At 59.4% G+C, this 56,377-nt stretch carries 56 protein-coding genes (2 of these 56 running past the window's edge); 46 read left to right on the top strand and 10 right to left on the bottom strand.

Annotation, left to right across the window (positions count from 1 at the left end; genetic code table 11):
- Positions 1-21 carry the 5' portion of a DMT family transporter gene (locus QMZ29_RS19135; protein WP_049207333.1) on the bottom strand. It extends 900 nt beyond the left edge of the window, so only the first 21 of its 921 coding nucleotides appear in the window; it begins with the start codon at positions 19-21; its stop codon lies beyond the left edge, outside the window.
- 117 nt (positions 22-138) lie between these two features.
- On the opposite strand from QMZ29_RS19135, the gene QMZ29_RS19130 reads away from it, so the two are divergent.
- The 15 genes from QMZ29_RS19130 to hisP all read left to right on the top strand — a co-directional run bounded on the left by QMZ29_RS19130 (position 139) and on the right by hisP (position 14,435).
- Positions 139-912, top strand: a complete 774-nt coding sequence (locus tag QMZ29_RS19130) for an AraC family transcriptional regulator (protein WP_025303695.1) — start codon at positions 139-141, stop codon at positions 910-912.
- A 53-nt stretch (positions 913-965) separates the two neighbouring features.
- On the top strand, positions 966-2,087 hold the full coding sequence (gene pdxB, locus QMZ29_RS19125) for a 4-phosphoerythronate dehydrogenase PdxB (RefSeq protein ID WP_261426185.1): 1,122 nt from the start codon (positions 966-968) through the stop codon (positions 2,085-2,087).
- 110 nt (positions 2,088-2,197) lie between these two features.
- Complete coding sequence (locus tag QMZ29_RS19120) at positions 2,198-3,208, top strand: aspartate-semialdehyde dehydrogenase (protein WP_261426186.1); 1,011 nt, start codon at positions 2,198-2,200, stop codon at positions 3,206-3,208.
- Positions 3,208-4,029 (top strand): tRNA pseudouridine(38-40) synthase TruA, encoded by an 822-nt coding sequence (gene truA / locus QMZ29_RS19115; RefSeq protein WP_025303692.1) that lies wholly within the window; start codon positions 3,208-3,210, stop codon positions 4,027-4,029. The genes QMZ29_RS19120 and truA overlap by 1 nt, the downstream gene beginning before the upstream one ends.
- Positions 4,030-4,107: 78 nt before the next feature.
- On the top strand, positions 4,108-4,770 hold the full coding sequence (locus QMZ29_RS19110; RefSeq protein WP_004936130.1) for a DedA family protein: 663 nt from the start codon (positions 4,108-4,110) through the stop codon (positions 4,768-4,770).
- 232 nt (positions 4,771-5,002) lie between these two features.
- Positions 5,003-5,911, top strand: coding sequence for an acetyl-CoA carboxylase, carboxyltransferase subunit beta (gene accD / locus QMZ29_RS19105; protein WP_025303691.1), 909 nt, complete (start codon positions 5,003-5,005; stop codon positions 5,909-5,911).
- Between the two features lie 191 nt (positions 5,912-6,102).
- Positions 6,103-7,368: a bifunctional tetrahydrofolate synthase/dihydrofolate synthase gene (gene folC / locus QMZ29_RS19100; protein ID WP_043140120.1), complete on the top strand. Its 1,266-nt coding sequence runs from the start codon at positions 6,103-6,105 to the stop codon at positions 7,366-7,368.
- Positions 7,369-8,106 (top strand): cell division protein DedD, encoded by a 738-nt coding sequence (gene dedD, locus QMZ29_RS19095; RefSeq protein WP_049203693.1) that lies wholly within the window; start codon positions 7,369-7,371, stop codon positions 8,104-8,106.
- Positions 8,107-8,340: 234 nt separating this feature from the next.
- Positions 8,341-8,841, top strand: a complete 501-nt coding sequence (gene cvpA, locus QMZ29_RS19090; protein WP_004936119.1) for a colicin V production protein — start codon at positions 8,341-8,343, stop codon at positions 8,839-8,841.
- Positions 8,842-8,862: 21 nt separating this feature from the next.
- A complete protein-coding gene (gene purF, locus QMZ29_RS19085) occupies positions 8,863-10,380 on the top strand; it encodes an amidophosphoribosyltransferase (RefSeq protein WP_025303688.1) in 1,518 nt (505 codons plus the stop codon).
- 131 nt (positions 10,381-10,511) lie between these two features.
- Positions 10,512-11,084, top strand: a complete 573-nt coding sequence (locus QMZ29_RS19080; protein WP_197770127.1) for a UbiX family flavin prenyltransferase — start codon at positions 10,512-10,514, stop codon at positions 11,082-11,084.
- Positions 11,085-11,387: 303 nt separating this feature from the next.
- On the top strand, positions 11,388-12,170 hold the full coding sequence (hisJ, locus tag QMZ29_RS19075) for a histidine ABC transporter substrate-binding protein HisJ (protein ID WP_004936109.1): 783 nt from the start codon (positions 11,388-11,390) through the stop codon (positions 12,168-12,170).
- A gap of 82 nt (positions 12,171-12,252) precedes the next feature.
- Complete coding sequence (locus QMZ29_RS19070; RefSeq protein WP_025303686.1) at positions 12,253-12,939, top strand: histidine ABC transporter permease HisQ; 687 nt, start codon at positions 12,253-12,255, stop codon at positions 12,937-12,939.
- A complete protein-coding gene (locus tag QMZ29_RS19065; RefSeq protein WP_025303685.1) occupies positions 12,936-13,640 on the top strand; it encodes an ABC transporter permease in 705 nt (234 codons plus the stop codon). The genes QMZ29_RS19070 and QMZ29_RS19065 overlap by 4 nt, the downstream gene beginning before the upstream one ends.
- A gap of 21 nt (positions 13,641-13,661) precedes the next feature.
- On the top strand, positions 13,662-14,435 hold the full coding sequence (gene hisP / locus QMZ29_RS19060; protein WP_004936098.1) for a histidine ABC transporter ATP-binding protein HisP: 774 nt from the start codon (positions 13,662-13,664) through the stop codon (positions 14,433-14,435).
- Positions 14,436-14,442: 7 nt separating this feature from the next.
- Here the strand turns inward: hisP and QMZ29_RS19055 are convergent, their stop codons facing one another.
- The 3 genes from QMZ29_RS19055 to yfcG form a co-directional block, all read right to left on the bottom strand.
- The gene (locus QMZ29_RS19055; protein ID WP_060433722.1) at positions 14,443-15,357 is read right to left on the bottom strand and encodes a TIGR01777 family oxidoreductase; all 915 of its coding nucleotides are present in this window, start codon (positions 15,355-15,357) and stop codon (positions 14,443-14,445) included.
- 16 nt (positions 15,358-15,373) lie between these two features.
- Positions 15,374-15,745 carry a dihydroneopterin triphosphate 2'-epimerase gene (folX, locus tag QMZ29_RS19050; protein ID WP_025303682.1) on the bottom strand — a complete coding sequence of 124 codons (372 nt, stop codon included), beginning with the start codon at positions 15,743-15,745 and terminating at the stop codon, positions 15,374-15,376.
- A gap of 111 nt (positions 15,746-15,856) precedes the next feature.
- Positions 15,857-16,486 (bottom strand): GSH-dependent disulfide bond oxidoreductase, encoded by a 630-nt coding sequence (yfcG, locus tag QMZ29_RS19045; protein ID WP_043140104.1) that lies wholly within the window; start codon positions 16,484-16,486, stop codon positions 15,857-15,859.
- Between the two features lie 233 nt (positions 16,487-16,719).
- On the opposite strand from yfcG, the gene yfcE reads away from it, so the two are divergent.
- Together yfcE and yfcD are read left to right on the top strand one after the other, a co-directional pair.
- Positions 16,720-17,271: a phosphodiesterase gene (gene yfcE, locus QMZ29_RS19040; protein WP_025303680.1), complete on the top strand. Its 552-nt coding sequence runs from the start codon at positions 16,720-16,722 to the stop codon at positions 17,269-17,271.
- A 99-nt stretch (positions 17,272-17,370) separates the two neighbouring features.
- Positions 17,371-17,916 (top strand): NUDIX hydrolase YfcD, encoded by a 546-nt coding sequence (gene yfcD / locus QMZ29_RS19035; RefSeq protein WP_025303679.1) that lies wholly within the window; start codon positions 17,371-17,373, stop codon positions 17,914-17,916.
- Positions 17,917-17,969: 53 nt separating this feature from the next.
- On the opposite strand, the gene QMZ29_RS19030 is transcribed toward yfcD, so the two are convergent.
- The gene (locus QMZ29_RS19030; protein WP_261426187.1) at positions 17,970-18,989 is read right to left on the bottom strand and encodes a LacI family DNA-binding transcriptional regulator; all 1,020 of its coding nucleotides are present in this window, start codon (positions 18,987-18,989) and stop codon (positions 17,970-17,972) included.
- Between the two features lie 310 nt (positions 18,990-19,299).
- On the opposite strand from QMZ29_RS19030, the gene QMZ29_RS19025 reads away from it, so the two are divergent.
- The 5 genes from QMZ29_RS19025 to QMZ29_RS19005 all read left to right on the top strand — a co-directional run bounded on the left by QMZ29_RS19025 (position 19,300) and on the right by QMZ29_RS19005 (position 23,337).
- The gene (locus tag QMZ29_RS19025; RefSeq protein WP_049207320.1) at positions 19,300-19,743 is read left to right on the top strand and encodes a PTS sugar transporter subunit IIA; all 444 of its coding nucleotides are present in this window, start codon (positions 19,300-19,302) and stop codon (positions 19,741-19,743) included.
- 92 nt (positions 19,744-19,835) lie between these two features.
- On the top strand, positions 19,836-20,117 hold the full coding sequence (locus tag QMZ29_RS19020; RefSeq protein ID WP_025303676.1) for a PTS sugar transporter subunit IIB: 282 nt from the start codon (positions 19,836-19,838) through the stop codon (positions 20,115-20,117).
- A 23-nt stretch (positions 20,118-20,140) separates the two neighbouring features.
- The gene (locus QMZ29_RS19015) at positions 20,141-21,520 is read left to right on the top strand and encodes a PTS ascorbate transporter subunit IIC (RefSeq protein WP_043140091.1); all 1,380 of its coding nucleotides are present in this window, start codon (positions 20,141-20,143) and stop codon (positions 21,518-21,520) included.
- A 13-nt stretch (positions 21,521-21,533) separates the two neighbouring features.
- The gene (locus QMZ29_RS19010; protein ID WP_261426188.1) at positions 21,534-22,385 is read left to right on the top strand and encodes a transketolase; all 852 of its coding nucleotides are present in this window, start codon (positions 21,534-21,536) and stop codon (positions 22,383-22,385) included.
- Positions 22,378-23,337: a transketolase family protein gene (locus tag QMZ29_RS19005; protein ID WP_043140084.1), complete on the top strand. Its 960-nt coding sequence runs from the start codon at positions 22,378-22,380 to the stop codon at positions 23,335-23,337. The genes QMZ29_RS19010 and QMZ29_RS19005 overlap by 8 nt, the downstream gene beginning before the upstream one ends.
- A 63-nt stretch (positions 23,338-23,400) precedes the next feature.
- Here QMZ29_RS19005 and pta read toward each other — a convergent pair whose 3' ends face one another.
- Both pta and ackA read right to left on the bottom strand, forming a co-directional pair.
- A complete protein-coding gene (gene pta, locus QMZ29_RS19000) occupies positions 23,401-25,563 on the bottom strand; it encodes a phosphate acetyltransferase (RefSeq protein ID WP_261426189.1) in 2,163 nt (720 codons plus the stop codon).
- Between the two features lie 74 nt (positions 25,564-25,637).
- The gene (gene ackA, locus QMZ29_RS18995) at positions 25,638-26,840 is read right to left on the bottom strand and encodes an acetate kinase (RefSeq protein WP_025303669.1); all 1,203 of its coding nucleotides are present in this window, start codon (positions 26,838-26,840) and stop codon (positions 25,638-25,640) included.
- 358 nt (positions 26,841-27,198) lie between these two features.
- Between ackA and yfbV the strand changes: the two genes are divergently transcribed.
- The 4 genes from yfbV to QMZ29_RS18975 all read left to right on the top strand — a co-directional run bounded on the left by yfbV (position 27,199) and on the right by QMZ29_RS18975 (position 30,896).
- The gene (yfbV, locus tag QMZ29_RS18990) at positions 27,199-27,654 is read left to right on the top strand and encodes a terminus macrodomain insulation protein YfbV (protein ID WP_004936061.1); all 456 of its coding nucleotides are present in this window, start codon (positions 27,199-27,201) and stop codon (positions 27,652-27,654) included.
- Positions 27,655-27,797: 143 nt separating this feature from the next.
- Complete coding sequence (locus tag QMZ29_RS18985) at positions 27,798-28,292, top strand: YfbU family protein (RefSeq protein ID WP_033643864.1); 495 nt, start codon at positions 27,798-27,800, stop codon at positions 28,290-28,292.
- A 17-nt stretch (positions 28,293-28,309) separates the two neighbouring features.
- Positions 28,310-28,966 carry a sugar phosphatase gene (locus QMZ29_RS18980; protein WP_004936056.1) on the top strand — a complete coding sequence of 219 codons (657 nt, stop codon included), beginning with the start codon at positions 28,310-28,312 and terminating at the stop codon, positions 28,964-28,966.
- Positions 28,967-29,045: 79 nt separating this feature from the next.
- Entirely contained in the window at positions 29,046-30,896 is a 1,851-nt protein-coding gene (locus QMZ29_RS18975; protein ID WP_261426190.1) for an SLC13 family permease, read from the top strand.
- A gap of 27 nt (positions 30,897-30,923) precedes the next feature.
- Here QMZ29_RS18975 and yfbR read toward each other — a convergent pair whose 3' ends face one another.
- Together yfbR and QMZ29_RS18965 are read right to left on the bottom strand one after the other, a co-directional pair.
- The gene (yfbR, locus tag QMZ29_RS18970; protein WP_025303666.1) at positions 30,924-31,523 is read right to left on the bottom strand and encodes a 5'-deoxynucleotidase; all 600 of its coding nucleotides are present in this window, start codon (positions 31,521-31,523) and stop codon (positions 30,924-30,926) included.
- 107 nt (positions 31,524-31,630) lie between these two features.
- On the bottom strand, positions 31,631-32,845 hold the full coding sequence (locus tag QMZ29_RS18965) for a pyridoxal phosphate-dependent aminotransferase (RefSeq protein WP_025303665.1): 1,215 nt from the start codon (positions 32,843-32,845) through the stop codon (positions 31,631-31,633).
- Between the two features lie 856 nt (positions 32,846-33,701).
- Between QMZ29_RS18965 and lrhA the strand changes: the two genes are divergently transcribed.
- The 14 genes from lrhA (at position 33,702) to nuoN (ending at position 50,422) form a co-directional block, all read left to right on the top strand.
- The gene (lrhA, locus tag QMZ29_RS18960) at positions 33,702-34,646 is read left to right on the top strand and encodes a transcriptional regulator LrhA (RefSeq protein WP_025303664.1); all 945 of its coding nucleotides are present in this window, start codon (positions 33,702-33,704) and stop codon (positions 34,644-34,646) included.
- A gap of 708 nt (positions 34,647-35,354) precedes the next feature.
- Positions 35,355-35,792: an NADH-quinone oxidoreductase subunit NuoA gene (gene nuoA, locus QMZ29_RS18955; protein ID WP_025303663.1), complete on the top strand. Its 438-nt coding sequence runs from the start codon at positions 35,355-35,357 to the stop codon at positions 35,790-35,792.
- 15 nt (positions 35,793-35,807) lie between these two features.
- A complete protein-coding gene (locus QMZ29_RS18950; protein WP_004936039.1) occupies positions 35,808-36,482 on the top strand; it encodes a NuoB/complex I 20 kDa subunit family protein in 675 nt (224 codons plus the stop codon).
- Between the two features lie 96 nt (positions 36,483-36,578).
- The gene (gene nuoC / locus QMZ29_RS18945; RefSeq protein ID WP_025303662.1) at positions 36,579-38,375 is read left to right on the top strand and encodes an NADH-quinone oxidoreductase subunit C/D; all 1,797 of its coding nucleotides are present in this window, start codon (positions 36,579-36,581) and stop codon (positions 38,373-38,375) included.
- Between the two features lie 2 nt (positions 38,376-38,377).
- Complete coding sequence (gene nuoE / locus QMZ29_RS18940; protein ID WP_004936034.1) at positions 38,378-38,929, top strand: NADH-quinone oxidoreductase subunit NuoE; 552 nt, start codon at positions 38,378-38,380, stop codon at positions 38,927-38,929.
- Positions 38,926-40,272, top strand: coding sequence for an NADH-quinone oxidoreductase subunit NuoF (gene nuoF / locus QMZ29_RS18935; protein WP_261126413.1), 1,347 nt, complete (start codon positions 38,926-38,928; stop codon positions 40,270-40,272). Before nuoE ends, nuoF begins: the two co-directional genes overlap by 4 nt.
- 77 nt (positions 40,273-40,349) lie before the next feature.
- The gene (nuoG, locus tag QMZ29_RS18930) at positions 40,350-43,088 is read left to right on the top strand and encodes an NADH-quinone oxidoreductase subunit NuoG (RefSeq protein ID WP_261426191.1); all 2,739 of its coding nucleotides are present in this window, start codon (positions 40,350-40,352) and stop codon (positions 43,086-43,088) included.
- On the top strand, positions 43,085-44,062 hold the full coding sequence (gene nuoH, locus QMZ29_RS18925; protein ID WP_004936022.1) for an NADH-quinone oxidoreductase subunit NuoH: 978 nt from the start codon (positions 43,085-43,087) through the stop codon (positions 44,060-44,062). The genes nuoG and nuoH overlap by 4 nt, the downstream gene beginning before the upstream one ends.
- Positions 44,063-44,076: 14 nt before the next feature.
- On the top strand, positions 44,077-44,619 hold the full coding sequence (nuoI, locus tag QMZ29_RS18920; protein WP_025160170.1) for an NADH-quinone oxidoreductase subunit NuoI: 543 nt from the start codon (positions 44,077-44,079) through the stop codon (positions 44,617-44,619).
- A gap of 13 nt (positions 44,620-44,632) precedes the next feature.
- A complete protein-coding gene (gene nuoJ, locus QMZ29_RS18915) occupies positions 44,633-45,190 on the top strand; it encodes an NADH-quinone oxidoreductase subunit J (RefSeq protein ID WP_019453717.1) in 558 nt (185 codons plus the stop codon).
- On the top strand, positions 45,187-45,489 hold the full coding sequence (gene nuoK, locus QMZ29_RS18910) for an NADH-quinone oxidoreductase subunit NuoK (protein ID WP_004936014.1): 303 nt from the start codon (positions 45,187-45,189) through the stop codon (positions 45,487-45,489). Before nuoJ ends, nuoK begins: the two co-directional genes overlap by 4 nt.
- A complete protein-coding gene (nuoL, locus tag QMZ29_RS18905) occupies positions 45,486-47,333 on the top strand; it encodes an NADH-quinone oxidoreductase subunit L (RefSeq protein ID WP_019453716.1) in 1,848 nt (615 codons plus the stop codon). The genes nuoK and nuoL overlap by 4 nt, the downstream gene beginning before the upstream one ends.
- A 95-nt stretch (positions 47,334-47,428) precedes the next feature.
- Positions 47,429-48,958, top strand: coding sequence for an NADH-quinone oxidoreductase subunit M (nuoM, locus tag QMZ29_RS18900; RefSeq protein ID WP_025303660.1), 1,530 nt, complete (start codon positions 47,429-47,431; stop codon positions 48,956-48,958).
- A 6-nt stretch (positions 48,959-48,964) separates the two neighbouring features.
- Positions 48,965-50,422: an NADH-quinone oxidoreductase subunit NuoN gene (gene nuoN, locus QMZ29_RS18895; RefSeq protein WP_025303659.1), complete on the top strand. Its 1,458-nt coding sequence runs from the start codon at positions 48,965-48,967 to the stop codon at positions 50,420-50,422.
- 59 nt (positions 50,423-50,481) lie between these two features.
- Here the strand turns inward: nuoN and QMZ29_RS18890 are convergent, their stop codons facing one another.
- On the bottom strand, positions 50,482-51,357 hold the full coding sequence (locus tag QMZ29_RS18890; protein ID WP_025303658.1) for a LysR family transcriptional regulator: 876 nt from the start codon (positions 51,355-51,357) through the stop codon (positions 50,482-50,484).
- Between the two features lie 288 nt (positions 51,358-51,645).
- On the opposite strand from QMZ29_RS18890, the gene QMZ29_RS18885 reads away from it, so the two are divergent.
- The 6 genes from QMZ29_RS18885 to menD form a co-directional block, all read left to right on the top strand.
- Positions 51,646-52,881 carry an MFS transporter gene (locus QMZ29_RS18885; protein ID WP_089181149.1) on the top strand — a complete coding sequence of 412 codons (1,236 nt, stop codon included), beginning with the start codon at positions 51,646-51,648 and terminating at the stop codon, positions 52,879-52,881.
- 130 nt (positions 52,882-53,011) lie between these two features.
- Positions 53,012-53,521, top strand: a complete 510-nt coding sequence (locus tag QMZ29_RS18880; RefSeq protein ID WP_025303656.1) for a DUF1097 domain-containing protein — start codon at positions 53,012-53,014, stop codon at positions 53,519-53,521.
- 239 nt (positions 53,522-53,760) lie between these two features.
- The gene (idnO, locus tag QMZ29_RS18875; RefSeq protein ID WP_025303655.1) at positions 53,761-54,525 is read left to right on the top strand and encodes a gluconate 5-dehydrogenase; all 765 of its coding nucleotides are present in this window, start codon (positions 53,761-53,763) and stop codon (positions 54,523-54,525) included.
- Positions 54,526-54,547: 22 nt separating this feature from the next.
- Positions 54,548-55,579 carry an L-idonate 5-dehydrogenase gene (idnD, locus tag QMZ29_RS18870; RefSeq protein WP_197835116.1) on the top strand — a complete coding sequence of 344 codons (1,032 nt, stop codon included), beginning with the start codon at positions 54,548-54,550 and terminating at the stop codon, positions 55,577-55,579.
- A gap of 81 nt (positions 55,580-55,660) precedes the next feature.
- Complete coding sequence (elaB, locus tag QMZ29_RS18865) at positions 55,661-55,972, top strand: stress response protein ElaB (RefSeq protein ID WP_025303653.1); 312 nt, start codon at positions 55,661-55,663, stop codon at positions 55,970-55,972.
- A 380-nt stretch (positions 55,973-56,352) separates the two neighbouring features.
- A protein-coding gene (gene menD / locus QMZ29_RS18860) for a 2-succinyl-5-enolpyruvyl-6-hydroxy-3-cyclohexene-1-carboxylic-acid synthase (protein WP_025303652.1) crosses the window boundary here: on the top strand, positions 56,353-56,377 show its 5' portion. It continues 1,652 nt past the right edge of the window; the window shows 25 of its 1,677 coding nt (coding positions 1-25); the start codon lies at positions 56,353-56,355; its stop codon lies off the right edge, out of view.

Here is a 56,377-nt window from a genome sequence, read left to right as displayed (position 1 = left end):
CAGCGGGAAGAGCATATTCATGATAATTATTCTCAATAACGTCCAACATGCTGGCTAGTCTACGCGTGTCCGGTTTATCATATATAGCGATATCCAGACAAAAATCGGCGTAAACAAGACAAATCACGGGACGAAACCATGCCAGAAATCCGCCATTTCCCCGAGTCGTTGATCCCGGCGCCCAACCCGGTGCAGTTCCGCTGCGAGGAGTTCAACGCGCGCACCGAATTCCAGCCGCACAGCCACACCTGGGGTCAGTTGATGTGGGTTAAAGCCGGGGTGATGGTGCTGCGCATCGGCGGGCAGCGCTTTCTGGCGCCGCCGGAGTTCGTGCTGTGGGCGCCGGCTGGCATCGAACACTCCTGCTATAACCAGCGGCTGGCGCAGTGCCGCATGGTGGACATCACGCCGGCGCTGTGCACCGGCATGCCGGCCGACCCCTGTCTGGTGAGCGTAACGCCGATATTCCGCGCCATCGCCGAGGATTTCTATGCGCGCAAGCAGTACATTCCGCAGGCGGAGGCGGATTTGCGTCTCTGCCAGGTGCTGATCGATCAGCTGCGCCTGTCGCCGCGCCAGCAAACCTATCTGCCGTCGTCGGACGACAAGTTCTTGGCGCCGGTGCTGGAAGCGTTGGAGCATTGTCCGGCGGACAACACCTCGCTGGCGGCGTGGGCGGCTCGGGTCTACACCACCGAGCGCACGCTGTCGCGACGCTGCCAACAGGATCTGGGCATGTCGTTCAGCGAATGGCGCCAGCGCCTGCGGTTCCTGCATGCCGTCTCCCTGCTCGAGCAGGGCAAGACCGTGCAGGACGTGGCGTTAGACGTCGGCTACAGCTCCGCGTCGGCCTTTATCGTCATGTTCCAGCAGATCGCCGGCACTACCCCTGAGCGCTTTCGCCGTGCCTGATTCAGTGGCACACTATTTCGCAGACAAATAGCCGTAAACCGTCGGAGAACGCAGTGAAAATTCTGGTTGATGAAAATATGCCGTACGCGGCCCAGCTGTTCAGCCGCCTGGGCGAGGTGCAGGCGGTACCGGGCCGCCCGATCCCGCTCGAGGCGCTGGCGGATGCCGATGCGCTGATGGTGCGTTCGGTCACCAAGGTCAATGAAGCCTTGTTGGCCGGCAGTCATATCGACTTTGTCGGCACCGCCACCGCCGGCACCGATCACGTCGATGAAGCCTGGCTGCAACGTCAGGGCATCGGCTTTTCCGCCGCGCCGGGCTGCAACGCTATCGCGGTGGTCGAGTATGTGTTCTCTGCCTTGATGCTGCTGGCCGAACGCGACGGCTTCCACCTGCGGGATAAAACCGTCGGCATCGTCGGCGTGGGCAACGTTGGTTCCCGTCTGGATGCTCGCCTCAAAGCGCTGGGCGTGCGCACGCTGCTGTGCGATCCGCCGCGTGCCGATCGCGGCGACGCCGGGGAATTCTGGCCGTTGGAGAAGCTGGTGGCCGAGGCCGACGTGCTGACCTTCCATACGCCGCTGAATAAATCCGGCCCATACCATTCGCTGCATCTGGCGGACGCCGAGCTGTTGGCGGCCCTGCCGGACAACCGCATTCTGATCAACGCCTGCCGCGGGCCGGTGGTGGATAACGCCGCCTTGCTGCAGGCGCTAGAAAAGGGCAAAAAGCTGAGTACGGTGCTGGACGTGTGGGAACCGGAGCCGGATCTCGCCTTACCGCTGCTGGCGCGGGTGGATATTGGCACCGCGCACATCGCTGGGTATACGCTGGAAGGCAAGGCGCGCGGCACCACTCAGGTGTTCGAGGCGTTCAGCCGCCATCTGGGGCAGCCGCAACAGGTGGCGCTGGCCTCGCTGTTGCCGGTGCCGGAGTTCAGCCAGATCCGCCTCAATGGGCCGCTGGATGAAGCGCGGTTAAAACGATTGATGCACTTGGTGTATGATGTGCGCCGCGATGATGCGCCGCTGCGCAAAGTCGCTGGGCAACCGGGCGAATTCGATCGCCTGCGCAAGCACTACCAGGAGCGCCGCGAGTGGTCTTCGCTGGCCGTGCAATGCGATGACAGCGCCAGCGCCGAGCTGCTCGGCAAGCTGGGCTTTAGCCTGGCGTAGCGCGTAAGGTTGTCTTAAGCCAACGCCGCTACAGTGAGCGGTAAAGATTATCGGGCGGTGATTGCACTGCCCGTCTGCTTTTATGAATGAAATACTCTGGAGAAAACCCGATGTCTGACGGCTGGAATATCGCGCTGCTCGGCGCCACTGGCGCGGTAGGTGAAGCGTTGCTGGAATTGTTGCAGGAACGCCAGTTCCCGGTGGGTGAGCTCTATCCTCTGGCAAGCGAACGCAGCGCGGGCGCCAATGTGCGCTTCAACGGCAAGTCTCTTCTGGTGCAGAACGCCGAAGAGTTCGACTGGTCGCAGGCCCAACTGGCCTTCTTCGTCGCCGGCAGCGACGCTTCCGCTCGCTATGCCGAAGAGGCCGGCAACATGGGCTGCCTGGTGATCGACACCAGCGGCCTGTTCGCCATGGAGCCGGATGTGCCGCTGGTGGTACCGGGTGTTAACCCGCAGGTGCTGGCGGATTACCGCAACCGCAATATCGTCGCGGTGGCCGACAGCATGGTCAGCCAGCTGCTGACGGCGATCAAACCGCTGACCGAACAGGCGGGGCTCTCGCGTCTGCACGTTACCACGCTGATGTCGGTATCCTCGCGCGGCAAGGCCGCGGTGGACGATCTGGCCGGCCAGAGCGCGCGCCTGCTGAACGGCATTCCTGCCGAGGAAGGCGTCTTCGCTAAACAGCTGGCGTTTAACCTGCTGCCGCTCGTTGCCGACGAGCAGGCCAGCGTGCGCGAAGAGCGTCTGATCGTCGATCAGGTGCGCAAGGTGCTGCAGGACGAAGGGTTGCCGATTTCGGTGAGCTGCGTTCAGTCGCCGGTGTTTTACGGCCATGCGCAGGTGGTGCACCTGGAAGCGCTGCGCCCGCTGTCCGCCGAAGAGGCGCGCAGCGAGCTCGAAGAAGTCGAGGACATTCAGCTGAGCGAAGAGGACGATTACCCGACTCAGGTGACCGAAGCCTCCGGCAGCGATGCGCTCAGCATCGGTTGCCTGCGTAACGATTACGGCATTCCCGAGCTGCTGCAGTTCTGGACGGTGGCGGACAACGTGCGCTTCGGCGGCGCGTTAATGGCGATCGAAACCGCCGAGCGTCTGGTGCAGGAGCAGATGTACTGATGTCAGAGGTGGTCTCGCCCGCTCAGCCGACGCTGAAGGTAGCGCTGGGCATCGAATATGACGGCAGCCGGTACTACGGCTGGCAGCGGCAGCAAGAAGTGGCCAGCGTGCAGGAGCGCCTTGAGCAGGCGTTGAGCAAGGTGGCGGATGCGCCGATCAACGTGCTGTGCGCCGGGCGCACCGACGCCGGGGTGCACGCCACCGGGCAGGTGGTGCATTTCGAAACCACCGCGCGTCGCAAGGACGCCGCCTGGACGATGGGCGTGAACACCCATTTGCCGCCGGACATCGCGGTGCGCTGGGTGAGCCCCGTCGCCGACGATTTTCACGCGCGTTTCAGCGCTACCGCGCGCCGTTACCGCTATATTATTTTCAACCATCGCTACCGGCCGGCGGTGTTGCAACAGGGGGTGACGCACTTTTATCACCCGCTGGATGCCGATCGCATGCACCGGGCGGCGCAGGCGCTGCTGGGCGAGAATGACTTCACCTCGTTCCGCGCGGTGCAGTGTCAGTCGCGCACCCCGTGGCGCTGCGTAAAACACGTTAAGGTTACGCGCTACGGCGAATATATTGTGGTAGATATCAAGGCGAATGCCTTTGTGCATCACATGGTTCGCAATATCGTCGGCAGCCTGATGGAGATCGGCTGCGGCAATCAGGATGAGAACTGGATGGCCGAGTTGCTGGCGCTGAAGGATCGCAATCTGGCGGCGGCGACGGCGCGAGCCGAGGGGCTGTATTTGGTTGCCGTGGACTATCCCGATCATTTTGGTCTACCGCGGCCGCCGATGGGGCCGCTGTTTTTGCCCGACGATTAAACGCCGGCACGCCTGAAAGCGTCGCTCCCTTGTGCTTCTGCCGGGTGATTGAAACACCCGGTATCAATGAGAGAATTTATGGACATCATCAAGTTTATTATTGATTTCATTTTGCATATTGATGTGCACCTGGCCGAGCTGGTCGCACAATACGGCATGTGGGTCTACGCTATTCTGTTCCTGATCTTGTTTTGCGAAACCGGCCTGGTGGTGACGCCGTTCCTGCCGGGGGATTCTTTGCTGTTTGTCGCCGGCGCGCTGGCGGCGTTGCCGACCAACGATCTCAACGTGCACACCATGGTGGCGTTGATGGCCGTAGCGGCGATCATTGGCGATGCGGTGAACTACACTATCGGGCGGTTGTTCGGCGAGAAGCTGTTCAGCAACCCGAACTCGAAAATTTTCCGCCGTAGCTACCTGGACAAGACGCATCAGTTCTATGAGAAGCACGGTGGGAAAACGATTATTCTGGCGCGATTCGTGCCGATCGTGCGTACTTTTGCGCCGTTCGTCGCCGGCATGGGGCATATGTCCTATCGCCACTTCGCCGCCTACAACGTGATTGGTGCACTGGTTTGGGTGCTGCTCTTCACTTATGCTGGCTACCTGTTCGGCGATCTGCCGGTGGTGCAGGAGAACCTGAAACTGTTGATCGTCGGGATCATCATCGTTTCGATTCTGCCGGGCGTGATTGAAATTTGGCGTCACAAGCGCGCGGCCGCCCGCCAGCAAAAACAGTAAAAACATCGCTTAACCTGTCGGTTCGACCAGTTTTTTGTCCACAGCGCCGGGCCGATATGGTTTAATGAGCGACATTATGGTCTGTTCCTGCGAACAACCCTGAAGCCGATGCCTCAGTCGCCGCGCTTGCCGCGCCGCGAACGGGCATTTTTTCATTGGGGTGTTTTCAGGGGGATTGTTAAAGCATGAACAGCGGACTGGCGTGTGCCAGGTTCAAACAGAAAGGTCATCGATGAGCTGGATTGAACGAATTCTTAACAAGAGCAATATCACACAAACCCGTAAGGCGAGCATTCCTGAAGGGGTCTGGACCAAATGCGACAGCTGCGGCCAGGTTCTCTACCGCGCCGAGCTGGAGCGTAATCTGGAAGTGTGTCCGAAGTGCGACCACCACATGCGTATGGGCGCGCGCGCGCGTCTGCATACCCTGCTGGACGAAGGCAGTGAAGTGGAGCTGGGCAGCGATCTGGAGCCGAAGGACGTTCTGAAATTCAAGGATTCCAAGCGCTATAAAGATCGTCTGGTCGCCGCACAGAAAGCGACCGGCGAGAAAGATGCGCTGGTGGTGATGAAGGGCACGCTGTACGGTATGCCGATCGTCGCCGCATCCTTCGAATTCGCTTTCATCGGCGGCTCAATGTCTTCCGTGGTCGGCGCGCGTTTCGTGCGTGCGGTTGAGCAGGCGCTGGAGGACAACTGTCCGCTGGTGTGCTTCTCCGCCAGCGGCGGCGCGCGTATGCAGGAAGCGCTGATGTCGCTGATGCAGATGGCGAAAACCAGCGCGGCGTTGGCTAAGATGCAGGAGCGCGGCTTGCCGTACATCTCCGTGCTGACCGACCCGACCATGGGCGGCGTCTCCGCAAGCCTGGCGATGCTGGGCGACATCAATATCGCCGAGCCGAAAGCGCTGATCGGCTTTGCCGGCCCGCGCGTCATCGAGCAGACCGTGCGCGAGAAACTGCCGCCTGGCTTCCAGCGCAGCGAGTTCCTGATCGAAAAAGGCGCGATCGACATGATTGTTCGCCGTCCGGAGATGCGCCAAACGTTGGCGAGCATTCTGTCCAAGCTGACCAACCAACCGCAGCCGCATTTCGATGAGGCCGCGCCGGTCATTGAGCCGGAGCCGCAGGCCGACGCCTGAGGCAAAGACAGATCCCGCCCGGGTTCAGCCGCCACTTTGTGGCTAAGTGACGGCTGATGCCCGTTCCCTGCCGGCCGTGGCCTATCGCGCCATGGTTTGCGGGTTGGCGGCGGTTACGAAGCGCATCGCCTTTACCGCGGTGAGGGTGGTGCCCTGATGGATTAATGAACCCAAGTTCAGTGACGGGACTCATGCAAAACCACCAAATTCCCCAAGCCACGTCGCCATTGAGCTCGTGGCTTTACTATCTGGAACGTCTGCACAGCCAGGCGATCGAACTCGGTCTTGAGCGCGTACAGCGCGTCGCGGCGCATCTGGATTTACTGACCCCCGCTCCTACGGTGTTCACCGTTGCCGGCACCAACGGCAAAGGCACGACCTGTCGTACCCTCGAAGCCATTCTGCTGGCCGCCGGCCTGCGCGTCGGCGTCTACAGTTCGCCGCATCTGGTGCGCTATACCGAACGCGTGCGCATTCAGGGGGAAGAGCTGAGCGAAGCAGAGCATAGCCGCTCGTTCGCCGCCATTGAAGCCGGCCGCGGCGAAACGTCGCTGACCTATTTCGAATTCGGCACCCTGTCGGCGCTGCAGCTGTTCAAACAGGCGCGGCTCGACGTGGTGATCCTGGAAGTGGGCCTGGGCGGGCGTCTCGACGCCACCAATATCGTCGATCCGAGCGTGGCGGTGATCACCAGCATTGCGCTCGATCATACCGACTGGCTGGGCAACGATCGCGAAAGCATCGGCCGTGAAAAGGCCGGTATTTTCCGCAGCGGCAAGCCGGCGGTGGTGGGCGAACCCGACATGCCGGACAGCATTCGCCAGGTCGCCGAAACGCTGGGCGCACCGCTGTATCGCCGCGGTGAAGCCTGGAGCTTCAGCGAGCAGGGCGATCGCTGGCAGTGGCAGGGCGGCGACACGCAGCTGACCGATCTGCCGACGCCGAACGTACCGCTGGCCAACGCCGCTACCGCGCTGGCGGCGCTGAACTGTTCCCCGCTGGAAATCGACGAACGCGCGATCTTCACCGGGCTGCAGCAGGCGACGCTGCCGGGGCGTTTCCAGATCGTGCGGCGGGAGCCGATGCTGATCCTCGACGTGGCACACAACCCGCACGCCGCCGGCTATCTGGCCGGGCGTCTGGCCAAGCTGCCGCGCGACGGCGGCAAGGTGCGCGCGGTGGTGGGCATGCTGTCCGACAAGGATATCGCCGGCACGCTGGCCTGCCTCAGCGAGCAGGTGGATGAATGGTACTGCGCACCGCTCGACGGGCCGCGCGGTGCCAGCGTCGAACAGCTGGCGCAGCATCTGACGGAACCGCGCCGCTTTAATGATGTCGAAACTGCCTGGCGGCAGGCTATGCAGGATGCTGATAAACAGGATATTGTGATCGTCTGTGGATCGTTCCACACCGTGGCGCAGGTGATGGCGGCGTTAGACGAGATGCGGGGAGTGTGAGTGGCGAGTAAATTTCAGAACCGACTGGTTGGAACCGTGATTCTGGTGGCGCTGGGGGTAATCATCCTGCCAGGGTTGCTGGACGGCAAAAAGAAGCATTACGAGGATGAGTTCGCGGCCATTCCATTGGTGCCGAAGGCGGGCGACGTCGAAGAGAACGACGTGCTGCCGCCGGTGACGCAGCCGTTGCCGGCGCAGCCGCCGGAAGGGGCGGGCGCGCTGGTCGAGCAGCAGGCGGCCAACGAAGCGGCGGCGCAACAGGCGGTGCGGCAGAGCGCTCAGCAACCGACGCAGGTGGCGCCGCCGCCGGTCGAGACGCGTCCTCAGCCGGTGCAGCAGCCTAAGCCGAAGCCGGTGGAAACCAAACCGGTGGAAGTGAAACCAAAACCGGTACCGCAGCCGAAGCCGGTGGAGGTGAAACCGGTGCCGAAGCCGGAACCGACGCCGAAACCAGAACCGACGCCGCAGCCAAAACCGGCGGAAGAAAAAGCGCCGTCCGGGCAAGCCTATGTCGTGCAGCTCGGGGCGCTGAAGAACGCCGCCAAGGCGAACGAGATTGTCGCTTCGCTGCGTCTCTCGGGCTATCGCGCCTTTACCGTGCCGTCAACGCCGGTGCAAGGGCAGATCACCCGCATCTACGTTGGCCCGGACGCGTCCAAGCAGAAGCTGCAGGCGGCGCTGCCGTCGCTGAACTCGATCAGCGGGCTGAGCGGGCAGGTGAAGCCGTACGGCCGTTAAACCCCGCGGGGGCGCAGCAGGATGCGCCCCTGAATTCAGGAGTGGTGGAGAGAAAGCGAGAGAAACCGCGCCTTTTACAGGCGAAATCACCTATGTAGGCGCGGCGATTGGGAATTTTTTAATCGCCGCTTTTTATTTGTAACGTGGTAGGAAATCCCCTACGCAAACGTTTTCTTTTTCTGTTAGAATTCGCCGCGAATTGGATGCAGGGGCGATTCATCATTGGAATAGTTCATGGTCTGGATTGATTACGTCATTATAGCGGTGATTGGATTTTCGGCTCTGGTGAGCCTGATCCGAGGGTTTGTTCGCGAAGCATTGTCACTTGTGACATGGGGATGTGCGTTTTTTGTTGCCAGCCATTTCTACTCTTACCTTGCGGTCTATTTCACTCGTTTTGAAGATGAACTGGTGCGAAACGGCATCGCGATCGCGATTTTGTTCATCGCGACCCTGATCGTAGGGGCTATTGTTAACTATGTGATTAGCTCACTGGTAGAGAAAACCGGGTTGTCGGGCACCGACCGGGTGCTGGGCATCTGCTTCGGCGCACTGCGCGGCGTGTTGATTGTCGCGGCGATCCTGTTCTTCCTGGACACCTTTACCGGCTTTTCACAAAGTGCCGACTGGAAACAGTCGCAGCTGATCCCCCAGTTCAGTTACGTCATCAGGTGGTTCTTTGACTACCTGCAGAGCACGTCGAGTTTCTTGCCGACCCAATTGCCGGGGCGGTAGCGCTGATGAGGAAAAGACAACATGTGCGGTATTGTCGGTATCGCCGGTTTCATGCCGGTAAACCAGTCGATTTATGATGCGCTGACGGTGCTTCAGCACCGTGGCCAGGATGCCGCAGGCATCGTCACCATTGACGCCCACAACGGGTTCCGTTTGCGTAAAGCCAACGGCCTGGTGAAAGATGTGTTTGAGGCACGCCATATGCAACGCTTGCAGGGCAACATGGGCATTGGCCATGTGCGTTACCCGACGGCCGGCAGCTCGAGCGCCTCTGAGGCCCAGCCTTTCTACGTCAACTCGCCGTTCGGCATTACGCTGGCCCACAACGGCAACCTGACCAACGCCCATGAGCTGCGCCAAAAGCTGTTCGAAAGCGGCCGCCGCCATGTCAACACCACCTCCGACTCGGAAATCCTGCTGAACGTGCTGGCCAGCGAGCTGGATCGCTTCCCGCACTATCCGCTGGAAGCCGACAACATCTTTACCGCGGTCGCCGCTATGCATCAGCAACTGCGCGGCGCTTACGCCTGCGTGGCGATGATCATCGGCCATGGCCTGCTGGCGTTCCGCGATCCCAACGGCATTCGTCCGCTGGTGATCGGTAAGCGCACGCTGGAGGATGGCCGCAGCGAGTACATGGTGGCTTCCGAGAGCGTGGCGCTGGATACCCTGGGCTTTGAGTTCCTGCGCGACGTGGCGCCGGGCGAAGCGGTGTACATCACCACCAAGGGCCAGCTGTTCACCCGCCAGTGCGCAGAGAACCCGAAAACCAACCCGTGCCTGTTCGAATATGTTTATTTTGCGCGCCCAGACTCCTTTATGGACAAGATCTCGGTCTACAGCGCCCGCGTGCGCATGGGCCAGAAGCTGGGTGAGAAGATCGCCCGTGAGTGGGAAGATCTGGATATCGACGTGGTGATCCCGATTCCTGAAACTTCCTGCGATATCGCGCTGGAGATCGCGCGTATTCTCGAGAAGCCCTACCGCCAGGGCTTCGTGAAAAACCGCTACGTTGGCCGCACCTTTATCATGCCGGGCCAGCAGGCGCGTCGCCAGTCGGTACGCCGCAAGCTGAACGCCAACCGTGCCGAGTTCCGCGACAAGAACGTGCTGCTGGTGGATGACTCCATCGTGCGCGGCACGACCTCTGAGCAAATCGTCGAGATGGCGCGCGAAGCGGGCGCCAAGCGCGTGTATCTGGCTTCCGCCGCGCCGGAAGTGCGTTTCCCTAACGTCTACGGCATCGACATGCCGAGCGCCAACGAACTGATCGCCCACGGGCGTGAAGTGGATGAAATCCGTCAGATTATCGGCGCCGACGGGCTGATCTTCCAGGACCTCGACGATCTGATCGAAGCGGTGCGCGAAGAGAACCCGGACATCATCCAGTTCGAATGCTCGGTCTTCAATGGTATCTACGTGACCAAAGACGTCGACCAAAGCTATCTGGAATACCTGGAGTCGCTGCGCAGCGACGATGCCAAGGCGATGCGGGTGCAAACCGAAGCGGAAAATCTGGAACTGCACAACGAAGGCTAACGGTCTGCGTTGATCCCTCAAGGTGCATCGCCGCGTCTGCGGCGGTGCACCTTGTTCCTCTGACTTGCTTATCCCTCGCCATTGCGGCAAAGTCTGCCTGATCTTACTTTTTACGGCAGAGGCCATTCTTCATGAAACGACTCATCATCGGCATTTCCGGCGCCAGCGGCGCGATCTACGGCGTGCGCCTGTTACAGGTTTTGCACGACGTCGCAGAGGTGGAAACCCATCTGGTGATGAGTAATGCTGCAAGACAGACGCTGGCGCTGGAAACGCCGTACAGCCTGCGTGAAGTGCAGGCGCTGGCCGACGTGGTGCACGATGCGCGCGACATCGCCGCCGGCATCTCCTCGGGCTCCTTCAAAACGTTGGGCATGGCGATCCTGCCTTGTTCGATCAAAACCCTGTCCGGCATCGTTAACAGCTACAGTGACGGATTGCTGACCCGCGCCGCCGACGTGGTGCTCAAAGAGCGCCGCCGTTTGGTCTTGTGCGTGCGGGAAACGCCGTTGCATCTTGGCCATTTACGGCTGATGACGCAGGCGGCGGAGATGGGCGCGGTGATCATGCCGCCGGTGCCGGCGTTTTACCACCAGCCAAAAAGCGTGCAAGACATCATCGATCAGACCGTCAATCGGGTGATCGACCAGTTTGATATCGAATTGCCGACCGATCTGTTCACCCGCTGGCAGGGTGCTAATTAACAGTTTTATCCCTAAATTGGTACATTTGTGCAACACCGCACTGAATTGGGGCGGAGTATGCACCATAATGATCCCACTTCATCACGCTCACTGTTTCATGGCGCCGCCTTATTGCGGTTGCCAGTGGCGCGGCCCCAACCGGCCGATTTAATTTTGCGGTTATCGTCCCAGGAAACAGTATTGTGAAGGCCGGAGCCGTTCCCTCCGCCCGTAGCACCTAATGTGGCACGATTACTGCAAATTGATTTGGTGGGGAAAGTAATGCCCGTAGTGGCATCAAAAAAATCAATTTGAGGGTAATTTATGAAAAAGCGGGTTTTGATTTTGCCGTTAGTTCTGGCTTTGAGCGCCGCCAGCAGCGCCTTTGCCGCCATTCCTTCCACGCTGAAGATTGGCACCGATCCGACTTACGCACCGTTTGAATCCAAAAATGCCAAAGGCGAATTGGTTGGCTTTGACATTGATTTGGCCAAAGAGCTGTGCAAACGCATCAATACCCAATGCACCTTCGTGGAGAGCGACTTCGACGCGCTGATCCCCTCCCTCAAGGCGAAGAAAATCGACGCCATCATCTCTTCGCTGTCCATCACTGAAAAACGCCAGCAGGAAATCGCCTTTACCGACAAGCTGTATGCCGCCAACGCGCGTCTGATCGCGCCGAAAGGGTCCAAGCTGTTGCCTACCGTGGACGCTCTGAAAGGCAAGAGCGTGGGCGTGCTGCAGGGCACCACCCAGGAAGCCTACGCCAACGCCATGTGGCAGCCGAAGGGCATCACCGTCGTGCCTTACCAGAACCAGGATCTGGTTTACGCCGATCTGGCTTCCGGCCGTATTGACGCCGCCTTCCAGGATGAAGTGGCGGGCAGCGACGGCTTCCTGAAACAGCCGCCGGGCAAAGACTATGCGTTCGCCGGCGAATCGGTGAAGGATGACAAGTTCTTCGGCGTCGGCACCGGCATGGGGCTGCGCAAGACCGATACCGAGCTGAAAGCGGCGCTGGACAAAGCCTTCGCCGAGATGCGCAAAGACGGCACCTACGACAAATACGCGAAAAAGTACTTCGACTTTGACGTCTACGGCGGGTAATCCGCTTACCGTTCCATGCTGTGACTGCGGGGCCGGCGTGCCGGCCCCGATGGTTCGGATCCTAGACCACAGGGTGAAGTAGATGCTGCAAGGCTATTCCCAACTGATTTTCGAGGGGGCTCTGGTGACGTTGGAGCTGGCCCTCAGTTCCGTGTTGCTGGCGGTGGTGATCGGCCTGATCGGCGCCGGTGGCAAACTGTCTCATAACCCCTTTATCTCCGGTCTGTTCGGCGCCTATACCACGCTGATCCGCGGCGTGCCCGATCTGGTGCTGATGCTGCTGATCTTTTACGGCCTGCAAATCGCGCTGAACAACATCACCACGCTGCTCGGCTTCTCGCAGATCGATATCGATCCGCTCGGCGCCGGTATCATTACCCTCGGCTTTATCTACGGTGCTTACTTCACTGAGACCTTCCGCGGCGCCTATCTGGCGGTGCCGAAAGGGCAGATCGAAGCGGCGACGGCCTACGGCTTCAGCGGCGCGCAGATCTTTCGGCGCATTCTGTTCCCGGCGATGATGCGTTTCGCTTTGCCGGGCATCGGCAACAACTGGCAGGTGATCCTGAAGGCGACGGCGCTGGTGTCGATCCTCGGCCTGAACGACGTGGTGAAAGCCACGCAGCTGGCGGGGAAAGGCACCTATCAGCCGTTCTTCTTCGCCATCGTGGCCGGCGTGGTGTACCTGATCTTCACTACCGTTTCCAACGGCGTGCTGCTGTGGCTTGAACGGCGTTACTCACTGGGCGTCAAGAGGGCCGAGCTATGATCGAGATTTTGCAACAGTATTGGCAGTCGCTGCTGTGGAGCGACGGCTACCGTTTCACCGGCGTGGCAGTCACGCTGTGGCTGCTGATCGCCTCGGTGGTGATGGGCGGGCTGCTGGCGATCCCGATGGCGGTGGCGCGCGTCTCTTCCCTTCGCTGGGTGCGTTTCCCGGTGTGGCTTTACACCTATGTGTTTCGCGGTACGCCGCTGTACGTGCAGCTGCTGGTGTTCTACTCCGGCATGTACAGCCTCGAGATTGTGCGCGGCACCGAGTTTCTTAATGCGTTTTTCCGCAGCGGGCTTAACTGCACCATCCTGGCGCTGACGCTCAATACCTGCGCCTATACCACCGAGATCTTCGCCGGGGCGATCCGCGCGGTGCCGCACGGTGAAATCGAGGCCGCCAACGCCTACGGTTTCTCGCGCTTCAAGATGTATCGCTGCATCATTTTGCCTTCGGCACTGCGCACCGCGTTGCCGGCTTACAGCAACGAAGTGATCCTGATGCTGCACTCCACCGCGCTGGCGTTTACCGCCACCGTGCCGGATCTGCTGAAGATCGCGCGCGACATCAACGCCGCGACTTACCAGCCGTTCTACGCTTTCGGCATCGCGGCGGTGCTGTACCTGATCATCTCCTACGTGTTAATCAGCCTGTTCCGCAAAGCTGAAAAACGCTGGATGGCACACGTTAGTCACTGATAAATGACGGGAAGAAAAACCATGTCTGAGAATAAATTAGCCGTCACGGAACTGCACAAACGCTATGGCGACCACGAAGTGCTGAAAGGCGTCTCGCTGGCGGCCAACGCCGGGGATGTGATCAGCATCATCGGCTCCTCTGGCTCCGGCAAAAGCACCTTTCTGCGCTGCATCAACTTCCTCGAGAAGCCGAGCGAAGGCTCGATCAGCCTGAACAACGAAGATATTCGCATGGTGCGCGACAAGGACGGCCAGCTGAAAGTGTTCGACAAGAAGCAGCTGCAGCTGCTGCGCACCCGCCTGACCATGGTGTTCCAGCACTTTAACCTGTGGAGCCATATGACGGTGCTGGAGAACGTGATGGAGGCGCCAGTGCAGGTGCTGGGGCTGAGCAAGGCCGACGCGCACGAGCGCGCGGTGCGTTACCTGGATAAAGTGGGCATCGACGAGCGGGCGCGCGGCAAGTACCCGGTGCACCTGTCGGGTGGCCAGCAGCAGCGCGTCTCCATTGCTCGCGCATTGGCGATGGAGCCGGAGGTGCTGCTGTTTGACGAACCGACGTCGGCGCTGGATCCCGAGCTGGTGGGCGAGGTGCTGCGCATCATGCAGAAGCTGGCGGAGGAGGGAAAAACCATGGTGGTGGTGACGCACGAAATGGAATTTGCGCGCCACGTTTCCAACCACGTGATCTTCCTGCACAAAGGGTTGATCGAAGAGCAGGGGCCGCCGGCCGAGCTGTTCGGCAACCCCAAAAGCCCGCGCCTGCAGCAGTTCCTGTCCGGCGCGTTGAAGTAACCTCAGATCAGCGGGCTTCGGCCCGCTGATTAATCACGTCATCCAATGCCTGTTCCAATTCCAGATAGCGGAAGTGGAAGCCGGCCTCTTCCAGGCGCTTCGGCACCGCCCGCTGGCCGCCGAGCACCAGCACCGCCGCTTCCCCCATCAACAGCCGCATGGCGAACGCCGGCACCCGTAGAAACGCCGGGCGATCGAGCACGTTGGCCAATTGGGCGGCGAACTGCTCGTTGTGCACCGGGTAGGGCGCGACCATGTTAAACGGGCCGCTCAGCGTGGCGTGATCCAGTAGATAAATAATGCCGTTGACCATGTCGTCGAGATGGATCCACGGCAGATATTGGCGACCGTCGCCGATCGGGCCGCCCAGCCCGAAGCGGAACGGCGGCAGCATTTTGGCCAGCGCGCCGCCCTGTGGCGCCAGCACCACGCCGGTGCGCAGCAGGCAGACGCGGGTGGCATCGCTTTGCGCCTGCAGCGCCAGCGTTTCCCAGCGTTGACACAGTTGGTGGGTGAATTCGTCGTGCGGTGGCTCCTCTTCGGTCACCACCGCCTGCCCCTGATCGCCGTAGTAGCCGACGGCGGAACCGGAAATCAACACGCCGGGCGGCGTGCTGCCGTCCTTGATAAGCTGCGCCAATCGTTCGGTCAGATCCCAACGGCTGCGGCACAGGCGCTCTTTCTGCTGTGCGCTCCAGCGCTTGTCGGCGATAGGTTCGCCGGCCAGGTTGATCACCGCGTCGAATTCATCCAGCGACTGCCGGTCGTCCAGCGTTTGCCAATAGCTCGGCCGATCGCCCAGCCGGGCTCGGGCTCGCCGCTCGTCTCGGGTCAACACCGTAATGTGGTGAGAAAGCGCCAGCAGCCTGGCCGTCAGACTGCTGCCTATCAATCCCGTTGCGCCGGTGATCAGGATCCGCATGGTCGACCTCCCTGAGTTAGTCCCGGCGGTAGCTCATGGTCATGGAAACCGAATCGGCGTAGCGCAGGGCCAGAAGTTTATCTATCTCCACTTCAGCATAGGTTACCCAGGCGTGTTCTTTTACGATGTCGAGCACATCCTGCGTTAATTTTTCCAGCAACGCGAAACGGTTATCTTCCACATGGCGGATGATCGCTTTGGTGATGGTGCGGTAGTTGAGTGCATCGGCGATGTCTTCGCTGTTGCGCGCTTTGTCCGCCGGGTAGTGGATCACCACGTTGATCAGGACGTCCTGTCGGTTGTTGATTTCCTCTTCCTTGATACCGATGAACGTGCGCAGCCGCAGATTTTTAATGCGAATAACGGCGTCGGGTTGACTGAAAGACATCAGAGATTCTCCATAGGTCTGATTATTAGCGTTCAGAATACACGGAAAGTAAGGAAAAGATAACGAGGGGACGATGTGACTCCCCGGCCGACGGGGAGTCGGGGAAGGCGCTTAGCCTTGTTCGGCCAGTTTGTAGGCGCGCTCGGTCGCCGGGCGGTTGCTGATGCGCTCGAACCAGTTGCGCACCGCTGGGTAATCTGCCAGATCGATGCGTTGACGCGGATGCGATACGACCCACGGATAGGTGGCGATATCGGCGATGCTGTAGTTGTCGCCGCCCAGGTACGGGTGTTTTTGCAGTTCAGCTTCCAGCACGCCGTACAGCCGCTTGGTCTCCAGATGGTAACGCTCGATGGCGTAAGGCACCGGCTGCGGCGCGTAGTGATTAAAGTGGTGATTCTGCCCGAGCATCGGCCCGAACCCGGCCACCTGCCAGAACAACCACTGTAGGGTCGCGGCGCGTTCGCGCAGGCCGGTGCTCAGCAGCTTGCCGGTCTTCTCCGCCAGATACAGCAGGATTTCCCCGGATTCGAACAGGCTGATTGGCGCGCCGCCGTCCACCGGTTGCTGATCGACGATCGCCGGGATTTTGTTGTTGGGAGAAATGCTCAGAAAGTCCGGTTTGAACTGGTCGCCGGCGCTGATGTTTACGCGATGGATACGGTAGGGTAAGCCGACCTCTTCCAAAAACAAGGTGATCTTGTGACCATTGGGAGTAGGCGCGTAATACAGGTCAATCATGTTGCCTCCTGCGGTAAGGTGATCTGTAATTCATTACACGTTGCTGCGGTCTTCGCCGCGCACAAAGGTATATCAGAGATCCAACAATAGCAGCTAAGGATAGCAGGCTATGTGGGATTCGTCCGATGCTATCTGCGCAGTTGGATCACAATTCTCCACCGGGGCGGGCGGCGGTTTGCCGTACGGCGCCGGCGCGGTAAAATGGCGCTTATTTCCCTCTATAGGACAAGGTTATGAAGCTGATGTTCGCCTCGGATATCCACGGATCGCTGCCGGCCACCGAACGCGTGCTGGAATTATTCGCACAACACGGCGCCGACTGGCTGATTCTTCTGGGTGATTTGCTGAATCACGGCCCGCGCAACGCGCTGCCGGCCGGCTATCAGCCCGCTCAGGTTGCCGAACGATTGAATCGCTATAGCGACAAGATCATCGCCGTTCGCGGCAATTGTGACAGCGAGGTCGATCAGATGCTGCTGACGTTTCCTATCGAGGCGCCGTGGCAACAGGTTCTACTGCAAAAAAGACGATTGTTTTTGACCCACGGTCACCTTTATCATCCTTCGGCACTGCCGCCGTTATCCCGCGGTGACGTCCTGGCCTACGGCCATACGCATCTGCCGCAGGCGGAGCGGCAGGGTGAGATCTATTGCTTCAATCCGGGCTCGGTCAGCATCCCGAAAGGGGGCTTCCCGGCTAGCTACGGCATGTTGGATCGGGGCACTTTGCGCGTGCTGACGCTCGACGACGGCAAGGTCGTCGCGGAGGTGGCGTTAACACGCTAAACGCACTAATTTATACACACACAATAAAAATCTTTGAAAAACACTCATTGATTAACCAGCGCGCGGGATGCATCGCGCCAAAATAGAAGGTTTTAGAGGATGGCGGAACAGGGTCAGGCTGCAGATACCGAATGGGTTGATATCGTCGACGAGCAAAACGAGGTGATTGCGCAATCCAGTCGTCAACAGATGCGGGCGGAGCGGCTGCGTCATCGTGCGACCTATATTGTGGTGCATGATGGGATGGGAAAAATTCTGGTGCAGCGTCGCACCGAGATTAAAGACTTCTACCCGGGCTGGTTGGACGCGACGGCGGGTGGCGTAGTGCAAAGCGGTGAAAACGTGCTGGATTCGGCGCGCCGCGAGGCGGAAGAAGAGCTGGGCATCGCCGGCGTGCCTTTCGCCGAGCACGGTCTGTTCTACTTCGAAGAAGATCAGTGCCGGGTGTGGGGCGCGCTGTTCAGCTGCGTGTCGCACGGCCCGTTCGCGCTGCAGGAAGAGGAAGTGGCCGAGGTGTGCTGGCTGACGCCGGAAGAGATCACCGCTCGCTGCGACGAGTTTACCCCGGATTCGCTGAAGGCGCTGTCGCTGTGGCTGACGCGCAACAACGAACAGGATTACGGTAAGCCGCTCGACAACCACTGAGGCGCCAACGCGTGAGAAAGCCGGTCATCGACCGGCTTTTTTTATGGGCGAATTCAGCAGCTGTCGCGGCGGCACAGCGTGGCGGGCAGGGTGCCTGCCTGCTGCCAGGGCTGCTCGTTCAGCCGCGCCAGCAGCGCCTGGCCGGCCTGAATGCCGATATCGCGATGCGGAATGGTCATGGTGGTCAGCGGCGGCTGGCACACCCGGCTGAACTCGCTGTTGCCGAACCCCACCACCGCCAGATTGTCCGGCACCTTGATGCGCCGCCGCTGGCATTCGTACAGTGCGCCGCCGGCCAGTTCGTCCGAGGCGCACACCAGCGCGTCCAGTTCCGGCCAGGCCAGCAAGAATTCCGGCAGATGCTGCGCACCGGTGCTGAAGCTGGCGGGCTGCGCGGCGTTGATCACCCGATGCGGCGACATATGGTTGCGCAGCAGCGCCTTGTGCCAGCCCTGTAGGTGCTGCTGGAAAATCCACTGTTCCTGATTGGCGCACAGCAGCCCGATATTCTGATAGCCGCTGGCGATCACCGTTTGCGTCAGCTGATACATGGCCGCCACATAGTCGATGCCGATGCTCATATCGATCGGATCGGCGCGCACGGCGCCGATCTCCACCACCGGAATGTTGGCGGCGATCAACGCGTTGCGGGCGTTTTGCGAATGCTCGACGCTGAGCAGCACCGCCGCCGCGAGGTTGTAAGAGAGCAGCGTCTCCAGCAGCTTTTCTTCGCGCTCCAGGTGGTGCTGCGACTCCGCCAGCATGATGTGATAGCCGGCCGGCTGCAGCACTTTCTGCAGGCCGGCGAACATCTCGGCGCAGCCAGATTCGGACAGGCTGGGCACCACCATGGCGATGGTGTAGGACGAGGCCGACGCCAGCGAACTGGCGGCCAGATTGGGCAGGTAGCCCAGTTCGCTCACCGCGGCTTCAATCTTCTCGCGCAGTTTGTCTGAAACCTGCTCCGGCGTGCGCAGCGCGCGCGACACCGTCATGGTGCCGACGCCCGCCAGCTGCGCTACGTCAGCCAACGTCACCCTGCCTGTGCTGCGTCGTTTTTTACCGATCGACATGCCTAATCCCAACTGAAATGCGCGAGCGGCGCATAAAAATGGTGAGGGTGGGAAGCCGACGGCGCGGCTTCGACGATCCCCGTATGCGGCACATTCTACCCCGTTACCCGAAAGAGCGAGAAAAAATTGTGGTTAACGCCATGCCGCCACGCGGTGTTTTGATAGCGCTATCACAGATCCGCATGATAGCGCTTTGGTAGCGCTATCTTTGTGATATCCATCACTGTGTCGTCGAGAGGGGTTGATTAAAGTTTTACCGTCGTCGGTGAATTAATCACCGGCCGAAACCATCAACGTTTGGGAGGGTAATGTGCTGAAAGAGTGGCTGACCGCCGATCATATACAGCTGTGCGAACGGGTGGAGGACTGGCGCCAGGCGGTCACGCTGAGCGCGCAGCCGCTGCTGCAAGGCGGCGTGATCACGCCGAATTACCTGACGGCTATCTTTCATCAGCAGGAGAAGCTCGGCCCTTACTTCGTCCTGGCGCCGGGCATCGCCATGCCGCACGCCAGGCCGGAGGAGGGCGCCAACGCGCTGGGGCTGTCGCTGTTGAAGATCCATCAGGGCGTGAATTTCCATTCCGCGGATAACGATCCGGTTCAGGTGGTGGTGATGCTTTCGGCGCCCGACGGCAACAGCCACATTGAAATGATTTCGCAGTTGGCGGAATTATTTTCCGATAACTCGGCGATGGAGGCTTTATTTCACGCCACAGATAAACGGCAAATTGAGGAAATTATCGCCCGCTATTAACGTTTAATCACCAGGAACACGATTAATGCTAACAACGCCGGGAATATGACCGGCGGCGCTACCCTACACGCTAAATTCAACAGGTGGATATTATGAAAATCATGGCGATTTGCGGTTCCGGTCTCGGCAGCAGTTTTATGGTGGAAATGAACATTAAAAAAGTGCTGAAAAAGATGGGCGTGGAGGCCGAAGTCGAACACTCCGATCTGTCGTCCGCTACCCCCGGTGCCGCCGACGTGTTCGTGATGGCGAAAGACATCGCCGACAGCGCCAGCGTACCGGCCGAGCAACTGGTGGTGATCAGCAACATCATCGACATTAATGAGCTGGAAGCCAAGCTGCGCGCTTACTTCGAAGCCCACTCAATCATCTAAATAAAACGATTGGCGAGGTGGATATGTTTATCCAGGAAACGCTTAAGTTTGTGGTGGATATATTAAAGGTGCCTTCGGTGCTGGTCGGGCTTATTGCGCTGATCGGTTTGCTGGCGCAAAAGAAATCGTTTTCCGACGTGGTGAAAGGCACGGTAAAAACTATTCTCGGCTTTATCGTTTTGGGCGGCGGTGCCACGGTATTGGTCGGATCGCTCAATCCGCTAGGCGGCATGTTCGAACATGCGTTCAATATTCAGGGCATCATCCCGAACAATGAAGCGATCGTCTCCATCGCGCTGGAGAAATACGGCGCCTCCACCGCGTTGATCATGGCGTTCGGCATGGTGGCGAACATCGTGGTGGCACGGTTCACCCGGCTGAAATACATCTTCCTGACCGGCCACCACACCTTCTACATGGCCTGCATGATCGGCATCATCCTGACGGTGGCGGGCTTCGAGGGCGTGCAGTTGGTGTTTACCGGTGCGCTGACCCTGGGGCTGGTGATGGCGTTCTTCCCGGCGATCGCCCAGCGCTATATGCGCCGCATTACCGGCAACGACGATATCGCTTTCGGCCACTTCGGCACCCTGGGCTATGTGTTGTCCGGCTGGATCGGCTCGAAGGTGGGCAAAAACTCGCGCTCGACCGAGGAGATGAACCTGCCGAAAAACCTCAGTTTCTTGCGTGACAGTTCCATTTCGATCTCGATGACCATGATTGTCATCTACCTGATCCTGGCGATCTGCGCCGGGCGGGCCTATGTGGAAAGCGAGCTCAGCGGCGGCCAGAACTACCTGGTGTATTCGATTATCCAGGCCATCACCTTCGCCGCCGGGGTATTCATCATTCTGCAAGGCGTGCGCTTGATTCTGGCGGAGATTGTGCCGGCGTTCACCGGTTTCTCGGAAAAGCTGGTGCCTAACGCGCGGCCGGCGCTGGATTGCCCGGTGGTCTATCCCTATGCCCCCAACGCGGTGCTGATCGGCTTCCTGTTCAGCTTCCTTGGCGGGTTGGCCGGGCTGTTCCTGCTGGGGCAGCTGAAAATGGTGCTGATCCTGCCCGGCGTGGTGCCGCATTTCTTCACCGGCGCTACCGCCGGGGTGTTCGGCAACGCCACCGGCGGGCGGCGCGGCGCGATGCTGGGCGCCTTCGCCAACGGGCTGCTGATCACCTTCCTGCCGGTGCTGCTGTTGCCGGTGCTGGGGGCGCTGGGCTTTGCCAACACCACCTTCTCCGACGCCGACTTCGGCGTGATCGGCATCCTGCTGGGCAACATGGCGCGCTTTATGTCGAAGGAGATGATCATGCTGGCGATCGTCGCCGTGTTCGCGCTGCTGGTGGCGCATAACTTCCTGGGAAAACGCAAAGGCGCGCCGGCCGCTGACCGCGTCGAGAAATAACGAGGGCAGACTGATGAACGACACAACGAGCGAAACGGAAATTGAAGAGCTGCAGACCCTGGCGCGCGCGATCCGCCTGGAAACATTGAAGGCGTTGACCGGGCTGGGCTTCGGCCACTACGGCGGCTGCATGTCGGTGGTGGAGACGCTGGCGGTGCTGTACGGCAGCGTGATGCGTATCGATCCGGCGGATCCGGACTGGCCGGAGCGCGATGACTTCGTGCTGTCGAAGGGGCACGCCGGCCCGGCGCTGTACAGCACGCTGGCGATCAAGGGCTACTTCCCGCTGGCGGAGCTGAAGACCCTCAACCAGAACGGCACGCGTCTGCCTAGCCACCCGGACCGATTGCGCACGCGCGGCGTGGACGCCACCACCGGTTCACTGGGGCAGGGCGTGTCGATCGCCGCCGGCATGGCGTTATCCCATCGGCTGGCGGGGCGTCGTAACCGGGTGTTCAGCATCCTCGGCGACGGTGAGCTGAACGAAGGGCAGTGCTGGGAGGCGTTCCAGTTTATCGCCCACCACAACCTGAACAACCTGACGCTGTTCATCGATTACAACAAGCAACAGCTAGACGGTGCGCTGGACGAGGTGATCCAACCGTTCGATCTGGCCGCCAAGTTCCGCGCTTTCGGTTTTGAGGTGCATACCATCAAGGGCGACGACATCGCGGCGCTGCTGGCGGCGGTGGCGCCGGCGCGCGGCGGTGAACAGCGGCCGCTGGCGATCGTGCTCGACAGCATCAAGGGACAGGGGGTGACCTATCTGGAAAACCTGTCGAACTCACACCACCTGCGCCTGACGCCGGACGTGCAGCTGGAAATCGAAAAAGCCATCGCCGAACTGGAGGCCGCCCATGTTTAACGTAGTGACCCAGTTGGAAAACGACGCCGTCGAAATGCGCAAAGTCTATGCCGGCGCGGTGCGTCGGCAGATAGAAGCGGGCGCACCGATCATCGCGCTGGAGGCCGATTTGATGAGCTCGATGGCGATGGACGGCGTGCACAAGGATCACCCGCAGCACGTGATTAACTGCGGCATCATGGAGGCCAACGTGATCGGCGTCGCCGCCGGGCTGTCGCTCACCGGCAGGGTGCCGTTCGTGCATACCTTTACCGCCTTCGCCAGCCGCCGCTGTTTCGATCAGCTGTTCATGTCGCTGGATTATCAGCGCAACAACGTCAAGGTGATCGCCTCCGACGCCGGGGTGAGCGCCTGCCACAACGGCGGCACCCACATGTCGTTCGAGGACATGGGCATCGTGCGAGGGCTGGCGCACTCGGTGGTGCTGGAAGTGACCGACGCTACCATGTTCGCCGACATTCTGCGCCAGCTGATGGATCTACGCGGCTTCTACTGGGTGCGCACCATCCGCAAGCAGGCGACGCGCATTTACCAGGAAGGCTCGCGCTTTACCATCGGCAAGGGCAACCTGCTGCGCGACGGCGACGACATTACGCTGATTGCCAATGGCATCATGGTGGCGGAGGCGCTGAAGGCGGCGCAGATGCTGGCGCGGCAGGGCGTCAGCGCGGCAGTGATCGATATGTTCACCCTCAAGCCTATCGACCGTGAACTGATCAAAACCTACGCGGCCAAGACCGGACGTATCGTCACCTGTGAAAATCACAGCATTCATAACGGGCTGGGATCCGCAGTGGCGGAGGTGCTGGCGGAAGAGTGCCCGACGCCGATGCGGCGCGTGGGGGTGAAGGAGCGTTACGGTCAGGTGGGCACCCAGGCGTTTTTACAGCAGGAGTACGGCCTGACCGCCGAGCATATTCTGGAGGCTGCCGGGCAGTTGCTGGCGCGTTAGGGAACGCAAAAGAAAAGCGCCGGTCAATGACCGGCGCTTTTTTATCGCTCAACCTGAAGAATATCAGGCCTTGGCGGCGGCAGCGTCAGCCTGGGAAGACTGGATCGCCGTCAGCGCAACGGTGTAGACGATATCGTCAACCAGTGCGCCGCGCGACAGGTCGTTCACCGGCTTGCGCATGCCTTGCAGCATCGGGCCGATGGAAACCAGGTCAGCGGAGCGCTGTACCGCTTTGTAGGTGGTGTTGCCGGTGTTCAAATCCGGGAAGATGAACACGGTCGCCTGGCCGGCCACCGGTGAGTTCGGCGCCTTGGACTTGGCAACGTCGGCCATGATGGCGGCGTCGTACTGCAGCGGGCCGTCGATGATCAGATCTGGGCGTTTTTCCTGCGCCAGACGGGTCGCTTCGCGCACTTTCTCGACGTCGCTGCCCGCACCGGAGTTACCGGTGGAGTAGGAGATCATCGCTACGCGCGGCTCGATGCCGAAGGCAGCGGCGGAATCCGCAGACTGGATGGCGATTTCAGACAGCTGCTCGGCGCTCGGATCCGGGTTGATCGCGCAGTCGCCGTAGACCAGTACCTGGTCAGGCAACAGCATGAAGAATACGGAGGACACCAGCGAGCTGCCCGGTGCGGTTTTGATCAGCTGCAACGGCGGACGGATGGTGTTGGCGGTGGTGTGAACCGCGCCGGAGACCAGACCGTCGACTTCGCCTTGTTCCAGCATCAGGGTGCCGAGCACCACGTTGTCTTCCAGCTGCTCGCGCGCGACCACTTCGGTCATGCCCTTGCTCTTGCGCAGCTCAACCAGACGCGGCACGTAGTTTTCACGTACGGCGACCGGATCGACGATTTCGATGCCTTTGCCCAGCTCAACGCCCTGCGCTGCCGCTACGCGCTGGATCTCGTCCGGGTTGCCGAGCAGCACGCATTCCGCGATGCCGCGTTCGGCACAGATGGCCGCCGCTTTTACGGTACGCGGCTCGTCGCCTTCCGGCAGCACGATGCGCTTGCCGGCTTTACGCGCCAGCTCGGTCAGTTCGTAACGGAACGCCGGTGGAGACAGGCGGCGTGAACGCTCAGAGGTGGCGGTCAGCGAGTCGATCCACTCGGTGTTGATGTGGCTGGCCACGTAGTTCTGCACTTTCTCGATGCGCTGGTGGTCGTCCGCCGGCACTTCGAGGTTGAAGCTCTGCAGGCTCAGCGAGGTTTGCCAGGTGTTGGTGTCAACCATGAACACCGGCAGGCCGGTTTGGAAGGCGCGTTCGCACAGCTTCTTGATCGGCTCGTCGATGGCGTAGCCGCCGGTCAGCAGGATGGCGCCGATTTCCACGCCGTTCATCGCCGCCAGGCAGGCGGAGACCAGCACGTCAGGACGGTCTGCGGAGGTCACCAGCAGAGAGCCTGGGCGGAAGTGTTCCAGCATGTGCGGGATGCTGCGCGCACAGAAGGTCACGGACTTCACGCGGCGGGTCATGATGTCGCCTTCGTTGACCACGCGGGCCTTCAGGTGGCGAGCCATGTCGATGGCGCGGGTGGCGATCAGATCGAAGCTCCACGGCACGCAGCCCAGAACCGGCAGCGGGCTGTTGGCGAACAGCTGCGCAGGATCGACGTGGGCGATGCTGGCTTTGGTGGAGTCGTCGAAGATTTCGGACAGGTCAGGACGGGTACGGCCCTGATCGTCGACCGGTGCGTTCAGCTTGTTGATGATAACGCCGGTGATGTTTTTGTTCTTGCTGCCGCCGAAGCTGGTGCGCGCCAGTTCGATGCGCTCTTTCAGCTGCGCCGGGGAGTCGTTGCCCAGCGCCAGCACGAAGACGATCTCGGCGTTCAGGGTTTTGGCGATCTCGTAGTTCAGCGCGTTGGCGAACTGGTGTTTGCGAGTCGGCACCAGGCCTTCGATCAGCACCACTTCCGCGTCTTTGGTGTTCTCGTGGTAACGCGCCACGATCTCTTCCATCAGCACGTCTTGCTGGTTGGAGCTCAGCAGGCCCTCAACGTAGTCCATGCGCAGCGGTTCGGCCGCCGTAATGGTGGAGTTGCTGCTGCGGATGATGGTGGTGGTCTGGTCGAGCGCGTTGTCGCCGGTGCGCGGTTGAGCGATAGGCTTGAACACGCTCAGACGAACGCCTTTTTGCTCCATGGAGCGGATGACACCCAGGCTGACGCTGGTCAGGCCGACGCTGGTGCCGGTGGGGATCAACATAATAGTACGTGACACAGAATAGTCCTCTTCACGATTAACATGAGGCTAAAACAACACCGTCAGCCTGGGCTGACGGTGTTTTGAGAGCATTACGCGGTCAGGCGGGATGCGTCCTGCGCGATGACCAACTCTTCGTTGGTCGGGATCACCAGCGCCAGGCGGCTGCCGTCTTTGGTGATGGCGCCGGATTTGCCGAAGCGAGCGGCCATGTTGCGGTCGTGGTCGATTTCGAAGCCCAGCAGGCCCAGTTTGTTCAGGGTCAGCTCACGCACCATGCCGGCGTTCTCGCCGATGCCGCCGGTGAAGATCACCGCGTCCAGACGGCCTTCCATCAGCGCGCTGTAGGCGCCGACGTATTTGGCCAGACGGTGGCAGAACACGTCCATGGCGCGTTTGGCGTCGGCTTTGCTGTCGTAGTTGTCTTCAACGTAACGGCAGTCGCTGGTGACTTCGGTCAGGCCCAGCAGGCCGGATTCTTTGGTCAGCATCTTGTTGATCTGGTCAACGCTCATGCCCAGAGAATCGTGCAGGTGGAAGATAATAGCCGGATCGATGTCACCGCTGCGGGTGCCCATCACCAGGCCTTCCAGCGGGGTCAGACCCATGGAGGTGTCAACGCACTGGCCGTTGCGCACTGCGGTGACGGAGCCGCCGTTGCCCAGGTGGCAAGTGATCACGTTCACTTCTTCTACCGGCTTGTTCAGCATCTTCGCGGCTTCTTGAGTCACGTAGAAGTGGCTGGTGCCGTGCGCGCCGTAGCGGCGAACGCCGTGGTCGCGGTACAGGCTGTACGGCAGGGCGTACAGGTAAGATTCTTCCGGCATAGTCTGGTGGAACGCGGTGTCGAACACGGCAACGTTCTTGTCGGCCAGGTTAGGGAAGGATTTCAGCGCTTCCGCGATGCCGATCAGGTGAGCTGGGTTGTGCAGTGGTGCAAACGGCACGGAATCTTTGATACCCTGCAGAACTTCGTCGTTGATCACGGCAGAAGCGGTGAACTTCTCGCCGCCGTGCACGATGCGGTGGCCGATAGCGGTCAGCTGCGCGGAAAGCTCTGGTTTTTGTGCCAGAATAGTATTAACAATGAAGTTCAGCGCTTCGCTGTGTGCAGCGCCGGCCCCCAGGGCAGCTTCGTGTTTGGCGCCGTCCATTTTCCACTTGATGCGAGCTTCAGGCAGGTGGAAACACTCGGCCAAACCGGAGAGGAATTCGTCGCCGTTAACGGCATCGATGATGGCGAATTTCAGAGAAGAACTGCCGCAGTTAAGAACCAGTACTAGCTTACTCGACATGGAAGTACCTACTTAAATAGTCGTGTTGTTAAAAGAAAATCGAACACACGTGGTGAATTAATCGTCAATCAGACAACAAGCGTAGCGCATAGTGCCGATGACATTTATGATTAACATCATGTGAAGTGCACAAATCACAGGATGATGGAAAAACCGATGATTTCTCTGCGGTTTAAATAATCTTGATTTTTATAGGGCTAAAAGTTGACAAAATTTACGTCATCTTCTACCGGCCACAAGGCCGGCTTAGGATACCGATAGCCCGGTGCAAACACAAAATAAATTTAAAGCTTCAAATTTTTTAGTATGGTCTCTGGCAGCACGCTTTTAGTTTCTTTACGTGACGTTGAGGTACGCAATGACGAGCAAACCGTCCGGTTCCGTAAGCTGGTTTCAGGTCTTCCAGCGCGGGCAGCATTATATGAAAACCTGGCCGTCGGACAAACGTCTGGCACCGGTCTTTCCGGAGAATCGCGTTGCGCGTGCCACCCGTTTCGCTATCCGTTTCATGCCGCCGTTGGCGATTTTCACGCTGACCTGGCAGATCGCGCTGGGCGGCCAGCTGGGCCCGGCGATCGCCACCGCGCTGTTCGCCTGCAGCCTGCCGATGCAGGGCTTGTGGTGGCTGGGGCGCCGTTCGGTCACGCCGCTGCCGCCGACGCTGCTGCAATGGTTCCATGAGGTGCGCAACAAGCTGACGGAAGCCGGGCAGGCGGTGGCGCCGCTCGAAGGCACGCCGACCTATCAGACGTTGGCCGATCTGCTCAAGCGCGCCTTCAAGCAGCTGGACAAAACCTTCCTCGACGATCTGTAAATGAAAAAAGGCCGCGCTGATGCGGCCTTTCTCGTCAAAGCGGCAATAACCCCGGTTTAAATCAAAGAACGGTCGAGTTGTGATTTCCTGCGTTCTTGCGCTGTGCGATGCTCCCGCCATCATACAGAAATGAGGAAATCCTGATGGAAATGACCCATGCCCAGCGGCTGATCCTGTCGAATCAGTACAAGATGATGACGCTACTCGATCCGGACAACAGCGATCGTTATCGCCGATTGCAAACCATCGTTGAACGCGGCTTCGGCTTGCAAATGCGCGAGCTGGATCGTGACTTTGGCGAACTGAGCGAAGAGGTATGCCGCACCATCATCAACGTGATGGAGATGCACCATGCGCTGCAGGTTTCCTGGGGCAATCTAAAAGAGAAACAGGGGCTGGACGAGCGCCGCCTGGCGTTTCTCGGCTTCGATGCCGCCACCGAGGCGCGCTACCTGAGCTATGTGCGTTTCCTGGTCAACACCGAGGGGCGCTATACTCACTTCGATTCCGGCAGCCACGGTTTCAACGCCCAGACCAAAATGTGGGAAAAATACCAGCGTATGCTGGCGATCTGGCTGGCCTGCCCGCGCCAGTATCACTTGAGCGCCGTTGAGATAGCGCAAATCATCAATGCTTGATTAAGAAGAGGTTTTCTGTGGAGTGTAAGGGTTTTCTGTTCGATCTTGATGGCACCCTGGTGGATTCATTGCCGGCGGTAGAGCGTGCCTGGACGCACTGGGCCGAGCGCCGCGGCGTTGACCCGCAAGCGGTGCTGGACTTCATTCACGGTAAACAGGCCATTACTTCTCTGCGCCACTTTATGCCGGGCGAAAGCGAAGCGGAAATTCAGCGCGAGTTCCAACTGCTGGAGCAGGTGGAAGCGCAGGATACCGACGGCGTTCGCGCGCTGCCGGGCGCCATCGCGCTGCTGGAGCGCCTGAACGCGCTCGGCATCCCTTGGGCGATCGTCACCTCCGGTTCGGTGCCAGTGGCCGGCGCTCGCCGCCAGGCCGGCGGTTTGCCGCAGCCGGCGGTGTTCATCACCGCCGAGCAGGTTAAACACGGTAAGCCACAACCCGATGCCTACCTGCTGGGCGCCGAGCGCCTGGGGCTGGCGCCGCACGAGTGCGTGGTGGTTGAAGACGCGCCGGCCGGCATTCTTTCGGGTCTGGCTGCGGGCTGTCAGGTGATTGCGGTCAACGCCCCGGCCGATGCGCCGAAGCTGGAGCAGGTCGACCTGCGGCTGGATTCGCTGGCGCAGATCGCCGTCGATAAAACGGCGCAGGGCGCGATCGTTCGCCGGCTGGCCTGAGTGGCATTATCTTCACCCTAATTGATTAGACCCCGCTTTGGCGGGGTTTTTTTATGCTATTTTTTAGACCCTTGGACATTTGCCGGATGAGGCCGTTTTGAACAGCGAATTACTGTGGGTGCTGAGTTTACTGCTGATTGCCATCGTGCTGTTTACCACCAACAAGCTGCGGATGGACGTGGTGGCGCTGTTGGTGATTATCGCCTTCGTGCTGAGCGGCACGCTCAGCCTGCAGGAAGCGACGGTCGGTTTCAGCGATCCCAACGTGATTTTGATCGCCGCGCTGTTCGTGATCGGCGAAGGGCTGGTGCGCACCGGCGTGGCTTATCAGGTGGGCGACTGGCTGGTGAAAGTGGCCGGCAGCAGCGAAACCAAAATGTTGATGCTGCTGATGGTGACGGTCGCCGGGCTGGGCGCGTTCATGAGCTCGACCGGCGTGGTGGCGATCTTTATCCCGGTGGTGCTCAGCGTGACGGCCAGAATGAAGATCGCGCCGGGGCGGCTGATGATGCCGCTCAGCTTCGCTGGGCTTATCAGCGGCATGATGACGCTGGTGGCCACGCCGCCCAACATGGTGGTCAACAGCGAACTGGTGCGGGAAGGCATCCATGGTTTCGGTTTCTTCAGCGTGACGCCCATTGGCCTGGTGGTGCTGGCGCTGGGCGTCGGCTACATGCTGATCGCCCGGCGTTGGCTGGGCAGCGGTGACACCGGCAAAGCCGGCGATGACTGGCAGCGTCGCACCTTCCGCGACCTGATCCGTGATTACAAGCTGACCGGCCGCGCGCGGCGGCTGGCTGTCCGCAGCGCTTCGCCGCTGATCGGACGTTCGCTGGATGAACTGCACCTGCGTGCGCGCTATGGTGCCAACGTGGTGGGCATCGAGCGCTGGAAACGCTTCCGGCGGGTGATGGTCAGCGCCTCCGGCAGCACCGAGCTGCGCGAGGGCGACGTCCTCTTGATCGACATGTCGGACAGCCAGGTCGATCTGCGCGAATTCTGCGGCGAGCAGCGGCTGGAGCCGATGGTGCTGCGCGGCGATTACTTCTCTGAACAGTCGCGCAACGTCGGCATGGCCGAAGTGTCGCTGATCCCGGACTCGGCGCTGCTGGGCAAAAGCCTGCGTGAAGCAGCGTTCCGCAGCCGCTACGATCTGAATGTGGTGGGCATCCGCCGCCACGGCGAGATCCTGAGCGGCAAGCTGGTGGACGAGCCGCTGGAGCTGGGCGACATTTTGCTGGTGATCGGCGACTGGAAGGCGATTCGTCAGCTGCAGGCCAAAACCCACGACTTTATCGTGCTCAACCTGCCGGCCGAAGTGGACGAAGTGGCGCCGGCCATCACCCAGGCGCCGCACGCGCTGTTTTGCCTGGCGTTGATGGTGGCGATGATGCTGACCGACGAAATCCCCAACCCGATCGCGGCGTTGATCGCCTGCCTGCTGATGGGCAAGTTCCGCTGTATCGACATGGAGAGCGCCTATAAATCGATCCATTGGCCGAGCATCATTTTGATCGTCGGCATGATGCCGTTCGCGCAGGCGCTGCAAAAGACCGGCGGCGTGGATCTGATCGTTCGCGGGCTGATGGACGTCGCCGGCGGCGCGGGGCCGCGCGTGATGCTGCTGTGCTTGTTCGTCTTGTGCGCCACCATTGGCCTGTTTATTTCCAATACCGCGACGGCGGTGCTGATGGCGCCGATCGCCATTGCCGCCGCGCGCGAAATGGGCGTCTCGCCATACCCGTTCGCGATGATTATCGCCATCGCCGCGTCCGCCGCCTTTATGACGCCGGTCTCTTCACCGGTCAACACGCTGGTGCTGGGGCCGGGCAATTACAAGTTCGGCGATTTCGTGCGGCTCGGCGTGCCGTTCACCCTGTTGGTGATGGCGGTCAGCGTGATTGTGGTGCCGTGGCTCTACGGCTTTTAACGGCGCAGCGAGGCTGCGCCAGTGGGGTTACAGAGAGCTGTCGAGGCTGATTTCGTCCAATGACAGGCTGAAACTGGGAATGAACACGTCCATAAAGTAGTCCATTTCCGGGCTGCGGCGCTGTTCCAGGGTTTTATCCAGCCGCGCCTTGGCCAGGGTGAATTCATTGTTGCCGGCAGAGAGTTCCTCCAGACATTTCAGGTAGGCGCACAGCGCGTCTGCCTGCTTCACTACCTGCTTTTCATCTTCGCTGTAGTAGTGCTCATCGAGAATGGTGCGGAAATCGTTGCGCAGCTCAGCGGGGATCATGTCCAGCAGCTTTTGCTGGGCGATCTTTTCGATCTTCTTGTATTCATGGGCGATCTGCGGATTGTAGTACTTGATCGGCGTCGGCATGTCGCCGGTGATCACTTCGCTGGCGTCGTGATACATCGCTAACAGCGCAACGCGGTCGGCATTGAGGTTGCCGTTGAATTTGCGGTTCTTGATCACCGCCAACGCGTGGGCGACGAAAGCCACCTGCAGACTGTGTTCGGAGACGTTCTCGGTACGCACGTTGCGCATCAGTGGCCAGCGGTTGATCAGTTTCAGGCGGGACAGATGGGCGAAGAAATGGCTCTGGCTCATGGTGCTCTCTTTAACGGCAAGTGAGGGCCCCATTGTGAAGCAGTGACGGCGAATTTTGCAACCGGGCAATAAGAGAAGGGCGCAGCAAGGCGCTGCGCCCCAGGCGATTACTGGTGGTAACCTTCAAGGAAGCGGCCCAGCTTGCCGACCGCCATTTCCAGTTCGTCTACGCGCGGCAGGGTGACGATGCGCACGTGATCCGGGTAAGGCCAGTTGAACGCCGAACCTTGCACCAGCAGCACTTTTTCCTGTAGCAACAGATCCAGCACCAGCTTCTGGTCGTCGTGGATGTTGAAGCGTTTGGCATCGATGCGCGGGAACATGTACAACGCGCCCTGCGGCTTCACGCAAGAGACGCCCGGGATGTCGTTGAGCAATTCCCAGGTGCGGTTGCGTTGTTCGTACAGGCGGCCGCCGGGCTGAATGAATTCGCTGATGCTCTGATAACCGCCCAGCGCGGTCTGAATGGCGTGCTGCATCGGCACGTTGGCGCACAGGCGCATCGAAGCCAGCATCTCCAGCCCTTCGATATAGCCTTTGGCGTGCTTCTTCGGCCCGTTCAGCACCATCCAGCCCTGGCGGAAGCCCGCCACGCGGTAGGTTTTCGACAGGCCGTTGAAGGTCACGGTCAGCAGATCTGGCGCCAGTGCGGCGATCGAGTGGTGTTCGGCGTCGTCGTACAGGATCTTGTCGTAGATCTCGTCGGCGAAGATGATCAGGTTGTGTTGACGGGCGATCTCGACGATCTGTTCCAACAGCGCTTTGCTGTAAACCGCGCCGGTCGGGTTGTTTGGGTTGATGATCACGATACCGCGGGTGCGCGGGGTGATCTTGCTGATGATATCGTCCAGATCCGGGAACCAGCCGGCCTGCTCATCGCACAGGTAGTGCACGGCCTTGCCGCCGGACAGCGATACCGCAGCGGTCCACAGCGGGTAGTCCGGCGCCGGTACCAGCATTTCGTCGCCGCTGTTGAGCAGCGCCTGCATGGATTGGACGATCAGCTCAGAGACGCCATTGCCAATGTAGATATCCTCAACGGTCACGTCACGCATGTTGCGCGCCTGATAGTGCTGCATGATCGCTTTACGCGCCGAGAAGAGGCCCTTGGAGTCGGAGTAGCCTTGCGCCGTGGGCAGATTGCGGATCACGTCGACCAGGATTTCGTCCGGGGCGTCGAAACCGAACGGGGCAGGGTTGCCGATGTTCAGTTTCAGGACTTTGTTGCCTTCTTCTTCAAGACGTTTAGCTTCTTTAAGCACCGGGCCGCGAATGTCATAGCAGACGTTGTCCAGTTTGCTGGATTTCTCAATGGGGGACATAAAAAGTTGAGCCTTTTGCTGGGATAGGGGCGCTCCTACCGTGGGACGCCGCAACCCGCCCAATGTACTCCTGGCGTAGTTGCTTTTGAAGGGTTTTGCACGCCTTTGGTGCAAATGCATGTCGTAACGGGGGATTTTAGTTATGATAAGCAAAGGTAAAGTTATTTTGTGGTTCATAATTTCATGAACTATAATTTTACTAGGGTTTTGTTCTGTTAAATCAAGCGTCGATAAACGAGACGTGCCGGCGATCGCGGCCGGCAGCAGTGAACTGATAAGCCGAAAGGGAGAATAGGCTTCAATAAACTGTAAAGGAACGATAATACCGGAGTAGTCTGATAGCGGGGTGTCGGTTCGCGCACCACACTAAGGAAAATGACATATTTACATTAGCTTTACTTTATATTTTACCTTAAGCATTGTTTATGTGGTTATAAGATTATTATTTAAAGCAAAAATCTTAATGATTGAATTTATTAAATTCATTGAGTAGTCACACGAAGTCGGTACCGTTAATTATTTATCTTTTTTGCTCTGGAATGCAGTCTGAAGGCCGGTTGATAAGGGTTCTCAGTAGCACGAATGGAGTGGAAATTAGGCAGTATGAATGAGTAAAATCTCAGGTTCGGTGGGGGTTTTCCCTTTTCACCGGTATTCAGTCCCCCGCGTTCTATAAGCACCATCGATAGATCGCATTTTAAAAAGCGATAGAGGTAACGAATCATAAGTAATTTTTTTGCCCTCCACTTATGAGTGGGGTACTGTCATAACAGGCGCCGTCCTTTTCAACGGCGTCTGAGAAACACACCAGGGTAGTAGTTCGTAAATTAGAATTTAAAAAAGTGAAGAATACACTATGACAACTGCAAATCGTCCGATACTTAATCTCGACCTCGATCTGCTAAGAACCTTTGTTGCGGTTGCTGATTTGAATACCTTCGCCGCGGCGGCTGTTGCCGTTTGCCGTACTCAATCAGCCGTCAGTCAACAAATGCAGCGATTAGAGCAACTGGTCGGCAAAGAACTGTTTGCCCGCCATGGGCGCAACAAACTCCTGACTGAGCATGGTATTCAGCTTCTCGGTTATGCCAGGAAGATCCTGCGCTTTAACGACGAAGCCTGTACCTCGCTGATGTACAACAATATAAAAGGTGTTCTGACCATCGGTGCTTCCGACGACACCGCCGATACCATTCTGCCTTTCCTGTTGAACCGCGTGACCGCCATCTATCCGAAGCTGGCCATTGACGTGCGCGTAAAGCGCAGTACGACGATGGTCGATCTGCTGGAAGAGGGCGAGATCGATCTGGCGGTGACCACGGCCGATCCTGCCGGGCACCCGCACATCGTGCTGCGCACGTCGCCGACGCTGTGGTATTGCGCCGCCGATTATCACTATCAGGCCGGCGAACCGATCCCGCTGGTGGTAATGGATGAGCCAAGCCCGTTCCGCGCGCTGGCGATTAAACAGTTGGACGAAGCCGGTATTCCGTGGCGTATCGCCTACGTCGCCTCCACGCTGTCCGCGGTGCGGGCGGCCTGTAAAGCCGGCCTGGGCGTGACCGCACGGCCGATCGAGATGATGAGCCCCGATCTGCGGGTGCTGGGCGCGGTGGAAGGTTTGCCGCCGCTGCCGGATACCCAGTATGCGCTGTGCAAAAACGCGCAGTGCAGCAACGAGCTGGCGATGGCCATCTTCAGCGCGATGCAGGGCGGCAATGACGGCTATGGCTTCAACGGTGCGGAAGGCGGTCTCCAGAGCGATCAGGATGACGCCAGCCTGGTGGACGAAGAAGAATAACGTCGCGGCGCGATATCTGATGAAAAACCTCTGCTTCGGCGGAGGTTTTTTTTGCCCTTTTTTTACCTAAAAATTTATTTATATGTATTTGGCTTGTATTTTCAATTGAATTGGCTGTTTTGTTAACTTTTAAGCGTTAATGAAAAGAGAGTTTGGCCGGGTTTAATACGCTAAGTTCGTTTTTTGAGCAATAAGATTGAATGGGTTAAAGGCATGGTAATAGCAGGGGTATTTTGTTAGCTTATAGCGGCCGTTTTTGCGGCTCAATTTGAGGAAAATTGTTAAAGGGCCACACTTTTTTTGAGGATTTATGCTGAAAACGTGTCCTGGATCAAAAAAATACCCCTAGGTAGTGAGTGGAAGAACAGGGAATTCCTGAGACAATGGTATAGTAAAACTGAAATGTGCATGTTGGTTTATATCTATCTGTTTCTACACAAAAATTAACTGACACGATTTAGCCTGTCCCTGGCGCATCAAATGTTAATCAAATGATACGTATGTAAACTAGTGTGTAGATACTTTTGTCAAAGTTGACAAAAGGTTATAGAAAGGAGTAAAAAGCCCACAGAAAAACGCTGCCTAACTCGCTGTAAAAGCAGTTTGTTTGTGTGGTTATTTATCCTTCCCTTAAATCGATGTGGCGCACTAACTGCCGGTGACAAGAGCAGTGCGATCGACGCCACTTTTGATGAGTAAGCATAGAGTATGTCAACAACCACTGAAGTTATCGCTCATCACTGGGCGCTCGCCGTATTTCTCGTTGTGGCTATCGGGCTCTGCGGCTTAATGCTGCTGGGCGCGTTCTTCTTGGGCGGGAGAGCCCGGGCGCGCGCCAAACACACCCCGTTTGAATCAGGCATCGACTCGGTCGGCACGGCGCGCATGCGCTTGTCCGCCAAGTTCTACCTGGTGGCCATGTTCTTCGTTATTTTCGACGTTGAAGCCTTATACCTGTATGCCTGGTCGGTCTCGGTTCGCGAGAGCGGTTGGGTAGGCTTTATCGAAGCCGCCATTTTCATTTTGGTGCTATTGGCCGGTCTGGTTTATCTGGTGCGCATCGGCGCGTTGGATTGGACTCCGGCGCGTTCCCAACGCCGCAGCAAACCGAGCACGATCACTAACACCAACAGTCATCCGCAGTAACAGCGAGGCATTAAGATGGACTATACGCTCACCCGCATAGACCCGAACGGTGAGAACGACCGTTATCCCCTGCAAAAACAGGAGATCGTCGCCGATCCCCTGGAACAACAGGTCCACCGCACGGTTTACATGGGTAAACTCGAACATGCGCTGCATGACATGGTGAACTGGGGGCGTAAAAACTCTATTTGGCCGTATAACTTCGGCCTTTCGTGCTGTTACGTGGAGATGGTGACGTCGTTTACCGCCGTTCACGACGTGGCGCGTTTCGGTGCGGAAGTGTTGCGCGCCTCCCCGCGTCAGGCTGACCTGATGGTGGTGGCCGGTACCTGTTTCACCAAGATGGCCCCGGTCATCCAGCGCCTGTACGAGCAGATGCTGGAACCGAAGTGGGTGATCTCGATGGGCGCCTGCGCCAACTCCGGTGGTATGTACGACATCTATTCCGTGGTGCAGGGCGTGGACAAGTTCCTGCCGGTCGACGTGTACATTCCCGGCTGCCCACCGCGTCCGGAAGCCTACATGCAAGCGCTGATGCTGCTGCAGGAATCTATCGGCAAAGAACGTCGCCCGCTGTCGTGGGTTGTCGGCGATCAGGGCGTTTACCGCGCCAATATGCAGTCTGAAAGAGAGCGTAAACACGGCGAGCGCATCGCGGTGACCAACCTCCGGACGCCTGACGAGATTTAAGACGTTCATTTAACGTCCATCTTAGTGCGCTATTGGTTAACACAGCGAAAAGTGAAACTTGCGGCGAATAACCCTTTAGTGTGGTGAAAAAAAATTATGACAGATTTGACGACGCACGACGCCTTGCCTGCCTGGCAGACCCGAGATCACCTTGACGACCCGGTGATCGGCGAACTGCGCAACCGTTTTGGGCCGGAAGCCTTTACTGTTCAGGCCACCCGTACCGGCATGCCCGTGGTATGGGTTAAACCTGACCAGTTACTGGAAGTAATGACGTTCCTGAGAAAACAGCCGAAGCCGTATGTCATGCTGTTCGATCTGCATGGCGTGGACGAACGTCTTCGCACCCACCGCGACGGCCTGCCCGCTGCGGATTTCTCCGTTTTCTACCATCTGATTTCCATCGAGCGCAACCGCGACATCATGCTGAAGGTGGCGCTGTCTGAAAAAGACCTGCACGTGCCCACGGCGACCAAGGTATTCCCGAACGCCAACTGGTATGAGCGCGAAACCTGGGAAATGTTCGGCATCACCTTCGACGGCCACCCGCACCTGTCGCGCATCATGATGCCGCAGACCTGGGAAGGGCACCCGCTGCGCAAGGACTACCCGGCGCGCGCCACCGAATTCGATCCTTTCGTGCTGACCAAGCAGAAAGAAGATCTGGAGATGGAAGCGCTGACCTTCAAGCCGGAAGACTGGGGCATGAAGCGCGGCACCGAGAACGAAGACTTCATGTTCCTCAACCTCGGCCCGAACCACCCGTCTGCGCACGGTGCGTTCCGCATCATTCTGCAGCTGGACGGCGAAGAGATCGTCGACTGCGTGCCGGACATCGGTTATCACCACCGCGGCGCCGAGAAGATGGGCGAGCGTCAATCCTGGCACAGCTACATTCCGTACACCGACCGCATCGAGTATCTCGGCGGCTGCGTGAACGAAATGCCTTACGTGCTGGCGGTCGAGAAGCTGGCCGGCATTAAGGTGCCTGAGCGCGTCGACACTATCCGCGTGATGCTGTCCGAGCTGTTCCGTATCAACAGCCACCTGCTGTATATCTCCACCTTCATTCAGGACGTCGGCGCGATGACCCCGGTGTTCTTCGCCTTTACCGACCGTCAGAAAATCTACGATCTGGTGGAAGCGATTACCGGCTTCCGTATGCACCCGGCCTGGTTCCGCATCGGCGGCGTCGCGCACGATCTGCCGCGCGGTTGGGATCGCCTGCTGCGTGAATTCCTCGACTGGATGCCGAAACGTCTGGATTCTTACGTGAAAGCGGCGCTGAAGAACAGCATCCTGAAAGGCCGTTCCATCGGCGTAGCGTCTTACAACGCCAAGGAAGCGCTGGAGTGGGGTGTGACCGGTGCCGGCCTGCGTGCTACCGGCGTTGAGTTCGACGTGCGTAAATGGCGTCCTTACTCCGGCTATGAGAACTTCGACTTCGAAGTGCCGGTGGGCGACGGCAACAGCGACTGCTACACCCGCGTGATGCTGAAGGTGGAAGAGCTGCGCCAGAGCCTGCGTATCCTCGAACAGTGCCTGAACAACATGCCGGAAGGCCCGTTCAAGGCCGATCACCCGCTGACCACGCCGCCGCCGAAAGAGCGCACGCTGCAGCACATTGAAACGCTGATCACCCACTTCCTGCAGGTTTCCTGGGGCCCGGTGATGCCAGCCAACGAATCATTCCAGATGATTGAAGCCACCAAAGGGATCAACAGCTACTACCTGACCAGCGACGGCAGCACCATGAGCTACCGCACCCGGGTACGTACGCCGAGCTTTGCGCACCTGCAGCAGATCCCATCGGTCATCCGAGGCAGCCTGGTTTCCGACCTGATCGTCTATCTGGGTAGTATCGATTTTGTAATGTCAGATGTGGACCGCTAACTATGCATGATCAAAAAGACAATCACGCAGTCAACGATGCGCTCGAGCCCATCAATGCAGCCGCTCCTCAGAGCGGCGTTGATGCATTTGTACTGAGCGCGGAAGAACGTGATGCGATCGAGCACGAAAAGCACCATTACGAGGATCCGCGCGCCGCTTCCATCGAAGCACTGAAAATTGTGCAGAAGCAGCGCGGCTGGGTTCCGGACGGTGCGATTTACGCCATCGCGGAAGTGCTGGGCATCCCCGCCAGCGACGTAGAAGGCGTGGCCACGTTCTACAGCCAGATTTTCCGTCAGCCAGTAGGACGTCACGTGATCCGTTATTGTGACAGCGTTGTTTGTCACATCACCGGTTACCAGGGCATTCAGGCCGCTATCGAGAAGAAGCTGAACATCAAGCCGGGTCAAACCACTTTTGATGGCCGCTTCACGCTGCTGCCGACCTGCTGTCTGGGCAACTGCGATAAAGGGCCGACCATGATGATTGATGAGGACACTCACAGTCAGTTGAAGCCTGAAGATATCGAGACGCTACTGGAGCAGTATCAATGACCAAGCACATTGTACGCACTCCCGAAACGCATCCGCTGACCTGGCGTCTGCGCGATGACAAGCAGCCGCTGTGGCTGGACGAATACCGCAGCAAAAACGGCTATGCCGGCGCAGAAAAGGCCCTCAAAGGCCTGGCCCCGGACGAGATCGTCAGCCTGGTGAAAGATTCCGGGCTGAAGGGCCGCGGCGGCGCGGGCTTCTCCACCGGTTTGAAGTGGAGCCTGATGCCGAAGGACGAATCCATGAACATCCGTTACCTGCTGTGTAACGCCGATGAGATGGAGCCGGGCACTTACAAAGACCGCCTGCTGATGGAGCAGCTGCCGCACCTGCTGGTGGAAGGCATGCTGATCTCCGCGTTCGCGCTGAAAGCCTACCGCGGGTACATCTTCCTGCGCGGCGAGTACATCGAAGCGGCGGCGCACCTGCGTCGCGCCATCGCGGAAGCCACCGACGCCGGCTATCTGGGCAAGAACATTCTCGGCACCGGATTTGATTTCGAGCTGATCGTGCACACCGGCGCCGGCCGTTACATCTGCGGCGAAGAAACCGCGCTGATCAACTCGCTGGAAGGCCGCCGCGCCAACCCGCGCTCCAAGCCGCCATTCCCGGCCAGCGCCGGCGTCTGGGGCAAGCCGACCTGCGTCAACAACGTCGAAACGCTGTGCAACGTGCCGGCCATTTTGGCGAACGGCGTGGAGTGGTACACCGGCATCTCCGGCAGTGAAGACAAAGGCACCAAGCTGATGGGCTTCTCCGGCCGGGTGAAAAATCCGGGCGTCTGGGAACTGCCGTTCGGCACCACCGCGCGCGAAATCCTGGAAGACTACGCCGGCGGCATGCGCGACGGTCTGCGTTTCAAAGCCTGGCAGCCGGGCGGCGCGGGCACCGACTTCCTGACCGCCGATCACCTCGATCTGCCGATGGAATATGGCGCGATCGGCAAAGCCGGCAGCCGTCTCGGCACCGCGTTGGCGATGGCGGTTGACCACGAGATCGGCATGGTGCCGCTGGTGCGCAACCTGGAAGAGTTCTTCGCCCGCGAGTCCTGCGGCTGGTGTACGCCTTGCCGCGATGGCCTGCCGTGGAGCGTGAAGATCCTGCGTGCGTTGGAGAACGGCGAAGGGCAGCCGGGGGATATCGAAACCCTCGAACAGCTGTGCCGTTCCCTCGGCCCAGGCAAAACCTTCTGCGCCCACGCGCCAGGTGCCGTAGAGCCACTGCAAAGCGCGATTAAATATTTCCGTGAAGAGTTCGAGGCGGGTATCGCCGTGCAGCACTTCGGCAACGCCCATGCGATTGGCGGCATTCAGCCGAACAATCTGCTGAAGCAGCGCTGGTAAGCCGAACTCGCCCGAACACGGCCAGAATTTTTGATTAACGCCTGCCGCAAGGCAGGCCACTTGGAAGCATGCTGACTATGGCTACGATTCATGTAGACGGCAAAGAGTATGAGGTAGACGGAGCGGACAACCTGCTGCAGGCTTGTCTTTCCCTCGGGCTTGATATTCCTTACTTTTGCTGGCATCCGGCGCTGGGAAGCGTCGGCGCTTGCCGCCAATGTGCGGTAAAGCAATACCAAAACGCGGAAGATACGCGCGGCCGTTTGGTGATGTCCTGTATGACCCCGGCATCCGATGGCACCTTCATCTCCATCGATGACGGCGAAGCGAAGCAGTTCCGTGAAAGCGTGGTCGAGTGGTTGATGACCAACCACCCGCACGACTGCCCGGTTTGTGAAGAAGGCGGTAACTGTCACCTGCAGGATATGACGGTAATGACCGGCCACAGCTTCCGCCGCTATCGCTTCACCAAGCGTACCCACAACAACCAGGAGCTGGGGCCGTTTATCTCGCACGAGATGAACCGCTGCATCGCCTGCTACCGCTGCGTGCGTTACTACAAAGACTATGCGGACGGCACCGACTTTGGCGTGTACGGCGCGCACGACAACGTCTACTTCGGTCGCCCGGAAAGCGGCACGCTGGAAAGCGAGTTCTCCGGCAACCTGGTGGAAGTGTGCCCGACCGGTGTATTCACCGACAAAACGCACTCCGAACGCTACAACCGTAAATGGGACATGCAGTTCGCGCCGAGCATTTGCCAGCAGTGCAGCATCGGCTGTAACACCAGCCCGGGCGAACGCTATGGCGAGCTGCGCCGTATCGAAAACCGTTACAACGGCAGCGTGAACCACTACTTCCTGTGCGACCGCGGTCGTTTCGGTTACGGCTACGTCAACCAGAAAGATCGTCCGCGTCAACCGCAGCAGCTGCGCGGCGATGACTGGATCACCCTGAACGCCGAGCAGGCGATGCAGGGCGCGGCGGACATCCTGCGTCAGGCGAAGAAAACCATCGGCATCGGCTCCCCGCGCGCCAGCCTGGAAAGCAACTTCGCACTGCGCGAGCTGGTCGGCGCCGAGAACTACTACACCGGTATCGCTCAGGCAGAGCAATCACGCCTGGCGCTGATGCTGAACGTGCTGAAAAACGGCGGCGTCCATACGCCGGCGCTGCGTGAGATCGAAGATTACGACGCAGTGCTGGTGCTGGGCGAAGACCTGACGCAAACCGGTGCGCGTATCGCGCTGTCCGTGCGCCAGGCCGTCAAGGGGAAAGCTCGCGCGATGGCGGCGGCGCAACGCGTGGCCGACTGGCAGATCGCGGCGGTGCAGAACATCGGCCAACACGCCAAGTACCCGCTGTTCACCACCAACGTCGATAACACCCGCCTGGACGACATCGCCGCCTGGAACTACCGCGCGCCGGTAGATGAGCAGGCGCGCTTCGGCTTTGCCATCGCGCACGCGCTGGACAGCGCGGCGCCGGCGGTGAACGATCTGGCCGACGGCTTGAACAAGAAAGTCGATATCATCGTGCAGGCGCTGACCGGCGCACGCAAACCGCTGATCGTGACCGGCAGCAACGCCGGCAGTGAAGCCATCATCGAAGCGGCGGCCAACATCGCCAAAGCGTTGAAGAGCCGCGGTTCCGATGTCGGCATCACCTTTGTGGCGGGGGCCGCCAACAGCATGGGCCTGGCGATGATCGGCGGCGGTTCGCTCGATCAGGCGTTGGAACAGCTGGCGAGCGGCGCAGCCGACACCGCCATCGTGATGGAAAACGATCTCTATCGTCATGCGCCGGCGGCGCAGGTGGACGCAGCGTTGGCCAAGGTCAACAACCTGATCGTCGCCGACCACCAGCGCACCGCGATCATGGACAAAGCCAACCTGATCCTCTCCTCGGCCAGCTTCGCCGAGAGCGACGGTACGCTGATCAACCAGGAAGGCCGCGCGCAGCGCTTCTTCCAGGTGTACGATCCGGCTTACTACGACGACGCCAAGAAGAATCAGTTCACCGTGATGCTGGAAAGCTGGCGCTGGATGCACTCGCTGCACTCTACCTACACCAGCCGCCACGTGGACTGGACCCAGCTCGATGACGTGATCGCCGCTTGCGTTGCCGCGTTGCCGCAGCTGCAGGGCATCGTCGACGCCGCGCCGGACGCGACTTTCCGCATCCGCGGTCAGAAGCTGGCGCGTTCGCCGCACCGCTCCAGCGGCCGTACCGCCATGCGCGCCAACATCAGCGTGCACGAGCCGCGTCAGCCGCAGGATAAAGACACCATGTTTGCCTTCTCGATGGAAGGGAACAACAGCCCGCTGGCCGATCGTCAGCAGATCCCGTTCGCTTGGGCGCCAGGCTGGAACTCACCGCAGGCATGGAACAAGTTCCAGGCCGAAGTGGGCGGCAAACTGCGCCACGGCGATCCGGGTGTGCGCCTGATCGAAGCGGGGGAGGGCAGCCTCGGTTACTTCGACCGCGTGCCGGCCGCGTTCAACCCGGTCGACGGCTGGCGTGTCGCGCCGTACTACCACCTGTTCGGCAGCGATGAAATGTCGCAGCGCTCTCACGTGATCCAGCAGCGCATGCCGGAAGCTTACGTGATGGTCAACCCGGCCGACGCGGCGACGCTTGGCGTCAACGCGGGCAGCCTGGTGGAGTTCAGCTGTGCGGGCCAGACCCTGCGTCTGCCGGTGCGTCTGAGTGAAACCCTGACCCAGGGCCAGGTTGGTTTGCCGCTCGGCTTGCCAGGGATCCCGCCGATCTTGGTGGGTGCTAAGGTAGACAATCTGCGGGAGGCGGCACGATGAGCTGGTTTACCCCTGAGGTGATCGACATTCTGATCGCCATTCTTAAAGCGGTCGTGATCCTGTTGGTGGTCGTGGCGTGCGGGGCATTCATGAGCTTCGGCGAACGCCGCCTGCTCGGCCTGTTCCAGAACCGCTACGGACCGAACCGCGTAGGCTGGGGCGGCTCGCTGCAGCTGGTCGCCGACATGATCAAAATGTTCTTCAAGGAAGACTGGGTACCGAGATTCTCCGACCGGGTGATCTTCACCCTGGCGCCGATGATCGCCTTTACTTCCCTGTTGCTGGCATTTGCCATCGTTCCGGTCAGCCCGACCTGGGCGGTGTCCGATCTCAACATCGGTATTCTGTTCTTCCTTATGATGGCCGGCCTGGCAGTGTACGCCGTGCTGTTCGCCGGATGGTCGAGCAACAACAAATACTCGCTGTTGGGCGCGATGCGCGCCTCCGCGCAAACCCTGAGCTACGAAGTGTTCATCGGCCTGTCGCTGATGGGCGTGGTGATGCAGGCGGATTCGTTCAACATGCAGGCCATCGTTGAATCCCAGGCGCACGTCTGGAACGTCATTCCGCAGTTCTTCGGCTTCGTGACCTTCGCGATCGCCGGCGTGGCGGTGTGCCACCGTCACCCGTTTGACCAGCCGGAAGCCGAGCAGGAACTGGCCGACGGTTACCACATCGAATATTCCGGCATGAAGTTCGGTCTGTTCTTCGTGGGGGAATACATCGGTATCGTCACCGTGTCCGCCCTGATTGTGACGTTGTTCTTCGGCGGCTGGCAGGGTCCGTTCCTGCCGCCATTCATCTGGTTCGCGTTGAAAACGGCCTTCTTCATGATGATGTTCATCCTGATCCGTGCCGCGCTGCCGCGTCCGCGTTATGACCAGGTGATGTCCTTCGGCTGGAAAGTGTGCCTGCCGCTGACGCTGCTGAACCTGCTGGCAACCGCCGCGGTCATTTTGTACAACGCTCAATAAGGGGTGAATAAACCATGACATTGAAAGAGTTAGTGGTTGGTTTCGGCACCCAGGTGCGCAGCATTTGGATGATTGGCATGCATGCCTTCGCCAAGCGCGAAACCCAGATGTATCCGGAAGAACCGGTTTACCTGCCGCCGCGCTACCGTGGCCGCATCGTGCTGACGCGCGATCCGGACGGCGAAGAGCGCTGCGTCGCCTGCAACCTGTGTGCGGTGGCCTGCCCGGTCGGCTGTATCTCGCTGCAAAAAGCGGAGCAGAAAGACGGCCGTTGGTATCCGGAGTTCTTCCGCATCAACTTCTCGCGCTGCATTTTCTGTGGCCTGTGTGAAGAGGCTTGCCCGACTACCGCTATCCAGCTGACGCCGGATTTCGAACTGGGTGAGTACAAGCGTCAGGATCTGGTGTACGAAAAAGAAGATCTGTTGATCTCGGGGCCGGGTAAATATCCGGAATATAACTTCTACCGGATGGCCGGTATGGCGATTGACGGCAAAGCCAAAGGCGAAGCCGAAAACGAAGCCAAACCGATCGACGTCAAAGGTCTGTTGCCCTAAGGAGCCAGCAAGCATGGAAATTGCATTTTATCTGGCAGGTTTGATTGCGGTGGCCGCGACGATTCGCGTGATCACCCATACCAACCCTGTGCATGCGCTGCTGTATCTGATCGTCTCGTTACTGGCGATCTCGGCAGTCTTCTTCTCTCTCGGCGCCTACTTTGCCGCTGCGTTGGAAATCATCGTCTATGCGGGCGCCATCATGGTGCTGTTCGTGTTCGTGGTGATGATGCTGAACCTCGGCAACGTGCAGCAGCAAGAGCGCGACTGGATGAAGCCGACGGTGTGGATCGGGCCTGGCCTGCTGTCGCTGGCGCTGTTGGTGGTATTGATCGTCGCGATCCGCAGCGTATCCGATCAGGGTATCAGCGGTGAGATGGTCGACGCGAAGGCGGTGGGTATCAGCCTGTTCGGGCCTTACGTACTGGCGGTTGAGCTGGCTTCAATGCTGCTGTTGGCGGGTCTGGTTGTCGCCTTCCATATCGGCCGCGAGCACAAGCCTGGCGAGGTGCTGAGCAACGCGCCGGCGAGTGGCGAAATGGCGAGAAGAAAATCGGAGGAGCAAGCATGATCCCTCTTCAACATGGCCTGATCCTGGCGGCTATCCTGTTTGTGCTCGGGCTGACCGGGCTGCTGGTGCGCCGCAACCTGCTGTTTATGCTGATCAGCCTGGAAGTGATGATCAACGCTGCGGCGTTGGCGTTTATCGTGGCGGGAAGCTACTGGGGCCAGGCGGACGGACAGGTGATGTACATCCTGGCGATCAGCCTGGCGGCAGCCGAGGCCAGTATCGGTCTGGCGCTGCTGCTGCAGCTCTACCGTCGTCGTCATACCCTGAATATTGATACTGTCAGTGAGATGCGCGGATGAACCTATTATATTTAACAATTCTGCTACCGCTGATCGGGTTCCTGCTGTTGGCATTTTCCCGCGGTCGTTGGTCTGAAAACACGGCGGCCACCGTCGGCGTGGGTTCTATCGGCCTGGCTGCGCTGGTCACGGTGTATGTGGCGATGGATTTCTTCGCCCAGAAAGCCGCCGGCGTGCAGTTGTTCGAGCAAAGCCTGTGGACCTGGATGGCCGTCGGTAACTTCAATATCGGCGTGACCCTGGTGCTGGACGGCCTGTCGCTGACCATGCTGTCGGTGGTCACCGGCGTCGGCTTCTTCATCCACATGTTCGCTTCCTGGTACATGCGCGGTGAAGAGGGCTATTCGCGCTTCTTCGCTTACACCAACCTGTTTATCGCCAGCATGGTGGTATTGGTGCTGGCGGACAACCTGCTGCTGATGTATCTGGGTTGGGAAGGCGTGGGCCTGTGCAGCTACCTGTTGATCGGTTTCTACTATAAAGATCCGGCCAACGGCGCGGCGGCGATGAAAGCCTTTATCGTCACCCGCGTGGGCGACGTGTTCCTGGCGTTCGCGCTGTTCATCCTCTACAACGAGCTGGGCACGCTGAACATCCGCGAGCTGATGATCCTGGCGCCGCAGAAACTGGCGGTGGGCGACACGGCCATCACCTGGGCGACCCTGATGCTGCTGGGCGGCGCGGTCGGTAAATCGGCGCAGCTGCCGTTGCAAACCTGGTTGGCGGACGCGATGGCGGGCCCAACCCCGGTTTCCGCACTGATCCACGCGGCGACCATGGTGACCGCGGGCGTCTATCTGATCGCCCGTACGCACGGCCTGTTCCTGATGGCGCCGGAAGTGCTGCACCTGGTGGGCATCGTCGGTGCGGTCACTCTGCTGCTGGCCGGCTTCGCCGCGCTGGTGCAGACCGACATCAAGCGCGTGCTCGCTTACTCCACCATGAGCCAGATCGGTTACATGTTCCTGGCGCTGGGCGTGCAGGCATGGGACGCGGCGATCTTCCACCTGATGACCCACGCGTTCTTCAAGGCGCTGCTGTTCCTGTCGTCCGGTTCGGTGATCCTGGCTTGCCACCACGAGCAAAACATCTTCAAGATGGGCGGCCTGCGCAAGAGCATCCCGCTGGTGTACGTCTGCTTCCTGGTGGGCGGCGCGGCGCTGTCTGCGTTGCCGCTGGTCACGGCCGGCTTCTTCAGTAAGGACGAGATCCTGGCGGGCGCGATGGCCAACGGTCACATCAACCTGATGGTTGCCGGCTTGGTTGGTGCGTTCATGACCTCGCTGTACACCTTCCGTATGATTTTCATCGTGTTCCATGGCGAAGAGAAAATCAAAGCGCATGCCGGTAAAGGCATCACTCACCATCTGCCACTGCTGGTTCTGCTGGTGCTGTCTACCTTCGTCGGCGCGATGATCGTGCCGCCGTTGCAGGGCGTGCTGCCGGATACCACCGAACTGGCGCACGGCAGCGTGCTGACGCTGGAAATCACCTCTGGCGTGGTGGCTATCGTCGGCATTCTGCTGGCGGCCGCGCTGTGGCTGGGCAAACGCAGCCTGGTCAACAGCATCGCCAACAGCGCGCCGGGTCGTTTCTTCTCGACCTGGTGGTTCCATGCCTGGGGCTTCGACTGGCTGTATGACAAAGTGTTCGTCAAGCCGTATCTAGGCATTGCGAAGCTGCTGCAGCGTGATCCGCTGAACTCGCTGATGAACCTGCCGGCCGTCTTCTCCCGCTGGGGGAACCGCGGTCTGACGGTGAGCGAGAACGGTCAGGTGCGTTGGTATATAGCGTCTATGGGTGTGGGTGCAGTGGTCGTATTGGCTCTGTTGATTTTGGTTTAATTGAATAATTTAAACAGACGCATTTTTCGGGCGTAGCGCCGGGTAGGCGCTACGTACAAAGTTTGAAATTATTCGTATAAGGGACACAAAACGCCATGCTATTACCTTGGCTAATTCTTATCCCCTTTATCGGCGGTCTGCTGTGCTGGCAGCTTGAGCGCTTCGGTACTAAGGTGCCGCGCTGGATAGCGCTGATCGCAATGGGGCTGACGTTGGCGCTCTCTCTGCAGTTGTGGATGCAGGGCGGCTATACCTTGACCACGCCGAAAGGCATTCCGCAGTGGCAGAGCGAATTCCTGCTGCCGTGGATCCCGCGCTTCGGCATCTCCATCCACCTGGCGCTGGACGGTCTGTCGCTGCTGATGGTGGTGTTGACCGGTCTGCTGGGCGTTCTGGCGATCCTCTGTTCCTGGCGTGAAATCCAGAAGTATCAGGGCTTCTTCCACCTCAACCTGCTGTGGATCCTGGGCGGCGTTATCGGTGTGTTCCTCGCCATCGACATGTTCCTGTTCTTCTTCTTCTGGGAAATGATGTTGGTGCCGATGTACTTCCTGATCGCGCTGTGGGGGCACAAAGCGTCGGACGGTAAAACCCGTATCACCGCGGCGACCAAGTTCTTCATCTACACCCAGGCCAGCGGTCTGGTGATGCTGATTGCGATCCTGGGCCTGGTGTTCGTGCATTACAACGCCACCGGCGTGTGGACCTTCGATTACGAAGACCTGCTGCAAACGCCGATGTCCCACAACGTGCAATATCTGCTGATGCTGGGCTTCTTCATCGCCTTCGCGGTGAAAATGCCGGTGGTGCCGCTGCACGGCTGGTTGCCGGACGCGCACAGCCAGGCACCGACCGCAGGTTCCGTCGACCTGGCGGGCATCTTGCTGAAAACCGCGGCCTACGGCCTGCTGCGTTTCAGCCTGCCGCTGTTCCCTGAGGCTTCGCACGAGTTCGCGCCAATCGCCATGTGGCTGGGCGTGATCGGCATCTTCTACGGCGCCTGGATGGCGTTCGCGCAGACTGACATCAAGCGTCTTATCGCCTACACCTCGGTATCGCACATGGGCTTCGTGCTGATTGCCATCTACACCGGCAGCCAGCTGGCTTACCAGGGTGCCGTGATCCAGATGATCGCGCACGGTCTGTCCGCCGCCGGTATGTTTATTATCTGCGGCCAGCTGTATGAGCGTCTGCATACCCGCGACATGCGTCAGATGGGCGGCCTGTGGGGGCGTATCAAATTCATCCCTGCGCTGTCGCTGTTCTTCGCCGTGGCTACGCTGGGGATGCCGGGTACCGGTAACTTCGTCGGTGAATTCATGATTCTGTTCGGCAGCTACCAGGTGGTGCCGGTGATCACCGTGATCTCTACCTTCGGTCTGGTGTTCGCTTCGGTTTACTCGCTGATCATGATGCAGCGCGCTTACTACGGTGCGCCTAAATCCGACCAGCCGCTGCAGGGCATGACCGCGCGCGAACTGTTCATCATTCTGCTGCTGGTGGTGTTGCTGGTTCTGCTGGGGGTTTACCCGCAGCCGATTCTGGATACTTCCAACGCGGCGATGAGCAACGTGCAACACTGGTTTGGTTCGTCAGTTTCAGCAATTTCAACAACAAGGCCGTAATTCGCCATGACAATAACTCCTCAACAACTGATCGCACTGCTGCCGCTGTTGATCGTCGGATTGACGGTGGTGGTTGTGATGCTAGGCATTGCGTGGCGACGCGACCACTTTATCAACGCCACCCTGACCGTGATCGGTCTCAACCTGGCGCTGCTTTCGCTGTACTTTGTCGGCCAGGCAGGCCCAATGGACGTCACCCCGCTGCTGCGGGTTGACGGCTACTCGATGTTCTACACCGGGCTGGTGCTGCTGGCGAGTCTGGCGACCTGCACCTTCGCCTATCCGTGGCTGGTCGGCTATCCGGATAACCGCGAAGAGTTCTACTTGCTGGTGCTGATCGCCGCCATGGGCGGCATCCTGCTGGCGAGCGCCAACCATCTGGCTTCGCTGTTCATCGGTATCGAGCTGATCTCGCTGCCGCTGTTCGGCCTGGTGGGTTATGCCTATCGTCAGAAGCGCCCGCTGGAAGCTGCCATCAAGTACATGCTGCTGTCCGCCGCCGCGTCGTCGTTCCTGCTGTTCGGCATGGCGCTGCTGTACGCTGAATCCGGCGATCTGTCGCTGGCCGGCCTCGGCAAGAGCCTGCAGGAAAACATGATGCACCAGCCGCTGATCCTGGCCGGTATGGGCATGATGATCGTCGGTCTGGGCTTCAAGCTGTCGCTGGTGCCGTTCCAACTGTGGACGCCGGACGTGTATCAGGGCGCGCCTGCGCCGGTCTCGACCTTCCTGGCAACCGCCAGCAAGATTGCGATCTTCGCGGTCGTGATGCGTCTGTTCCTGTATGCCCCGGCCGCCGACAACGAAGCGCTGCGTCTGGTGCTGTCGATCATCGCGTTCTGCTCTATCTTGTTCGGTAACCTGATGGCCATCAGCCAGACCAACATCAAGCGTCTGCTGGGCTACTCGTCGATCGCTCACCTGGGCTACCTGCTGGTGGCGCTGATTGCGGTGCAAACCCATCAGCTGTCGCTGGAAACCGCCGGCGTTTACCTGGCCGGTTACCTGTTCAGCAGCCTGGGCGCCTTCGGCGTGGTCAGCCTGATGTCCAGCCCGTACCGCGGCCCGGATGCGGATTCGCTGTTCTCTTACCGTGGTCTGTTCTGGCATAAGCCAATCTTGTCCGCGGTAATGACGGTGATGATGCTGTCGCTGGCCGGTATCCCGATGACGCTGGGCTTTATCGGTAAGTTCTTCGTGATCGCGATGGGCGTCAGCGCACACCTGTGGTGGCTGACCGGCGCAGTCGTGGTAGGCAGCGCCATTGGCCTGTACTACTACCTGCGCGTGACCGTCAGCCTGTTCCTCAGCGCGCCGGAATCGCTGCAGCGCGACACCCCGAACAACTGGGCGTTGACCGCCGGTGGCGTCGTGGTGCTGATCTCAGCCGCGCTGGTGCTGCTGTTGGGGGTTTATCCTCAGCCGCTGATTTCGCTGGTGCAGATGGCGCAGCCGACGTTCTGATAACGCTTCAGACGGTAAAAAGGTCGCTTCGGCGGCCTTTTTTTATGGAGAAACGGCACTTAGCCGTAATGGGCGCTAAACGACGTTTCCAGCGCCTGCACCACCGCGCGCACGCGGGCGGCACGCTGCAAATCGGGATGCAGCACCAGCCAGATATCCACCCAGTCTTTATTCTCTGGCAACAGGCGGACCAGCTCCGGGTCTTTATCCGCCAGAAACGCGGAGAGCAGGCCGATGCCTAGCCCGCTGCGAGTGGCGGAGCGCAGCAGCAGCTGTGAATTGCATTGCAGCACGACGTTGGGCTCGTGCAGGGCTTCGCCGCAGAAATTGTTCCAGTGGCGCGGCACCAGCTCGCGCGGGAACATCAGCAGATCGTGACCGCGCAGCTGCTCGCCTTTGACCGGCATACCTCGCCGAGCCAGATAGTGCGGGCTGGCGTACAGGCCCATCTCGATGGTGGCCAGCCGCTTGATGATCAGTTCATCGTCATCGGGGCGTGCACCGCGGATCGCCAGATCCGCGCCGTGATAAGAGATATCGGCGATGTTCAGTGCCGTCAACAGCGTGACGGTGATGGCCGGATAGCGTTCCCGCAGATCTTGCAGCGCGGGTATCACGAAGGCTTCGGCCAGGGTATCGGTGGTGGCGATGCTCACGTGGCCGTGCAGGCTGTCATCGCCGCTGGCGGCTTTGCGGTTGATCGCCTGCACCGCATTCTCCATCTTCATCACGTCCGCCAGCATTTCTTCCCCCAACGGGCTGAGGGCGAAGGATTTCGGCGTGCGGATAAACAGCTTGGAACCGAGAGCGTCTTCGAAAGCGGAGAGCCGTCGACCGACGGTCGCCTGATCGACATGCAGCTGGTTGGCGGCTTTGCGTAGCGTGCCACAGCGTGCGACGGCCAAAAAGAAGCGCGCGTCGTCCCAATTCATCATGCCATTTCCTCTCTGCAGATTTGTCGGCGCCGTGGGGCACAGGCCGAGCCAGGCGAACAATAACGGTTTCTATCATAAAGCGTTGTTCTGCCCGGGGGGAGAGAAAGACGGTTAGCGGGCTGCACATCGGCGGTTATTTCTCCGGTGATGCAAGAATGCATCAGGGTGATTCATTCTTGACGATACTTCGCCCGTCGCCGGAACGCTATGATAAGCGCCGTTCCCGGCAGGCCGGGTGAGGAAAATGTCGACGGCAGGCCGCCGTCTGCCGACTTTGGGAGTTGAAACATGTCAGAAAATACCGCCAGCCAGATTGCGGCTCCGCAAAATGCTCAGGCGTCGGGCAGGACAATTTTATTGTTCCTGGCGCTGGCTTTGATGTCGGCATTGCTGAACAGCAGCGCGCCGACGCCGCTTTATCCGCTGTATCAGCAGCAGCTTACGCTAAGCTCGGTCAGTCTGACCGTCATCTACGGCGCCTATGCCGCCGGCGTGCTGATCTCTTTGTTCGGCGTCGGCAATCTGGCCGGCAAAGTAAAGGATTTACGCAGCATGATCGTGCCGGCATTGCTGGTGGTGTTGAGCGGCGCCCTGCTGTTCGCGCAGGCTGATACCTTTGCCATGATGCTGATGGCGCGGCTGTTGGCCGGGGTGGGCACCGGGGCGCTAACCGGCGCGGCGAACATCGCGTTGGTGCGGTTTGGGCCGCGCGACGGCGGCAAAAATGCGGCGTTGATCGCGACGCTGTCATTCACCACCGGATTGGCGCTGGGCCCGATCTTCAGCGGCATCGCCTTGCAGACCGGTTTCCATCCCACGACGCTGCCATTTGTTTTCATCATGGTCATGGCCGCCGTGGCTGCGTTGGGCGTGATGTTCTCGTGGCCGCGTGGCGTGGTTACGGCGCCGAGCCATGTTACGTCGGCCGAGACAGAAAACAGCTCGCTGCTCGATGGCTTGCGCGCCACCGGCGGTAAATTCTTTGTGTGTGCAGGGGCTTTATTTATCTGTTGGGCGCTGGCCGCCAGTATTTTGGCAATCGGCCCCGGCGTGGCGGAAACGCTGTTAGGCCTGCACGCTCGTGGCGTCTTTGGCTATGCGATTGCGGTGTATCTGCTGATCGCCGGTATCAGCCAGATCCTGAGCCGCCGCGTTAACGCCCGTCATTCGCTGTTGTTCGGTTGCCTGGCGCAGGTGCTGGCGGCAGTGGTGTTCACCATGGCGATCCAGTGGCATTCTCTTGGGCTGGCGGCGGTGGGGCTGGTGGTGGCCGGCTATGCTTATGGCGCCATTTTCGTCGGCAGCGCGACCCTGGTGAACCTGATTTCGCCGCCGACCAGCCATGCGCGTTTGCTTTCGCTGTTTTACGTTATCGCTTATATCGCCAACTGGGTGCCGATCTTGCTGGGCGTGGTGGTCGATCGCGTCGATCTGAATCAGGCAACCCATTTGCTGTTCCTGGGCAGCACCGTGGTGTGCCTGTTGTTGGCATGGAAGACGTCCCGGGTGGGGTTCCCTCGCTAATTACTTTGTGATGAATATCTATTTTTTATAATTAATGATTCTTTAATTACATTTATAGTGTGATTTTAATAGCATAAATTGGCCTGTTTTCGGGTAAACTGCGCGCTTTCTTTTTGCTGTAGGTCACTTTATGAACGTTCTTTTCGCCATTGCCGTCACCACCGGGATCCTGTCCGGCGTTTGGGGATGGGTTGCCGTCAGTTTGGGCCTGATCGGTTGGGCCGGCTTTCTCGGCTGCACGGCGTATTTCGCCTGCCCGCAGGGCGGACTGAAAGGGCTGTTGATCGGCGCGTTGACCTGCTGCAGCGGCGTCTTCTGGGCAATGGCGATCATCCACGGCAGCGAACTGGCGCCGCAGTGGAATCTGCTGGGGTATCTGCTGACCGGCATCGTGGCGTTCCTGATGTGCATTCAGGCTAAACAGCAGTGGCTGGGATTCGTACCCGGCACCTTTATCGGCGCCTGTGCGACCTTCGCCGGCGGCGGCGATTGGCCGCTGGTGACGCTTTCCCTGCTGGTGGGCCTGTTGTTCGGCTATGCGATGAAAAACAGCGGTCTGTGGTGGGCGGCACGCAGCGATAAAGCCCGCGCTACGCCGCCGATGGACCCGAATGCCGGCTCAAACGGTGCCGCCGAGTGAGTTGCTGCCGCGCCGCTGTGCGGCAGTATCTCCTGATAACCAGGACGGTAACGCTGTTGAAAATTGTCTATTTTAAAAGGGATAGGTATTGACTCTTCCTGTAGGGATTGCGTGAGATCACGTTAAAAGTAACAGGGTTTCGTAACATTATTTTCAGTGATTCCCATCACGTTTTTACCGGTAACAATCGGCTGAGATAGAGGTCTGTCCGATTGGAGGCCTGAAGGCCGGGAATCACCATGCACAACCTGTTTTCTCTGGATAACAAAACCGTCTTAATCACTGGTGCCTCGCGCGGCATTGGTTTTCTGCTGGCGCGCGGCCTGGCACAGCAAGGCGCGCATATTCTGATCAATGCCACCACCGAAGAACATGCCCGGCACGCCGCCGATCGCCTGCGTGAAGAGGGGCTGCGCGCCGATGCGGCGGCGTTCGACGTCACCGACTCCCAGGCGGTGCATGCCGCCATCGACCGTATCGAAGCGGACATCGGCGCGATAGACGTCTTGATCAACAACGCCGGTATCCAGCGCCGCCACCCGTTTACCGAATTTCCGGAGCAAGATTGGGACGACATCATCGCCGTCAACCAGAAGGCGGTCTTCATTGTGTCGCAGACCGTAGCGCGTTATATGGTACCGCGCCGGCGCGGCAAGATAATCAATATCGGTTCGATGCAAAGTGAGCTGGGGCGGGACACCATCACCCCTTATGCGGCGTCCAAGGGCGCGGTGAAAATGCTGACGCGCGGCATGTGCGTGGAGCTGGCGCGCTACAACATTCAGGTCAACGGCATCGCCCCCGGCTACTTCAAAACCGAGATGACGCAGGCGTTGGCCGACGATCCGGCCTTCACCGCCTGGCTGACCCAACGCACGCCTGCCGCGCGCTGGGGAGATCCTCAGGAGTTGATCGGCGCGGCGGTGTTCCTGGCCGCCGACGCCTCCGCCTTCGTCAACGGGCAGTTGCTGTTTGTCGATGGCGGTATGTCTGCGGCGGTGTAATCTTTTTTCGTGGAGTCTGGAGATGAAAATTCAAACCCAGTCCTGCGTGGTCAATGGCAAGCGAGACGTGGCGGTGATCGCGCAAGAAGTGGATTATCGGGGGCAGGGAACGCTGGTAAAAATCAGCCGCGGCGGCATCTGCGGCTCGGATCTGCATTACTTCCAGGAAGGCAAGGTCGGCAATTTTCAGGTGCGTCAGCCGATGGTGCTGGGCCATGAGGTGATCGGTGAGGTGGTCGCCAGCGATTCGCCGCAGCTGCCGGTCGGGCAGAAGGTAGCGCTCAATCCCAGCAAACCCTGCGGGCAGTGCAAATACTGTCTGGCGCAGCAAAGCAATCAATGCGTCGAGATGCGCTTTTTCGGCAGCGCGATGTATTTTCCGCACGTCGACGGCGCTTTTACCCAATACAAAGTGGTGGATAGCGCGCAGTGCATTCCTTACGCCGCCGATCGCGACGACAGGGTAATGGTGTTCGCCGAACCGCTGGCGGTGGCTGTCCACGCGGCGAAGCAGCCCGGCGATGTGACGGGGAAAAAGATTTTCGTGTCCGGCGTTGGCCCGATCGGCTGCCTGCTGGTGGCGGCGCTGAAAGCGCTGGGCGCCGCCGAGATTGTCTGCGCCGATCTCAGTCCGCGCTGCCTGGCGATCGCGAGGCAAATGGGGGCCGATCGGTGCCTGCATGCCGCGGACGACGATTTTAGCGGTTATCTGCAGGACAAGGGGTATTTTGACGTCGCCTTCGAAGTGGCGGGGCACCCGCAGTCGCTGCAGCGCTGTCTGGAGATCACCCGCGCCAAAGGCACTGTGGTGCAGGTGGGCATGGGCGGCAGCTTCCCCGATTTTCCGCTGATGTTGTTGATTGCCAAAGAACTGAATCTGCTTGGATCGTTCCGCTTCGTGGCGGAGTTCGCGTTGGCGGTGGCCTGGCTGGCCGACGGCGTGATCGATCCGCTGCCGTTGCTGTCGGCGGAATTCGCCAGCGGGCAGTTGGCGCAGGCGCTGACGTTTGCCGGCGATAAACGCCAGGCTGCCAAGGTGCAATTGGTGTTTTAGGGTAAAAGTCCGATGGCCGCAGGCGGCGATCCTTGTCTATAGTGTAGGAACGCTTAATTTTTCAACCACGGAGATCTCACGATGGCAAGACATACGGATGCTGAGCAAACTACGCTGGATGACGATCTGAGAATGCTGACCGAGACGCTGGAAGAAGTGCTGCAATACACCGGCGATCGCGCGGATCAGGCCTACATCGACATCAAGTCGCACGCCGAGCAGGCGCTGAGTGAGGTCAAGGCGCGCTGGGCGAACACCGGCGAATCTTACTATGCGCGCGCCAAAGAAGCGGTGCACCGCACCGACGACTACGTGCGGGACAAACCCTGGCACAGCGTGGGCATCGGCGCCACCGTCGGGCTGGTGCTGGGATTGTTGCTGGCTCGCAAATAAACCATGCCATCGGGGCGGCGCAGGCCGCCCCGTGTTTTTCTTCAGACTGTGTTGTTCATTCCGCCGTTTTACCGAAAGCTTTTCCTTATCCTGCCTATACTTCCCGCTAGCCGCCGTTGGAGCACCCCTATTTCCCTTGTTTTTATATGGACGGATTGAGCCGACGCCGCCGCAAGTGTAAAGTGTTTGTGTATTTATTGTTTGTTTTTTGTTCTAAATCAAATAATTATCTGGTGTAAACACCCAGGGATATACGGTGTTCTTGCGCTGGCGCAAAAGCCGTGAAAATAACACCTCATATAATACAGAGCGTAACTACAGGCGCGGCGTCTGTCGGCTGCGTCGGAGACGATCTCTGCTAACTGACTTGTGAGCGAACTATGTCGACAAGTGTTTTTAATCGCC

The sequence above is a fragment of the Serratia sp. PF-27 genome, assembly GCF_030053255.1.
Taxonomy (GTDB): Bacteria; Pseudomonadota; Gammaproteobacteria; order Enterobacterales; family Enterobacteriaceae; genus Serratia; species Serratia bockelmannii.
This window is presented reverse-complemented; position numbering and strand designations above follow the sequence as displayed.

Excerpts from the sequence above, each read along its gene's own strand:
- nuoI (WP_025160170.1), top strand. The coding sequence starts at position 44,077 with ATGACATTGAAAGAGTTAGTGGTTGGTTTCGGCACCCAGGTGCGCAGC.
- QMZ29_RS18880 (WP_025303656.1), top strand. The coding sequence starts at position 53,012 with ATGAACGTTCTTTTCGCCATTGCCGTCACCACCGGGATCCTGTCCGGC.
- elaB (WP_025303653.1), top strand. The coding sequence starts at position 55,661 with ATGGCAAGACATACGGATGCTGAGCAAACTACGCTGGATGACGATCTG.
- accD (WP_025303691.1), top strand. The coding sequence starts at position 5,003 with ATGAGCTGGATTGAACGAATTCTTAACAAGAGCAATATCACACAAACC.
- QMZ29_RS19055 (WP_060433722.1), bottom strand. The coding sequence starts at position 15,357 with ATGCGGATCCTGATCACCGGCGCAACGGGATTGATAGGCAGCAGTCTG.
- QMZ29_RS19080 (WP_197770127.1), top strand. The coding sequence starts at position 10,512 with ATGAAACGACTCATCATCGGCATTTCCGGCGCCAGCGGCGCGATCTAC.
- nuoJ (WP_019453717.1), top strand. The coding sequence starts at position 44,633 with ATGGAAATTGCATTTTATCTGGCAGGTTTGATTGCGGTGGCCGCGACG.
- QMZ29_RS19030 (WP_261426187.1), bottom strand. The coding sequence starts at position 18,989 with ATGTCGATCGGTAAAAAACGACGCAGCACAGGCAGGGTGACGTTGGCT.
- nuoH (WP_004936022.1), top strand. The coding sequence starts at position 43,085 with ATGAGCTGGTTTACCCCTGAGGTGATCGACATTCTGATCGCCATTCTT.
- hisJ (WP_004936109.1), top strand. The coding sequence starts at position 11,388 with ATGAAAAAGCGGGTTTTGATTTTGCCGTTAGTTCTGGCTTTGAGCGCC.
- QMZ29_RS18965 (WP_025303665.1), bottom strand. The coding sequence starts at position 32,845 with ATGTCCCCCATTGAGAAATCCAGCAAACTGGACAACGTCTGCTATGAC.
- idnO (WP_025303655.1), top strand. The coding sequence starts at position 53,761 with ATGCACAACCTGTTTTCTCTGGATAACAAAACCGTCTTAATCACTGGT.
- QMZ29_RS19005 (WP_043140084.1), top strand. The coding sequence starts at position 22,378 with ATGTTTAACGTAGTGACCCAGTTGGAAAACGACGCCGTCGAAATGCGC.
- purF (WP_025303688.1), top strand. The coding sequence starts at position 8,863 with ATGTGCGGTATTGTCGGTATCGCCGGTTTCATGCCGGTAAACCAGTCG.
- QMZ29_RS19010 (WP_261426188.1), top strand. The coding sequence starts at position 21,534 with ATGAACGACACAACGAGCGAAACGGAAATTGAAGAGCTGCAGACCCTG.
- QMZ29_RS19120 (WP_261426186.1), top strand. The coding sequence starts at position 2,198 with ATGTCTGACGGCTGGAATATCGCGCTGCTCGGCGCCACTGGCGCGGTA.
- QMZ29_RS18985 (WP_033643864.1), top strand. The coding sequence starts at position 27,798 with ATGGAAATGACCCATGCCCAGCGGCTGATCCTGTCGAATCAGTACAAG.
- QMZ29_RS19070 (WP_025303686.1), top strand. The coding sequence starts at position 12,253 with ATGCTGCAAGGCTATTCCCAACTGATTTTCGAGGGGGCTCTGGTGACG.
- QMZ29_RS19020 (WP_025303676.1), top strand. The coding sequence starts at position 19,836 with ATGAAAATCATGGCGATTTGCGGTTCCGGTCTCGGCAGCAGTTTTATG.
- nuoA (WP_025303663.1), top strand. The coding sequence starts at position 35,355 with ATGTCAACAACCACTGAAGTTATCGCTCATCACTGGGCGCTCGCCGTA.
- ackA (WP_025303669.1), bottom strand. The coding sequence starts at position 26,840 with ATGTCGAGTAAGCTAGTACTGGTTCTTAACTGCGGCAGTTCTTCTCTG.
- nuoM (WP_025303660.1), top strand. The coding sequence starts at position 47,429 with ATGCTATTACCTTGGCTAATTCTTATCCCCTTTATCGGCGGTCTGCTG.
- QMZ29_RS19130 (WP_025303695.1), top strand. The coding sequence starts at position 139 with ATGCCAGAAATCCGCCATTTCCCCGAGTCGTTGATCCCGGCGCCCAAC.
- folX (WP_025303682.1), bottom strand. The coding sequence starts at position 15,745 with ATGTCTTTCAGTCAACCCGACGCCGTTATTCGCATTAAAAATCTGCGG.
- nuoE (WP_004936034.1), top strand. The coding sequence starts at position 38,378 with ATGCATGATCAAAAAGACAATCACGCAGTCAACGATGCGCTCGAGCCC.
- nuoC (WP_025303662.1), top strand. The coding sequence starts at position 36,579 with ATGACAGATTTGACGACGCACGACGCCTTGCCTGCCTGGCAGACCCGA.
- QMZ29_RS18950 (WP_004936039.1), top strand. The coding sequence starts at position 35,808 with ATGGACTATACGCTCACCCGCATAGACCCGAACGGTGAGAACGACCGT.
- cvpA (WP_004936119.1), top strand. The coding sequence starts at position 8,341 with ATGGTCTGGATTGATTACGTCATTATAGCGGTGATTGGATTTTCGGCT.
- nuoN (WP_025303659.1), top strand. The coding sequence starts at position 48,965 with ATGACAATAACTCCTCAACAACTGATCGCACTGCTGCCGCTGTTGATC.
- nuoF (WP_261126413.1), top strand. The coding sequence starts at position 38,926 with ATGACCAAGCACATTGTACGCACTCCCGAAACGCATCCGCTGACCTGG.
- folC (WP_043140120.1), top strand. The coding sequence starts at position 6,103 with ATGCAAAACCACCAAATTCCCCAAGCCACGTCGCCATTGAGCTCGTGG.
- idnD (WP_197835116.1), top strand. The coding sequence starts at position 54,548 with ATGAAAATTCAAACCCAGTCCTGCGTGGTCAATGGCAAGCGAGACGTG.
- QMZ29_RS18890 (WP_025303658.1), bottom strand. The coding sequence starts at position 51,357 with ATGATGAATTGGGACGACGCGCGCTTCTTTTTGGCCGTCGCACGCTGT.
- hisP (WP_004936098.1), top strand. The coding sequence starts at position 13,662 with ATGTCTGAGAATAAATTAGCCGTCACGGAACTGCACAAACGCTATGGC.
- lrhA (WP_025303664.1), top strand. The coding sequence starts at position 33,702 with ATGACAACTGCAAATCGTCCGATACTTAATCTCGACCTCGATCTGCTA.
- nuoG (WP_261426191.1), top strand. The coding sequence starts at position 40,350 with ATGGCTACGATTCATGTAGACGGCAAAGAGTATGAGGTAGACGGAGCG.
- truA (WP_025303692.1), top strand. The coding sequence starts at position 3,208 with ATGTCAGAGGTGGTCTCGCCCGCTCAGCCGACGCTGAAGGTAGCGCTG.
- nuoL (WP_019453716.1), top strand. The coding sequence starts at position 45,486 with ATGAACCTATTATATTTAACAATTCTGCTACCGCTGATCGGGTTCCTG.
- QMZ29_RS19015 (WP_043140091.1), top strand. The coding sequence starts at position 20,141 with ATGTTTATCCAGGAAACGCTTAAGTTTGTGGTGGATATATTAAAGGTG.
- yfcE (WP_025303680.1), top strand. The coding sequence starts at position 16,720 with ATGAAGCTGATGTTCGCCTCGGATATCCACGGATCGCTGCCGGCCACC.
- nuoK (WP_004936014.1), top strand. The coding sequence starts at position 45,187 with ATGATCCCTCTTCAACATGGCCTGATCCTGGCGGCTATCCTGTTTGTG.
- QMZ29_RS19110 (WP_004936130.1), top strand. The coding sequence starts at position 4,108 with ATGGACATCATCAAGTTTATTATTGATTTCATTTTGCATATTGATGTG.
- yfbR (WP_025303666.1), bottom strand. The coding sequence starts at position 31,523 with ATGAGCCAGAGCCATTTCTTCGCCCATCTGTCCCGCCTGAAACTGATC.
- yfcG (WP_043140104.1), bottom strand. The coding sequence starts at position 16,486 with ATGATTGACCTGTATTACGCGCCTACTCCCAATGGTCACAAGATCACC.
- yfbV (WP_004936061.1), top strand. The coding sequence starts at position 27,199 with ATGACGAGCAAACCGTCCGGTTCCGTAAGCTGGTTTCAGGTCTTCCAG.
- QMZ29_RS18885 (WP_089181149.1), top strand. The coding sequence starts at position 51,646 with ATGTCAGAAAATACCGCCAGCCAGATTGCGGCTCCGCAAAATGCTCAG.
- yfcD (WP_025303679.1), top strand. The coding sequence starts at position 17,371 with ATGGCGGAACAGGGTCAGGCTGCAGATACCGAATGGGTTGATATCGTC.
- QMZ29_RS19065 (WP_025303685.1), top strand. The coding sequence starts at position 12,936 with ATGATCGAGATTTTGCAACAGTATTGGCAGTCGCTGCTGTGGAGCGAC.